Origin of the sequence: Protofrankia sp. Cas4 (genome assembly GCF_963555915.1) — a bacterium.
GTDB lineage: Bacteria > Actinomycetota > Actinomycetes > Frankiales > Frankiaceae > Protofrankia.
Genome location: NZ_CAUVXL010000089.1, coordinates 1 through 53,722 on the forward strand (window position 1 = coordinate 1; position 53,722 = coordinate 53,722).

The 53,722-nt window shown below is 67.8% G+C and carries 47 protein-coding genes and 2 tRNA genes; 23 read left to right on the forward strand and 26 right to left on the reverse strand.

Annotation, left to right across the window (positions count from 1 at the left end; all coding sequences use genetic code 11):
* The coding region (locus tag U9979_RS08230; protein WP_322778899.1) for a N,N-dimethylformamidase beta subunit family domain-containing protein at positions 1 to 610 on the reverse strand (610 nt) is incomplete at its 3' end.
* Positions 611 to 679: 69 nt separating this feature from the next.
* On the opposite strand from U9979_RS08230, the gene U9979_RS08235 reads away from it, so the two are divergent.
* The 8 genes from U9979_RS08235 to wecB all read left to right on the forward strand — a co-directional run bounded on the left by U9979_RS08235 (position 680) and on the right by wecB (position 9,363).
* On the forward strand, positions 680 to 1,891 hold the full coding sequence (locus U9979_RS08235; RefSeq protein WP_322778900.1) for a low temperature requirement protein A: 1,212 nt from the start codon (positions 680 to 682) through the stop codon (positions 1,889 to 1,891).
* Between the two features lie 123 nt (positions 1,892 to 2,014).
* Positions 2,015 to 3,289 carry a molybdopterin-dependent oxidoreductase gene (locus tag U9979_RS08240; RefSeq protein WP_322778901.1) on the forward strand — a complete coding sequence of 425 codons (1,275 nt, stop codon included), beginning with the start codon at positions 2,015 to 2,017 and terminating at the stop codon, positions 3,287 to 3,289.
* Positions 3,286 to 3,786, forward strand: coding sequence for a hypothetical protein (locus tag U9979_RS08245; RefSeq protein ID WP_322778902.1), 501 nt, complete (start codon positions 3,286 to 3,288; stop codon positions 3,784 to 3,786). Before U9979_RS08240 ends, U9979_RS08245 begins: the two co-directional genes overlap by 4 nt.
* 113 nt (positions 3,787 to 3,899) lie before the next feature.
* Entirely contained in the window at positions 3,900 to 4,487 is a 588-nt protein-coding gene (locus tag U9979_RS08250) for a PaaI family thioesterase (RefSeq protein ID WP_322748752.1), read from the forward strand.
* Positions 4,488 to 5,318: 831 nt separating this feature from the next.
* A complete protein-coding gene (locus tag U9979_RS08255; protein ID WP_322748753.1) occupies positions 5,319 to 5,567 on the forward strand; it encodes a hypothetical protein in 249 nt (82 codons plus the stop codon).
* Positions 5,564 to 7,117: a glycosyltransferase family 2 protein gene (locus tag U9979_RS08260; RefSeq protein ID WP_322778903.1), complete on the forward strand. Its 1,554-nt coding sequence runs from the start codon at positions 5,564 to 5,566 to the stop codon at positions 7,115 to 7,117. Before U9979_RS08255 ends, U9979_RS08260 begins: the two co-directional genes overlap by 4 nt.
* Positions 7,118 to 7,122: 5 nt before the next feature.
* The gene (locus U9979_RS08265) at positions 7,123 to 7,944 is read left to right on the forward strand and encodes a family 16 glycoside hydrolase (RefSeq protein ID WP_322778904.1); all 822 of its coding nucleotides are present in this window, start codon (positions 7,123 to 7,125) and stop codon (positions 7,942 to 7,944) included.
* An 81-nt stretch (positions 7,945 to 8,025) separates the two neighbouring features.
* Complete coding sequence (gene wecB, locus U9979_RS08270; RefSeq protein WP_322778905.1) at positions 8,026 to 9,363, forward strand: non-hydrolyzing UDP-N-acetylglucosamine 2-epimerase; 1,338 nt, start codon at positions 8,026 to 8,028, stop codon at positions 9,361 to 9,363.
* A 166-nt stretch (positions 9,364 to 9,529) separates the two neighbouring features.
* On the opposite strand, the gene U9979_RS08275 is transcribed toward wecB, so the two are convergent.
* The gene (locus tag U9979_RS08275) at positions 9,530 to 9,682 is read right to left on the reverse strand and encodes a hypothetical protein (RefSeq protein ID WP_322750258.1); all 153 of its coding nucleotides are present in this window, start codon (positions 9,680 to 9,682) and stop codon (positions 9,530 to 9,532) included.
* Position 9,683: 1 nt separating this feature from the next.
* Between U9979_RS08275 and U9979_RS08280 the strand changes: the two genes are divergently transcribed.
* Positions 9,684 to 11,153, forward strand: a complete 1,470-nt coding sequence (locus tag U9979_RS08280) for a polysaccharide deacetylase family protein (protein WP_322778906.1) — start codon at positions 9,684 to 9,686, stop codon at positions 11,151 to 11,153.
* A gap of 71 nt (positions 11,154 to 11,224) precedes the next feature.
* Here the strand turns inward: U9979_RS08280 and U9979_RS08285 are convergent, their stop codons facing one another.
* The 9 genes from U9979_RS08285 to thiO form a co-directional block, all read right to left on the reverse strand.
* On the reverse strand, positions 11,225 to 11,983 hold the full coding sequence (locus tag U9979_RS08285; RefSeq protein ID WP_322750256.1) for a succinate dehydrogenase/fumarate reductase iron-sulfur subunit: 759 nt from the start codon (positions 11,981 to 11,983) through the stop codon (positions 11,225 to 11,227).
* Positions 11,983 to 13,869, reverse strand: coding sequence for a fumarate reductase/succinate dehydrogenase flavoprotein subunit (locus tag U9979_RS08290; RefSeq protein WP_322778907.1), 1,887 nt, complete (start codon positions 13,867 to 13,869; stop codon positions 11,983 to 11,985). The genes U9979_RS08285 and U9979_RS08290 overlap by 1 nt, the downstream gene beginning before the upstream one ends.
* 6 nt (positions 13,870 to 13,875) lie before the next feature.
* Positions 13,876 to 14,712: a hypothetical protein gene (locus U9979_RS08295; RefSeq protein ID WP_322750254.1), complete on the reverse strand. Its 837-nt coding sequence runs from the start codon at positions 14,710 to 14,712 to the stop codon at positions 13,876 to 13,878.
* A gap of 162 nt (positions 14,713 to 14,874) precedes the next feature.
* Positions 14,875 to 15,261, reverse strand: coding sequence for a hypothetical protein (locus U9979_RS08300; RefSeq protein WP_322750253.1), 387 nt, complete (start codon positions 15,259 to 15,261; stop codon positions 14,875 to 14,877).
* A gap of 241 nt (positions 15,262 to 15,502) precedes the next feature.
* Positions 15,503 to 17,545, reverse strand: a complete 2,043-nt coding sequence (locus U9979_RS08305; protein WP_322778908.1) for a hydantoinase B/oxoprolinase family protein — start codon at positions 17,543 to 17,545, stop codon at positions 15,503 to 15,505.
* Positions 17,546 to 17,581: 36 nt separating this feature from the next.
* Positions 17,582 to 19,612, reverse strand: coding sequence for a hydantoinase/oxoprolinase family protein (locus U9979_RS08310; RefSeq protein WP_322778909.1), 2,031 nt, complete (start codon positions 19,610 to 19,612; stop codon positions 17,582 to 17,584).
* Positions 19,613 to 20,181: 569 nt separating this feature from the next.
* The gene (locus U9979_RS08315; RefSeq protein ID WP_322778910.1) at positions 20,182 to 20,955 is read right to left on the reverse strand and encodes a thiazole synthase; all 774 of its coding nucleotides are present in this window, start codon (positions 20,953 to 20,955) and stop codon (positions 20,182 to 20,184) included.
* Position 20,956: 1 nt separating this feature from the next.
* Positions 20,957 to 21,157 (reverse strand): sulfur carrier protein ThiS, encoded by a 201-nt coding sequence (gene thiS / locus U9979_RS08320; RefSeq protein ID WP_322750248.1) that lies wholly within the window; start codon positions 21,155 to 21,157, stop codon positions 20,957 to 20,959.
* Positions 21,158 to 21,169: 12 nt separating this feature from the next.
* Positions 21,170 to 22,360, reverse strand: a complete 1,191-nt coding sequence (gene thiO, locus U9979_RS08325) for a glycine oxidase ThiO (RefSeq protein ID WP_322778911.1) — start codon at positions 22,358 to 22,360, stop codon at positions 21,170 to 21,172.
* A gap of 327 nt (positions 22,361 to 22,687) precedes the next feature.
* On the opposite strand from thiO, the gene U9979_RS08330 reads away from it, so the two are divergent.
* Positions 22,688 to 23,551: a polysaccharide deacetylase family protein gene (locus U9979_RS08330; RefSeq protein WP_416219729.1), complete on the forward strand. Its 864-nt coding sequence runs from the start codon at positions 22,688 to 22,690 to the stop codon at positions 23,549 to 23,551.
* Here the strand turns inward: U9979_RS08330 and U9979_RS08335 are convergent.
* Positions 23,527 to 25,095 (reverse strand): aldehyde dehydrogenase family protein, encoded by a 1,569-nt coding sequence (locus tag U9979_RS08335; protein ID WP_322778912.1) that lies wholly within the window; start codon positions 25,093 to 25,095, stop codon positions 23,527 to 23,529. The genes U9979_RS08330 and U9979_RS08335 overlap by 25 nt on opposite strands.
* Before the next feature lie 479 nt (positions 25,096 to 25,574).
* Here U9979_RS08335 and U9979_RS08340 point away from each other — a divergent pair, with 479 nt between their 5' ends.
* Complete coding sequence (locus U9979_RS08340) at positions 25,575 to 26,276, forward strand: response regulator (RefSeq protein ID WP_416210136.1); 702 nt, start codon at positions 25,575 to 25,577, stop codon at positions 26,274 to 26,276.
* Between the two features lie 83 nt (positions 26,277 to 26,359).
* Here U9979_RS08340 and U9979_RS08345 read toward each other — a convergent pair whose 3' ends face one another.
* The gene (locus tag U9979_RS08345; RefSeq protein ID WP_322778913.1) at positions 26,360 to 26,497 is read right to left on the reverse strand and encodes a hypothetical protein; all 138 of its coding nucleotides are present in this window, start codon (positions 26,495 to 26,497) and stop codon (positions 26,360 to 26,362) included.
* Between the two features lie 69 nt (positions 26,498 to 26,566).
* Here U9979_RS08345 and U9979_RS08350 point away from each other — a divergent pair, with 69 nt between their 5' ends.
* The 4 genes from U9979_RS08350 to U9979_RS08365 all read left to right on the forward strand — a co-directional run bounded on the left by U9979_RS08350 (position 26,567) and on the right by U9979_RS08365 (position 30,202).
* Positions 26,567 to 27,949, forward strand: a complete 1,383-nt coding sequence (locus tag U9979_RS08350; RefSeq protein ID WP_322751992.1) for a hemolysin family protein — start codon at positions 26,567 to 26,569, stop codon at positions 27,947 to 27,949.
* Entirely contained in the window at positions 27,946 to 28,995 is a 1,050-nt protein-coding gene (locus U9979_RS08355; protein ID WP_322778914.1) for a hemolysin family protein, read from the forward strand. Before U9979_RS08350 ends, U9979_RS08355 begins: the two co-directional genes overlap by 4 nt.
* A gap of 126 nt (positions 28,996 to 29,121) precedes the next feature.
* A complete protein-coding gene (locus U9979_RS08360) occupies positions 29,122 to 29,547 on the forward strand; it encodes an OsmC family protein (RefSeq protein ID WP_322766630.1) in 426 nt (141 codons plus the stop codon).
* Between the two features lie 127 nt (positions 29,548 to 29,674).
* Positions 29,675 to 30,202 carry a MarR family winged helix-turn-helix transcriptional regulator gene (locus U9979_RS08365; RefSeq protein WP_322778915.1) on the forward strand — a complete coding sequence of 176 codons (528 nt, stop codon included), beginning with the start codon at positions 29,675 to 29,677 and terminating at the stop codon, positions 30,200 to 30,202.
* A 51-nt stretch (positions 30,203 to 30,253) separates the two neighbouring features.
* On the opposite strand, the gene U9979_RS08370 is transcribed toward U9979_RS08365, so the two are convergent.
* The 3 genes from U9979_RS08370 to U9979_RS08380 all read right to left on the reverse strand — a co-directional run bounded on the left by U9979_RS08370 (position 30,254) and on the right by U9979_RS08380 (position 31,783).
* A tRNA-His gene (locus U9979_RS08370) sits at positions 30,254 to 30,329 on the reverse strand.
* Positions 30,330 to 30,516: 187 nt separating this feature from the next.
* The gene (orn, locus tag U9979_RS08375) at positions 30,517 to 31,131 is read right to left on the reverse strand and encodes an oligoribonuclease (RefSeq protein ID WP_322749420.1); all 615 of its coding nucleotides are present in this window, start codon (positions 31,129 to 31,131) and stop codon (positions 30,517 to 30,519) included.
* Positions 31,132 to 31,177: 46 nt separating this feature from the next.
* On the reverse strand, positions 31,178 to 31,783 hold the full coding sequence (locus tag U9979_RS08380; RefSeq protein WP_322778916.1) for a hypothetical protein: 606 nt from the start codon (positions 31,781 to 31,783) through the stop codon (positions 31,178 to 31,180).
* Between the two features lie 745 nt (positions 31,784 to 32,528).
* On the opposite strand from U9979_RS08380, the gene U9979_RS08385 reads away from it, so the two are divergent.
* From U9979_RS08385 to aat, 4 genes are all read left to right on the forward strand, one after another.
* Positions 32,529 to 33,632, forward strand: a complete 1,104-nt coding sequence (locus tag U9979_RS08385) for a ferritin-like domain-containing protein (RefSeq protein WP_322749422.1) — start codon at positions 32,529 to 32,531, stop codon at positions 33,630 to 33,632.
* A gap of 129 nt (positions 33,633 to 33,761) precedes the next feature.
* Positions 33,762 to 34,748 (forward strand): pirin family protein, encoded by a 987-nt coding sequence (locus tag U9979_RS08390; protein ID WP_322749423.1) that lies wholly within the window; start codon positions 33,762 to 33,764, stop codon positions 34,746 to 34,748.
* 285 nt (positions 34,749 to 35,033) lie between these two features.
* Positions 35,034 to 37,448, forward strand: a complete 2,415-nt coding sequence (locus U9979_RS08395; RefSeq protein WP_322778917.1) for a putative bifunctional diguanylate cyclase/phosphodiesterase — start codon at positions 35,034 to 35,036, stop codon at positions 37,446 to 37,448.
* Complete coding sequence (aat, locus tag U9979_RS08400) at positions 37,439 to 38,323, forward strand: leucyl/phenylalanyl-tRNA--protein transferase (protein WP_322778918.1); 885 nt, start codon at positions 37,439 to 37,441, stop codon at positions 38,321 to 38,323. Before U9979_RS08395 ends, aat begins: the two co-directional genes overlap by 10 nt.
* A 39-nt stretch (positions 38,324 to 38,362) precedes the next feature.
* Here the strand turns inward: aat and U9979_RS08405 are convergent, their stop codons facing one another.
* The 8 genes from U9979_RS08405 to U9979_RS08440 all read right to left on the reverse strand — a co-directional run bounded on the left by U9979_RS08405 (position 38,363) and on the right by U9979_RS08440 (position 48,550).
* Positions 38,363 to 39,706 carry a pyridoxal phosphate-dependent aminotransferase family protein gene (locus U9979_RS08405; protein ID WP_322778919.1) on the reverse strand — a complete coding sequence of 448 codons (1,344 nt, stop codon included), beginning with the start codon at positions 39,704 to 39,706 and terminating at the stop codon, positions 38,363 to 38,365.
* A 399-nt stretch (positions 39,707 to 40,105) separates the two neighbouring features.
* Positions 40,106 to 40,339: a ferredoxin gene (locus tag U9979_RS08410; RefSeq protein ID WP_322753164.1), complete on the reverse strand. Its 234-nt coding sequence runs from the start codon at positions 40,337 to 40,339 to the stop codon at positions 40,106 to 40,108.
* Between the two features lie 636 nt (positions 40,340 to 40,975).
* On the reverse strand, positions 40,976 to 41,227 hold the full coding sequence (locus U9979_RS08415) for a hypothetical protein (protein ID WP_322778920.1): 252 nt from the start codon (positions 41,225 to 41,227) through the stop codon (positions 40,976 to 40,978).
* A gap of 161 nt (positions 41,228 to 41,388) precedes the next feature.
* On the reverse strand, positions 41,389 to 42,921 hold the full coding sequence (locus tag U9979_RS08420; protein ID WP_322778921.1) for a serine/threonine-protein kinase: 1,533 nt from the start codon (positions 42,919 to 42,921) through the stop codon (positions 41,389 to 41,391).
* A complete protein-coding gene (locus tag U9979_RS08425; RefSeq protein WP_322778922.1) occupies positions 42,918 to 45,251 on the reverse strand; it encodes a DUF3488 and transglutaminase-like domain-containing protein in 2,334 nt (777 codons plus the stop codon). The genes U9979_RS08420 and U9979_RS08425 overlap by 4 nt, the downstream gene beginning before the upstream one ends.
* Positions 45,252 to 45,360: 109 nt before the next feature.
* Positions 45,361 to 45,603: a hypothetical protein gene (locus U9979_RS08430; protein ID WP_322749430.1), complete on the reverse strand. Its 243-nt coding sequence runs from the start codon at positions 45,601 to 45,603 to the stop codon at positions 45,361 to 45,363.
* Positions 45,600 to 46,598, reverse strand: a complete 999-nt coding sequence (locus tag U9979_RS08435) for a MoxR family ATPase (RefSeq protein ID WP_322778929.1) — start codon at positions 46,596 to 46,598, stop codon at positions 45,600 to 45,602. The genes U9979_RS08430 and U9979_RS08435 overlap by 4 nt, the downstream gene beginning before the upstream one ends.
* A gap of 167 nt (positions 46,599 to 46,765) precedes the next feature.
* On the reverse strand, positions 46,766 to 48,550 hold the full coding sequence (locus U9979_RS08440; protein ID WP_322778923.1) for a hypothetical protein: 1,785 nt from the start codon (positions 48,548 to 48,550) through the stop codon (positions 46,766 to 46,768).
* Positions 48,551 to 48,870: 320 nt separating this feature from the next.
* Between U9979_RS08440 and U9979_RS08445 the strand changes: the two genes are divergently transcribed.
* Together U9979_RS08445 and U9979_RS08450 are read left to right on the forward strand one after the other, a co-directional pair.
* Positions 48,871 to 49,014 (forward strand): hypothetical protein, encoded by a 144-nt coding sequence (locus tag U9979_RS08445; RefSeq protein WP_322778924.1) that lies wholly within the window; start codon positions 48,871 to 48,873, stop codon positions 49,012 to 49,014.
* A gap of 6 nt (positions 49,015 to 49,020) precedes the next feature.
* On the forward strand, positions 49,021 to 49,203 hold the full coding sequence (locus U9979_RS08450) for a hypothetical protein (RefSeq protein WP_322755534.1): 183 nt from the start codon (positions 49,021 to 49,023) through the stop codon (positions 49,201 to 49,203).
* Between the two features lie 315 nt (positions 49,204 to 49,518).
* On the opposite strand, the gene U9979_RS08455 is transcribed toward U9979_RS08450, so the two are convergent.
* Complete coding sequence (locus U9979_RS08455) at positions 49,519 to 50,679, reverse strand: ATP-binding protein (RefSeq protein WP_416219739.1); 1,161 nt, start codon at positions 50,677 to 50,679, stop codon at positions 49,519 to 49,521.
* Positions 50,680 to 50,787: 108 nt separating this feature from the next.
* On the opposite strand from U9979_RS08455, the gene U9979_RS08460 reads away from it, so the two are divergent.
* Positions 50,788 to 51,471: a hypothetical protein gene (locus U9979_RS08460; RefSeq protein ID WP_322778926.1), complete on the forward strand. Its 684-nt coding sequence runs from the start codon at positions 50,788 to 50,790 to the stop codon at positions 51,469 to 51,471.
* On the opposite strand, the gene U9979_RS08465 is transcribed toward U9979_RS08460, so the two are convergent.
* A tRNA-Arg gene (locus U9979_RS08465) sits at positions 51,433 to 51,516 on the reverse strand. The genes U9979_RS08460 and U9979_RS08465 overlap by 39 nt on opposite strands.
* Before the next feature lie 471 nt (positions 51,517 to 51,987).
* Between U9979_RS08465 and U9979_RS08470 the strand changes: the two genes are divergently transcribed.
* A partial coding sequence (locus U9979_RS08470) for a TIR domain-containing protein (RefSeq protein ID WP_322778927.1) occupies positions 51,988 to 53,722 on the forward strand: 1,735 nt, incomplete at its 3' end.

Genomic DNA, 53,722 nt, shown 5'->3' on the forward strand with positions numbered 1-53,722 from the left:
CCGATGTCGTCGGGTTGCGGACGGTCAACGGAACGTAGGTCTGGAAACCGTCGGAGTCGTCCAGGCGCATCAGATACGCGCCAGGCGGCCAGCTGCTCGTGTCGAACGCCGTTGTCGGCATCCAGGACGTGCTCACGGTGCTGGTTTTCGGGTCGCGCGCGGCGGGGGCCTGTACCCGACCGGGTAGCGGACCGACCTCGGTGACCAGCCGGCAGGTTCGTCCGCCGTACCAGCCGATCCGGAAGACGGAGGCCTTGAGCGTGGCCGCGGTCGTGGACGCGAACAGGTGCAGTTCGTCCCCGGTCCGGATGCTGGCATGGTCGAGCCAGCCCTCCACCGCGTGGTTGTAGCCGAGACGGGCCAGGCCGCAGTCGGCACCGGGCTTCGCGTTCTCGGCCCGGACGTCAAACCCGGCGCTCGCCCCTGCGCTCGCTCCGGCGCTCGCTCCGCCAGGCACGCGCCCCGTGGCCTGGCGGCCCCGGTCGGCACCGCCGCTGCACCCGCCGAGGACGACCGCGATCACCACCGCAACCGCGATCGCGACGGCGACGGACGTGGGCCATCCGGCCGACTCAGGCCGACTGTGGCGTCGGCTTCCATGCGCTGGCATCCAGACCATCCTCGTCAGTGTTGTTCAGGCGGCGGCGCCTTATGCTCGGGTATGGGTCCAGGTACGGCCATGCAGCCTGAAGCAGTGGGGCGAACACGTTCCGTCATTCCGGATATTCCCTTCATCCGCGGCCGGGGTGGCGGGGAACAGCGCGCGACCTTCTTCGAGTTGTACTTCGACCTCGTCTACGTCTTCGCCGTCACCCAGATATCCCACCACCTGCTGGCGGATCTGAGCTGGATCGGCGCGGTGCAGGCGGCCTTCTTCCTCGTCGCCGTCTACTGGGCCTGGAACTACACGACCTGGATGGCCAACTGGTTCGACCCGGAGACGGTGCCGGTTCGACTCGTCCTGATCTACGTGATGCTGGCCAGCTTCCTGATGGCCGTGGCGATCCCCGAAGGCGCCGTCGACCTCGCGCTGCTCTTCGCGGCCAGTTACGTGGCGTTGCAGATCGGTCGGAACGCCTTCGTCGTGTGGGTGACCCCGCCGGGGGCGTTCAACGAGAACTTCCGGCAGATTCTTGCCTGGAGTATCCTTTCGGCCCCGCTGTGGGTCGTCGGCGGGATACTGTCCGGTGAGCCGCGCTGGCTGCTCTGGGTCGCCGCGCTGGGGCTCGACCTGGCGGCGCCGCTGGCTCGGTACTGGGTGCCCCGCGCCGGTGCCACCCCGATGAGCCAGTGGGAGGTCGAGGGCAGCCATTTCGCCGAGCGCTTCCAGCTTTTCGTGATCATCGCGCTCGGCGAGAGCATCGTGCTGGCCGGGGTTACCGCCTCCGGTGCGGGGCTGCGCGGCCCGGTCGTCGTCACGCTCGGGTTTGCATTTTTGACGTCGACCGCCCTGTGGTGGCTGTACTTCGGCCAGATCGGCGCATCGGTCGCCCGGCGGATCAGCCGGAGTGCGGCGGACGAGTCGGGCCAGATCGGCCGAGACGTCTACACCTACCTGCATCTCCCCATCATCGCCGGGATCGTGTTGACGGCGGTCGGCGTCGAGCTGGTGATCGTGCATCCCGGCGGCGAACTGCACACGGCCGGTGCTCTGGTGACGCTCGGCGGTCCAGCACTCTATCTCCTCGGCCTGATGGCGTGCGCGGCCCGTATCGGCCGCCGACCGAGCTGGCCGCAGGTGGCCGCGGTGGTGGTGTTGCTCGCGGCCGTGCCGCTCGCCGCCCACCTCTCCGGCCTGCTCGTGCTGATTGTGCTCACCGTCGGGCTCATCGCCCTGGTCGTGGTCGACCAGATCCGGCCGCAGCTGGCGGATTCCACGCCGCATCCGTGAGGGCGCACCGGGTGAGGGGGAACCAGGCCGTTGCGGCACACCGGAGGGCGCGGGCTGGCGCCGTCCTCGTCCTGTAATCCGTGGCGGGTGTCTGGCGGCGGCCGGCGGTCCTACGTTGGAGATATGAATCCCCTCACCCGCCCGCTGCCATCGCCGCCGGAGACCCTGCGGCGTGGACCGCTGCGCGAGGGCCGGTTCACCAGCCGGTTGCATGACCCGCGGGTGGCCGCGCTGCTCGGGATCTGGCTCGGTATCGCCTTCGGGACGTGCTTTGCCACCGGTTTGGTCTCCCATTTCATGCAACATCCGACGTCGTGGTTCTCGTGGCCGTCCCGGCCGGTGTGGTTCTACCGGTTCACCCAGGGCCTGCACGTGGCGACCGGGTTGGCGAGCGTACCGCTGCTGCTGGCGAAACTGTGGACGGTCTACCCGCGGCTGTGGGAGTGGCCGCCGGTCCGCACGGTCGCACACGCGTTGGAGCGGATTTCGATCATCGTGCTCATCGGCGGTGCGCTGTTCCAGCTCTCCACCGGGATCGCGAACATCGCCCAGTGGTACCCGTTCCATTTCTTCTTCACGGTCGCCCACTACTGGGCCGCGTGGGTGACGATCGGCGCGCTGCTCGTGCACGTGGCGGCGAAGCTGACGGTGGTGCGTGTCAACGTCGGACGCGGCAGGGTCCACGGCGTCGCCGTCGAAGGTGTCAATCGTGACGGCGGCGCCCTCGAAGGTGTCAATCGTGACGGCGGCGATCTCGAACCGGGCGGCGTACCGGTGCGGACCAGCTCGTCGGAACCCGACGGTGACGGGTTGTCCCGACGCGGCTTCGTCGGAGCGGTCGGTGCGGCCGCTGGAGTGATCACGGTGGTCACCGTCGGTCAGGCGGTGCCCGGTCTGTCAGAGTTGGATCTGCTGGCCCCACGCAAGCCGACGGTCGGACCACAGAACCTGCCGGTCAACCGCACCGCAGCCGCGGCCGGGGTCGCCACCGTGGCGCGCGACCCCGGATACCGCCTGGAGGTCGTCGGCCCCCGGCCGCTGCGGTTGAGCCTGGCCGACCTGGCCGCGTTTCCCCAGGCCACGTCCCATCTGCCGATCACCTGCGTCGAGGGGTGGAGTGCGGATGCCACCTGGTCGGGGGTTGCGCTGCCGCAGCTACTGGATCGGGCCGGCATTCCGCACGACGCCACGGTGCGGGTCGAGTCGCTGGAGAGCGGCAGCCTCTACAGCACGAGCGAGGTGCGTCCACCGCACGCCCGGGACTCGCTCACCCTGCTGGCCACCGGGCTCCGAGGCGAGCCGCTGGCGCTTGACCACGGCTATCCGGTCCGTTTGATCGCCCCGAACCGACCGGGTGTCCTGCAGACCAAATGGGTGCACCGGGTGGTGATGGTATGAGTGAGTCCGCCGGGCGCCGGGCACCGGCATGGCGTGCGGCGGTGCTGGGGCTCCGTGTCCTGCTGGTCGGCGGTGGCATTGCCATGGTTGGCGTCGGGGTGTTCGGGGCGTTGGACGCGCACCTTGCGGCCAATCCGCCGTACGCGCTCGGTTGGGGGCTGGTGGCCATCGCCGTCCACGACGCCCTGCTGGTCCCGGCGCTGGCCGTGATCGGTCTCGTGCTGACGAAGCTGGTCCCGGCGCCGTACCGGGCCGTGATACAGGCAGCGTTGATCGTCAGCGGCTCGGTCGCGTTGGTGTCGTTGCCCCTGTGGCGGGGGTATGGCCGCAAACCCGACAACCCGTCGGTCGACCCGCTGGCCTACGAGCGCAACCTCATGATCGTGCTGGGCGTGGTCTGGGTGATTGCCGCGGTCGTCATGTTCCGCCGCTGGCTACTGGTCCGCCGTCGGCCGGGAGCGACGGCGGTGCCGCGGTCAGAATCCCGGCGTGATTGACGAGCCTGATCGTGTGATCGGGTCGGGTGATTATCGATGCCCCGCGCCGCGGATTCGTCTAGAAAAAGGGAGTCCAGGTCGACGAGACCAGGCCGGGCGAGGGAGATCTCAGGATGCCGACCGCCGATACCACTGTGCACGCTGTCGACGCGACGCCCGGTGGGGAGCGTCCGGGCGGCCCGGTCGAGGTTCCCTGGTCGGTGCTGTCGGACTATCGGTGTTTCGGGTGTTCGCCGCACAATGATCAGGGCCTTCAGCTGCAGTTCCGGACCCATCCCGAGGGCTTGCAGGCCCGCTTCACCTTCGGGCGGGCACATGAGTCGTACCCCGGGGTCGTGCACGGTGGCCTGGTCGGAGTGGTCTGTGATGAGATCATGGGCAACCTGATCGTGCTCCAGGTGGGTCTCACCGCGTTCACCACGGCGATGAAGGTGCGTTACGTCTCACCTTTGTTCGTCGGGAGGACGTATGACTGCGTAGCCCGGATGCGACCGTCGCGTGTGGAGCAGACCGGAGTCGGCCTCACCCATGCTGCGGCCGAGATCCTCGATCTTGATGGTGCGACGATGGCAACTGCGACGGCCAGTTACCGGCTTGTCAGTCTGGAAGAGGCGCGCCGGCACCTGACCCTGGCCGACACCGACGCTGACCGTCTGCGCGATGCCATGTCTGTTGATGTTGCTCCTGAGAATACGGAGTGATTGTATGGTGACGATGTGCATCGGATCCCGTCCATGTCCATCGTCGCCAAGTTTTTCATAAGTTTTTCATTGATTTTCTTATTGTAGATAGAGTGCGAGTCATATAAAGTGCGGTGCCTCTTCAGGGTTTTTCAGCGGATGCCGGCCGCCGACGGCGGGAGCATTCCTCAAATATTACTTTGCGTCATCGATTTTTGTCGCAGCGCCAATGGCTGCTTGCTGACAATCGGTTGTCAGAGACGTACGCAATGTTTTCAAGCGCGTTGTTCCACCTGCTCAGAGGGTGTGTCGCGGGTGGTGGGTAACCTCTCGTGCGCACGGAAACTGATCAATGTATCGCCGTGCGTGGTGGCCTATAGGCGACCTGATAGTGACTCTGCGTGATAGTTGGTCCTGATGTACCGGCGGGATAACGCAGAGGTTTCGGAACGCCCTTTGCACACAGCGGCATTTCATGCAACGCTGTTGTCCGAACAGCGAAGTCGCAGGGGTATCGTTCTCCGCCAGACGGTCGAGGGTGTCGCCACCGCCTCGCCGAGTACTCGGGAGGCCAGGTCCAAGGGGGATGAGCTGGATCGTACGACCCGTGTGACGGCGGTGGTCTGGGGAATCCTGCCGCTGTTATAGTGAGCCGGCTACACCTCAAGGCGTGAGTGATACGGCGATCCGCGGAATTGACGGGTGCCGTGAGTCGCCTGTTTTCGCGTTCTTTCCAGGCTGGTCGGGCACCTCTCTGTCGCCGCTGGCGAGCGCCAACAGCGCAGGTCGGGGGCATCAGGCGTTGCTGCGCGCCGGTGGAGACCTGGGCATCTATGCCTTGATGGAGAATCTATGTTCGAATCGCGTGCGGCCGATCACGCGTTGAGCGGAAGTACTACTTCTAAGGTTTTCGACATGCTGTCCGGCGTGTTGACCGACGTTGTCGGTCTGGCATTCGTGCTGTATCTCGCTGCCGCTGTGGTATGTATTCTTCTGGCCCTCCTCCTGCGCGTCCGCGGTCGTCTCGGGCATACGTCGGCCGAGCGTTTCAGCGTGACCGAGAGTATCGGCCGACCAGCCGGACGACGGGTCAGCCGATGAGCCGGCCGTGCCGTGTACGGAAAGCTAAGATTTCCACGGAATTTCGCCGTGGTTTCGTCGTCCTCCTGCCCGTTGCCTGGTACCTGGCCGTTCCAGCGACCGCGCAGGCGCAGGCACCACGCCGGGCGGGCGCACTGTCGGCGGGGTCGTTACTCGGCCAAGGGGTCGATGCCGCATGGTTACTCGCCGCCGGGTTGATCGTCATGGGTTTCCTCTACCTGGTGACGATGTTGTTGCTGTCCCGCACCCACCAGCCGCCGCCGCAGGCTGTGCCCGCTGGGCTGTTCTACGTGTTCGTCATGCCCTGCCTCAACGAGGAGGCGGTGATCGGGGCGAGTCTGCGGCGCTTGCTGGCCACCGCAAGGGACGACATTCGGGTCCTGGTGGTCGACGACGGTTCGGACGACGCTACGTCCAGCATCGTGCGCGGGGTCGACGACGAGCGCCGGTGGCTGTTGCGGCGTGATCTGCCCAATGCCCGGTCAGGCAAGGGCGCTGCCCTGAACGCCGCCATCGCCCACCTCCGCGTTCGCGATGAGGTCGCCACCCGCGACCCGAACAACGTGATCGTCGTTGTTGTCGACGCGGACGGACGCCTGGATTCCCATGCCGTCGACGTCGTCGCGTCGTACTTCAGCGACCCGCGTACAGCCGGCGTCCAGACCGGCGTCCGCATCAACAACCGTCGTGGCAACCTGCTGGCCCGTATGCAGGACATGGAGTTCGTGATCTACACGGACATCTTCCAGCGCGGTCGGGCTCATGTCGACAACGTGGGGCTGGGTGGCAACGGCCAGTTCGTGCGGCTTTCAGCACTGCGGTCACTGGGCGACGAGCCATGGACGCACAGTTTGACCGAGGATCTCGACCTCGGGGTCAGGTTGCTGCTCGCGGGTTGGCGCAACCGGTTCTGCCCGCAGGCCGACGTCCACCAGCAGGGCGTGGTGAGACTTCGTCGGCTGCTGCGCCAGCGCTCGCGATGGTTCCAAGGGCACCTGCAGTCATGGCGGCTGATACCGCGGGTGATTCGGGAGGCGCGGCTCCGCAGCCTGCCCGACATGCTCTTCCACCTGTCGAGCCCATTATTGATCTTATTGGCGTCCCTGCTCACACTCGCGTTCGGATTCTCGACCGCCGCGGTTCTGGCCGACTGGTTCGCCGGTGGGCCCAGCCCCGATCCGAGTTTGTTCGCCGGTGCCTACCTGATGGCCGCCGTTCCGGCACTGATCTGCGCGCTGGTCTATCGCAGGCAGGAGCCGCTCTCCGGAGTCGGCGTCCTGCGGTTGATCGGTTACGGCCACCTCTACATCCTGTATGCCCTGGTCTGGTTCGTCGCCGGCTGGTGGGCGATCGCCCGGATGCTCAGCGGCCGCAACAGCTGGCACAAGACCGTCCGCAGCCCGGAGGAAAGTCTGCCTGCACCAGCCCTTACACCCGCGCTTGCGGCCGCGAGTGCAGCCGCGGTGGCGGCGACCATGGTGACCAGCGAAGACGTCGGTCTGGCGGCATCGCCGGAGCACGCCGGCGAGCCGGTCCCCGTCGATGGATGACGTCGGTGCGACCGTTGCTGCCCGCTGATCCGCCTGACGGCGTCGACACCAGCCGGGGGCGTGGGCCGGCCGGCTGCGGATCCGGACTGCTCGTCCGGCTGGCCATCCTCGCCGTTATCACGCTGGTCAGTCTGCTCGCCCTGATCGGGCTGCTGGGGATGTGGCGGCTCACCGGCCTGTTCCAGGAGGACGACGAGATGGTGCGCTGGGTGGACGGCAGCCGACATGGCGCATGGCTCGCGGTCTTCGACGGCTATGGCCAGACCACAGGCTCGACGGCAGGCCCGACCGTGGAGCCGACCACAGGCCGCACCGCTGACGATGAGGTGATCTCGCTGGCCCCGAAATCGGCGGTGGGACCCGGCGCGACCCATGCGGCGCTGGTGGTCAGTGCCGACCGCTACACCGACGTCGACGTCACCGCCCAGCTGCGCACCGTCCGCCAGCTGCGTACGCCTGGGCCGCAGCCCTGGGAGGTCGGCTGGGTTTTGTGGCATTACACCGATATCAGCCATTTCTATGCGTTCGCCCTTAAAACCAACGGCTGGGAGATCAGCAAGCAGGATCCGGCCTATCCCGGCGGGCAGCGGTTCCTCGCCAGCGGCGAGGTGCCCCGCACGACCATCGCGACCTGGCACACGGTCGGGATCACCCAAGCTGGCGGCCGGATCACCGTTGCCGTCGACGGAGCCGTGATCGCTGATCTCACCGACCCGGAACGCCCCTACCTCGCCGGCGCTGTGGGTCTGTACTGCGAGGACTCCGACGTGGAGTTCCGCCGGATTCACGTCGGTACGGATCCCCCGCCCACCCGCCCACGCTCATGACTTTCCCGCGCCGATCCCGCATCCCTGACCCGACCCGCATCCCTGACCCGACACGGACAAGGACCGACGAAAGGACATGTTATGGCCACAAAAACATCGACCCGTCCTGACAGTGGGCCAGACCGTACCGTCCTGGTAATTTACGGCACCCGCCCAGAAGCAATCAAGATGGCACCGGTGGTCCGTGAACTGGCGGCCTCGCCGTTTTTCCGTCCCGTCGTCGCCGTCACCGGCCAGCACCGGAGCATGCTCGACCAGGTCAACAACCTGTTCGGCATCGTTCCCGACGTCGATCTCGACGTCCTCCAGCAGGGCCAGACGCTCGCTGGGGTCACCACCCGGTCGCTCGGCGGCCTGGAGGCGGCCATCACGGAGATCCAACCGCACATCGTGATCGTCCAGGGGGATACGACCACGACGTTCACGGGCGCGCTCGCCGCCTTCTACCTGGGGGTTCCCGTCGCGCACCTGGAAGCGGGCCTGCGCACGAACGACCCCACCTCACCGTTCCCCGAAGAGATCAACCGCCGGCTGACCACCCAGCTCGCCGACCTGCATCTGGCGCCCACCCCCACCAGTCGTGACAATCTCCTCGCAGAGGGCGTCAAGCCGGACACGGTTCTCGTCGTCGGCAATACCGTGATCGATTCGTTGCTCTGGGTTGTCAAGGAGCCTGTGCCGAAAGACGACCCGTTGCTGGCGGAGTTGGAGCGCAACGCTTCCGGCGACCGGCCCGTGCTCCTTGTCACCGCCCACCGGCGGGAATCCTGGGGCGAGCCGATGCGCAATATCGGCGAGGCGCTCGCGCAGCTCGCGACGGAGCGGCCAGATCTTCTGATCGTCTTTCCGATCCATCGCAACCCGACCGTGCGTGCGGCAATCATGCCCGCCGTCAGCGGCCTGACGAACGTGGTTGTCTCCGATCCGGCCGACTACACCGCCTTCGCCCACCTGATGAGTCGCGCCACCATTGTGCTCACCGACAGCGGGGGAGTCCAGGAAGAGGCGCCAAGTCTCGGCAAACCGGTGCTCGTCATGCGGGACAACACCGAGCGGCCCGAAGGCGTGGATGCCGGGACGGTGGCACTGGTCGGCACGGACCCCCGCCGCATCGTCGACGGCGTCGGTCGGCTCCTTGATGAGCCGGCTGCGTACGCGGCAATGGCGGAAGCGGTGAACCCGTACGGCGACGGCGGCGCGGCGCGGCGCAGCGTTGCGGCGCTGGCGCACTACTTCGGTTTGGGTCCGCCGGTCGACGAGTTCGTGCCCCGGTTCCGTCCACCGGTCGGCCCGGCGACCATCGGTGTGCCACGCCAGGCTCGCACTCCGGTGGGCCGCTCCGCCAGCCGTGCGTCCACGGGTGCCACGGATGATCATCAGCCTGTCCAGGTCAACCAGATCCATCCCGAAAGGACGTGATGTAGATGCGAACCCGCCGATTCCGCGGCTCCGTAGCAGCGATCTTAGTTGCCGTTCTGGCGCTTGTTGCGGGCCTGGTCAGTACGGCCACGGCGGCAACTGCGCAGCGGCCGCATTCCAGGGGAACATCGCAGCATCACAGCGATGCGCAGGTGTTGGCCGACGGTCAGCTGATCGCGCCACCGCCCCCACCGTCCACCTCACCCCCTCGCCGCGGGCCCCGGCCGGTGAGCTCCACTTCCGATTCCGCTGCGTCGGGGACGATCCGTCCGGCGGCCACCACCTCGGCGTTGCGCATCCAGTCGGCTGCCGTCACCACGGTGGCGACAACTCCTTCCGGAACGTTGATTCTGTACGACACCACGGGCCAGTGGGGTTGGCTCGGCGAGCAGTACGCCATGCAGACGGCGAACCTCGTCTCCCACTTCGGTACCTGGAAGGCGCATCCGGTGGCCGCATACACGGCCGGTGAGATGGCGAACTACAAGGCGGTCGTCTACGTCGGCTCCACCTACGACGAGCAGGTGCCCACCGTTTTCCTCACCGACGTGCTGGGTGGTACCCGCCCGGTGGTGTGGATGTACGACAACATCTGGCAGCTGACCGCGCAGTCACCGACGTTCGCCGCCACGTACGGCTGGAACTGGTCGCAGTTCGATTTCTCCTCCGTCGCCGAGGTCCGCTACAAGAACACCAGCCTGACCCGGTACACCCCCAACGGCAGCGGGATCATGTCCTATGCCAGCGTGGACACCACGAAGGCGACGGTGCTCGCCCAGGCGGTGCGCGCCGACGGGACGACCTTCCCCTGGGCCTTGCGGTCGAACAACCTCACCTATATCGGTGAGATCCCATATGCCTACACGGATGCGACAGATCGATACCTTGCCCTGTCGGACCTCTTCTTCGACGTCCTCGCCCCGGCCACAGCGACCCGGCACCGCGCGCTCGTCCGGATCGAGGACGTCGGACCGGACGCCGACCCGGCCGAACTGCGTACGGTGGCCGACTACCTGTCGTCGGCCCAGGTGCCGTTTACCGTCGCGGTCTACCCGCGGTACCGGGACCCGAAGGGTGTGTACAACAACGGCACCCCGGTCGACACCACCCTGGCGAACACACCTGACGTGGTCAGCGCACTGAAGTACATGGTGAGCAAGGGCGGGACACTGCTCATGCACGGCTACACCCACCAGTACTCGAACGTGGCGAATCCATACGACGCTGTCAGCGCCGATGACTTCGAATTCTTCCGGGCGCACATCGATGCCCTGAACAACGTCGTCTACGACGGTCCGGTGGCCGAGGACAGCCAGGCCTGGGCAGCCGGGCGCATGAACAGCGCCGCCACCGCGTTCACCGCGGCCGGCCTGCCTGTGCCGACGACGTTCGAGTTCCCGCACTACGCCGGCTCGGCCGCCGACTACGCCGCCGTGCGCGCCACGTTCACCAAGGGCTATGACCGGCGCCTGTACTTCCGTAACCAGCTTGCCGGCGGGACCGTCGACGCCACCAAGTACGCCGGTCAGTTCTTCCCATATCCGGTCACCGACGTGAACGGCACCTATCTCATCCCGGAGAACATCGGGAACATCGAGCCGGAGCCGTTCAACAACCACCCGGCCCGGCTGCCGGCCGACCTGATCGACGCAGCCAAGCGGAACCTCGTGATTCGTGACGGGTTCGCGAGCTTCTTCTACCACGCCTATTACGGAAAGGCGTACCTGCGCGACACCGTTTCGGGGATAAAGAAGCTCGGCTACACCTTTGTCGCGGCGGGCACGGTCTAAACATCGACCCCGGTCGTTGTGCGGCCGTCGGCCATGGGTCACCCACCCATGGCCGACGGCCGTGTCGATTGTCAGCGCCGTCGGCGGAATATTCGGTTGCCGAGCCATACCAGCGGGTCGTAGGAGGCGTCGACCACCCGCTCCTTGAGCGGAATGATCGCGTTGTCGGTGATGGTAATGTGTTCCGGGCACACTTCCGTGCAGCATTTGGTAATGTTGCAGTAGCCGATTCCGGCCTGCTCACGCAGCAGCTCCCGTCGGTCCCCGGTGTCCAGCGGGTGCATCTCCAGTTCGGCATACCGGACCATCAGCCGCGGGCCGGCGAAGACCGGTTTGTTCTCCTCATGGTCGCGGATGACGTGGCAGACGGTCTGGCACAGGAAGCACTCGATGCACGTGCGGAACTCCTGGACGCGGTCGACGTCCTCCTGCTTCATCCGGTGGTGTCCGTCGGCACCGGCGGGCGGCCCCGGCGCGAATGCCGGCACCTGCGCGGCCTTCTCGTAGTTGTACGAGACGTCCGTGACGAGATCCCGAATCACCGGGAACGTCCGTAGCGGGGTCACCGTGATGGTGTCGCTCGGCGCGAACAGATTCAGGCGGGTCATGCACATCAACCGGGGCCGGCCGTTCACCTCGGCACTGCACGACCCGCATTTACCGGCCTTGCAGTTCCACCGGACGGCCAGATCTGGGACCTGTGTCTGCTGGAGCCTGTGCAGTGCGTCGAGGACGACCATGCCCTCCTCGACGCTGACCGTGTAGTCGTGCAGATCACCGCCGTCGGCATCGCCTCGCCACACCTGCAGCGCCAGGTTGTATGCGGCCATCAGGCACCCTTTCCGCTGGTCGCGGCTGCTTGGAACAGATGGGCCAGCTCCGCCGGCAGCGCCGGCAGCGGTTCGGCGGTCAGGACAAGCCGGTCCGCGCGCAGCCGCAGAACGTGGTTCACGGTTGCGAACACCGGATCGGGCTGCGGGAAGTCGTCGCGGGTGTGCCCGCCGCGGCTTTCCCGGCGGGCCAGCGCGGACCTGGCGATGCATTCCGCGACGGTGAGCAGTGACCGCAGGTCGACGGCGAGATGCCAGCCGGGGTTGTACTGCCGGTGACCGGCGACGGCGACCCGGCGGGCACGGGCCTGCAACGCTTCGATCTCCATCAGCGCCCGGACGAGTTCGGGCTCGGTCCGGATGATCCCGACCAGGTTCTGCATCACTTCCTGCAGGTCGAGCTGCAGCTGATAGGGGTTCTCCGGGGCCGCCTCCGCAGCGGTGGCGGAGAACGGCACGAGGGCCTGCTCGGCGATCGCGTTGACCTGTGCGTCGTCAGCCACGCCGCGGGCCTCCGCTGGCACCGTCCGCGCGTACCACGCGGCGTGCAGCCCCGCCCGCCGGCCGAAAACGAGCAGGTCGGACAGGGAGTTGCCGCCCAGCCGGTTCGAGCCGTGCATGCCGGCCGCGCACTCGCCCGCGGCGAACAGTCCGGGTACCGTCGCCGCCGCGGTGGCCGGGTCGACCTTGATGCCACCCATGACGTAGTGGCACGTCGGGCCGACTTCCATCGGATCTCTGGTGATGTCGACGTCGGCCAGCTCGGTGAACTGGTGGTACATGGACGGCAGCCGGCGGCGGATGTAATCCGGGTCACGGCGGGATGCGATGTCGAGGTACACCCCGCCGTGCGGCGAGCCCCGCCCGGCCTTGATCTCGGCGTTGATGGCCCGCGCCACCTCATCGCGGGGGAGCAGCTCGGGTGGCCGGCGTGCGGTCACCTTGTCGGTGTACCAGCGGTCAGCCTCCTGCTCGGTGTCGGCCGTCTCAGCAGCGAAGATCGACGGGATGTAGTCGAACATGAAGCGACGGCCTTCGGAGTTGAGCAGTACACCGCCGTCGCCCCGGACACCCTCGGTGACGAGGATCCCCTTCACTGACGGTGGCCAGACCATGCCGGTGGGGTGGAACTGGACGAACTCCATGTCCATCAGCGCGGCCCCCGCCCACAGCGCGAGTGCGTGGCCGTCGCCGGTGTACTCCCAGGAGTTCGATGTCACCTGGTAGGACTTGCCGATGCCGCCGGTGGCGAGCACCACTGCGGGCGCGTCGAAACGCACGAAGGTCCCGGACTCACGCCAGTACGCCAGCGCGCCGGTGACCGGCGGTCCGTCACCGTCGGGCACGTCCTGCGTCGGTGCGGTCTCTTGGCGCCCCGCCGTCAGCAGGCGCAACACCGTGCATTCCATGAAGACGTCGACACGCTTGCTGACCAGCCGATTCTGCAGGGTACGGATCAGCTCCAGGCCGGTGCGGTCCCCGACATGGGCGAGCCGCGCGAAGCGGTGGCCGCCGAAGTCACGCTGGAGGATCCGTCCATCGGGCGTCCGGTCGAAGACCGCGCCCCACTCTTCCAACTCCCAGACCCGATCGGGCGCCTCCTGCGCGTGGATCTGGGCCATCTGCCACTGGTTGAGCATCTTTCCGCCGCGCATCGTGTCGCGAAAGTGCGTCTGCCAGCTGTCCTCGGGCCACACGTTACCCATTGCGGCCGCGATACCACCTTCGGCCATGACGGTGTGTGCCTTGCCGAGCAGGCTCTTGCAGACGACGGCGACCCGGGCACCCTGTTCGTGCGCCTCCAACGCCGCGCGCAGGCCCGCGCCCCCCGCGCCGATCACCACGACGTCGTATGCGTGCGTCTCCGAGATCGATGATGGTGTCATGGCCGCTCACGCCACCCAGTGGTAGTCGTGGATGTGACCACTTGCGACCAGCCAGATGTAGAAATCGGTCGCCATGATCCACAAAAGGCTCGCCCAGGCCCAGACGAGGTGGCGCCGGTTGAGCGCCGAGACCCCCCGCCACAGCCGCCGGCGCACCGGGTGTGTGGACAGGGTCCGCAGCCCGCCCCCGCACAGATGCCGGAACGAATGGCAGGAAAACGTGTAGAGGCCGAGGAGTACCACGTTGACCGTGAGGATGCCGGTGCCGACGCCGATGCCGAAACTGCCGTCGAAGCTGAACGCCCGGACAGCCTCGTAGGTGAGCAGACCCACGAACAAGGCGCCGAAGTACAGGAAGTAGCGGTGCACGTTCTGCAGCAGCAACGGGAACCGGGTCTCACCGCTGTACCTACGCCGGGCGTCGGGAACCGCGCAGGCCGGCGGTGCCCACCAGAATGATCGGTAGTACGCCTTCCGGTAGTAGTAGCAGGTGAGCCGGAAGCCGAGCGGGAAGATCAGAATCAGGATGGCGGGTGAGATCCAGGGCACATCGCCGAGCAGTCCGGAGCCGAGCGCATCGGTCGGGCAGGAGTCGGTCAGGCAGGGCGAATAGAACGGCGACAGGTACGGATGCGCGTAGTAGTTGCCATTGCGGAACGCCGCCCACGTCCCGTAGACGACGAAGCCGGTGAGCACGGCCACCGTGATGGTGGGAGCTACCCACCATCGGTCCCGTCTCAGGCTGGGTTGGGTGATCCTCGCTCGGGCCGCGCCGGTGCTGGGCGCGGTGGCTCCGGTGGAACCCCGATTGTCGGGATGACGGGCATCCGTCTGCGTCGGCATGGCGCTCCTTGGTTCCCCCCGGGCCGCAGCGCGATCATGGAGCTTCGGGGCGCTGGGGCCCTGGCGTGTTCTCCTTGAGTGGTGTTCTCCCGGTTGCGTTTCGGTCGGCTGGGGCGGACCGACGACAGGCCGCGAACTGTGGCGCGGCCCGTCGTCCCATGCTCACACCCGGACGCGGCGCCGGCGGCGCGGCGACACGGAGCGACCCCGCTGCCACCCGCCGGCAACCCCCTCGTCGTCGCATTCGGGCTGGAACTCAGGCTCGCCCTGGCGGGCCGGCACGAACACGGGTTCACTGCCTTCGGAGTACACCGAGCAGGCGGAGGTGCCCGCCGTGCCGGCATCGGCCAGGCCGCTCGTTTCGCTGCGGCTGAGGGTTTCGGCCCCCAGGTCGTCGAGGTCCTCCAACACCCGGCGCACGTCCGCCTCGAGACGGCCGGCCAGGCGTGAGCTGGGCGCGTGGCGGCGTACGCATCGCACATGACGTTGTGCTTCCGCAACCGCCCTGGTTATGGCGAGAAGCTCGTCCCGTAGGCTTGTCGACTGCACGATTCGCCACCTCCGTGGTTCCACCTGCCGGTCGGCGACCTTCGGGCCGGGTGTCGGTACCCGTTCCCGCTGCCGAGCCGGTCACATCGATGACACATTACGTTCACACAGCAGTATGATCGACGGGCGGAAGGTTGGCCAGAGGCAGAGAACTTCTGACCGTGCCGGGATGCCAGAAGGTAGCGTCGGGCCGGGTCGGGGGACCTGTTCGCGAAATCTTCCTGTCATGTTCCGATCGTGGTCATGTCCCGATCGTGGACGTGGACGTGGACGTGGACGTGGACGTGGACGTGGACGTGGACGTGGACGTGGACGTGGACGTGGACGTGGCGCGGGACGTGCGGAGCGCCCGGGTCGCGTTTTCGTCAACGGCGAGGCCTTCGGGATCCCTGATCGGGTCGCCGGTGACGACGACACCGTAATCGCGCGCCGCACCCTCGATCGTGACGTATTCGTCACGCACGTCGTGCAGGACCCGCAGCGGATCGCGTTCCAGCGCGTCTCCCCAGCCACCCGCCCCGTTGCAGACAAAACGGATCATCGTGTTGGCCGACGCCGCAACCGGGGTGAGCAGGAAGCGGTACTCACCGTCGGGGTCGAGCTCGTGCGTCTGCGGGTTGACGACCCCCATCAGCGGTGTCGCCTCGCTGTAGATCGGGCTCGACATGGTCAGCGGCAGGATGGCGGGCTGCTGGGCGAGCGGTGACGTCGCGGGGTCCCACAGCCAGCCACCGGCAAGGCTCCCGGGTCGGCCGCCGTACACGCCGCCGTTGCCCGGGGGCCGCTTGACGTGGAAGGTGGAGATCCGGTGCTCGGCCGGGGTCAACCAGAGGCTGTCGGTGACGCTGGCCGAGCCGCTGCGGTGCTTGCCTGCGCCGGCGGTGTCGGGAACATAGTCGCGCCGAAGCACGACGACGGGGTTGTCTGCTTCGCCCTGCTCGGTTCCGCCGTCGAGTAGATTCAGAATCATCATGAGCTGACTTGAGTCGGCATCGCCGTCCCTGGTGGCACCCCATGGCCCCGCCGGGGTCACGGTCGCGCCGGCCGAGCTGAACCACGGGGTTCCGCCGGTGGTGACACCGCTGGCAAAATGAATCGTACCTCCCCATGAGTCCGGCGCGACTGCGTACTCGCCCAGTACACCGTTGATGGCGCTGAAGGTCGCGTTGATGATTGCCAGGACTGGTTCCCAGTAGAACATGCAGCAGTGCGGTGGCGACGGGTTGATAATGCTGTCGGCGGGCAGCAGCACGTCGACGTCTCGCAGGGACGCCGAGGTGAACGGGCTTTTGGGGTCGATGAGGTACTTGAGCGCGATGGCCACGGCGGTTTTCGCGTCCAGCCACGAGCAGTTGATGGCCGAATTCGTCGCGGGCGAGGAGCCGCTGAGGTCGAACTCCGCCCGGCCCCCCCGTTTGTTGATGCGGACCCGGACGACATGCTCCGCGTCGTCGCTGAGACCATCGCTGTCGAGCCGCTCTTCGCCCTCGTAGATTCCGTCGGGCAGCCGCTCGAGTGCGTTGCGCATGGTTTCCGCGGCAGCGTCGCACGCATAGCGGATGCCCCCCAGATATGCCGGCAGTCCGTATTTCTCCAGGGTTTCCAGGAGGAGGCCGGCGCCCAGCTCGAGCGAGGTGTGGATGGTCTGGATGTCGGGCAGCACGATCGGACCGAGACGGGTGTTGTCGAGAATGAGGCTGAACGTCGGCTTGACGGGCTTTCCCGCGCTGTAGAGCAGGGTCGGCGGCAGTACCAGACCGTCCTCGTAGAGGTCGGTCTTGGTGACCTCGAAGCCGCCGATGGTCCGGCCGCCCCAGTCGAGCATGTGCGCGCGGATGGTCACCGCGCCGACGAGTTCGCCGGCACTGAAGACCGGCCGGATGAAACAGACGTCGTTGAGGTGTGTTCCCACCCGGTAGGGATCGTTCACCATGATGACGTCGCCCGCCACGATGCGGTCGAGGCCGTACTCCTCGAGGGCGATGCGGACCGCGTCCGGGATGGAGCCGAAAAACAGCGGAATCGTCTGGGCCACCGCCGGCATCGCGTGGTTCAGCGAGGGCGGACCGGTCACGGCTGCGGAGATGTCCGTCGACTCGCGGATCTGCGGTGAGAACGCGTAGGTGATGAGCTGGCTGCAGACGTGTTCCATGATGTAACGGAAGCGGCTGGAGATCACTGATGCCGTGAAGCGGTCACACTGGTACAGCTGTTCGAACTCGGTGTCGCCGAGGTCCCGCAATGCGGCACCGTTGCCATTCCGAATTCCGGTCTGGGTCGTCATCATCCCTATCCTTCGCAAGAAGCTGGTTCGCCTGGCTCAGGCGATGCTGAGCTCGCCGTATTCCCCGACTGTTGCCGTGTGACCGGCTGGCACGAACGTCGTGGACATGGGCTCGCGGATGATGGCTGGCCCCGCGATCCGATGCCCCGCCAGTAGTTTCGTGCGCTGGTATTCGGACGCCGGGACGTCGTGCCCATACAGATGGCTCAGCGTCGTCGTCGCGTCGGCCTGCGGTGCCACGTCCGAGGCGACCTCGACCTTGGGGTACTCGGCCTTGTCGGAAGGAACGAACATCTGTACCCGAAAGGTGACGCCCTGGACGGGAAACATCTCGAAGCGGTTGCTGTTGCGCCGTTGGTAGGCGTCGTGGAAGGTCTTGATCATCGTGGTGATCGTGTCCGAGGTGATGGTCCCCCCGGGTACCTCGACGAACGGCGTTTCCCAACTCTGGCCGTACAGCCGGCCGTCAAAGCTGCGAACGATCCGGACCGCGTTCGGGTCGATGCCCTGGCGGGCCAGCAGACCGTCCTCCATCTCCCGGAACAGCCGGTCGACGGTGTCCGCGGTTTCAGGGGACAGGAACGTGTACGAACTGCGCTGGTCGGAGAACACCTGGTCGGAGCTGACCAGGCCGAGCGCGCTGAACAGGCCCGGATGGGGAGGAACGATCACCCGTCGCAGCGGGACGAGGTCCAGCAGGGACGGAAGCAGCATCGGTCCCGCGGCACCGAACGCGACCAGGCTGAAGTCGCGCGGGTCGATCCCTCTGCGGATGGCGATGTTCAGCAGGCCTTCGGCGATGTTGTTCAGGCCCATCTTCCACGCGAAGGCGACCCGTTGTCCCAGGGACAGGGATGTGTCCAGGCTTTCGAACGCGGCCTGGGCCAGCTCGGGATGAAGGGCCATCGTGCCGCCGAGGAAGCCGTCCGCGGACAGCACTCCCATGAGCAGCCCGGCGTCGGTGAGGGTGGGGCGGGTTCCGCCCTGGCCGTAGGCGGCGGGCCCCGGGTCGGCACCGGCGCTGTCCGGACCCACCTGGATCTCGCCGGTCGGGGTGACCGCGACGATACTGCCGCCACCGGCGCCAAGCGTCACGATGTCGGTGGAGAGCGCGTTGATGACAAGGTCGTGTTCGAGCTCGAAGGTCGTGTTCGACCACGGTGTGCCGTCGATGACCACGCTGATGTCGACCGACGTGCCGCCGACGTCCGCGCAGAGCAGGTTCTCATCACCGATCAGCCGGCCGAAGTGGGCGCTGGACACCGTGCCCGCGGCCGGCCCGCCGACGACGAGGCGGTACGGCTGCTCCATCGCGTAGTCGGCCGGCATCAGCCGGGCTGCGCAGTCGGCGTAGTTGAACGTCCCGGTGAAGCCGAGGTCGTGCAGGCCGGTGGTCAGCCGGTCGGTGTATCGAGTGTATTTGATCTTCATGATGACGTCGACAACGGTGGTCGACGCGCGGCCGTACTCCTTGGCCAGCGGCGACACACTGCTGGAAATCGAACAGACCACGTCACCGAGCTCCTCGGCGACGAGCTCGCGCAGCCGTCGCTCGTGCGCCCCGTCGACGTAGGAGTTGATCAGGCAGATGGCGACGCCTTCGACGTTGCAGGCCGCGAGGACGCGCAGTTCCTCGCGCGCCTGCTCCTCGTCGAGAGCGATCAGGACGTCGCCCTGGGCGGTGATCCGCTCCTTGATGCCGCGCCGCAGATACCGCGGCACCAGGGGTCGGGACGCGTCGCCGATGCCGCGGCGCCACGACATGTCGGTCAGCGCCGTCCACGGTCGTACCAGCCGGCCTCGGTCGAGGATGTCGCGGTGGCCGAGTGTCGTCAGAAAGGCGACCTTGGGAATACGCCTCGTGATGATCGAGTTGAGACCGGCGGTGCTGGCGAGGTTGAACACGTCCGCCGTGGAGACATCAATGTCCGCGGCGCCGCGCAGGACCGAGGTCTCGCTCGTCCGAACGTCGGTCGGTACCTTGGCGACCCTGATCTGGCCGTCGTGGATGGCGACCACGTCGGTGAAGGTGCCGCCGACATCGACGCCGACAATCTTCCTGTCCATCACAGGGTGTCCTCCAGTCGCATGACCGTGCCAAGGCGCGACCAGGGTGTGCGGGATACCGAGCAGAGGCACGCGCGACACTTCACGACTTCGAACCAGCCGCCGTCGGACAGCACCGGATAACGCTGTAACCCGGCTTCGCCGCATTCGGGACAGATACCTTCGGTGTCTTCTCGTTTTACGGAAAGTATCGGTATGGGTGGACTCGTGGACTGTGGCACTTCTCGACCTCCTGACGAGTATGGCCGACGTCTGCACGGGCAATGGCCGGGCAGACGTGTTCCTTTGATGCCGGGATTCTTGTCGACGACGGTTTCGCCCGGGTGGACGAAAACGATCCGGGCGGCCCGGCAAAGCGGTACCATCCGGATCGTTTCGCGTCGATGTGGTATGTAATGATAGTGATGTTAAAAGAGATTGTCAATATATTTCAGCAAACTTATATAACTGTATAAGGCCATCCCCGTCCGCCCCCCGTTGCGTAGACGAGACCCGGTGAGTCGATCAAGGGCAGAAGGCCGGTCCGGTCCGGGTGCCGAGTTCGCGGATTATCCGTGTTATCCGTGTTGTCAGAACACCGCGGTTCCATGGGTGGGCGACGAGGCCCGCGCGTGGTGACGTCTGGGTATGCGCCCGGCCCGTGCCGCGAGTCGCCCCGCCCGCACGCCGGCTGCCATGGCCGCCGCCATGAGGGCGGGGTCCTGGGACCGGGTGACCGCGGATGCGAGCAGCACGGCGTCGCAGCCGAGTTCCATGGCCAGCGCCGCGTCGGAGGCGGTGCCGATCCCGGCGTCGAGGACGACGGGAACCTCGGCCTCGGCGACGATCAGCTCGATGTTGTGGCTGTTGCGGATTCCCAGCCCGGTGCCGATGGGCGCGCCCAGCGGCATCACCGCGGCGCAGCCGGTCTGTTGGAGCCTGCGGGCGAGCACCGGATCGTCATTGGTGTAGGGCAGGACGGTGAACCCGTCGGCGACCAGACGTTCGGCCGCGTCGAGGAGCTCGAGCGGGTCCGGTAGCAGCGTGTAGTCATCCGCGACCACCTCTAGTTTGATCCAGTCCGTTTCCAGCGCCTCCCGGGCGAGCTGCGCGGTCAGGACGGCCTCGTGGGCGGTGCGGCAGCCGGCGGTGTTCGGCAGTATCCGGACACCGCAACCGGCGAGCATGTCCAGTACCGACCCGGGTGTCGCAGTATCGACCCGTCGCATGGACACCGTGCACATGGCCGTGCCGGACGCCTCGATCGCCGCCGCCATGACGGCCAGGCTCGGCGCCCCACCGGTACCCATGATCAGCCGGGAAGCGAGCTCCTCGCCTGCGATGACCAGGATGTCGTCGGCCATGTCAACCTCCCTGGGTCGCGGTGAGAATCTCCACGTGCTGACCAGCGCGTAGCTCCAGCTCCGCCCATCGACTGCGGGGGGCCACAACGCCGTCGACCGCGGCGGCGGTTCCCCGGCCAGCCCCGGCCAGGTCCGCGATGAGCTGGTGCAGGGTGGTGCCGGCCGGTACCTGCATGGCTTCGCCGTTCACGGTGAGAGTCATCCGCCATCCTCCTCAGAACCTGGTCGGGGTTACCGCGGGCTCGAACCTGGCCGGGGTGAACGGTGTGACCTCGGCGGGCATGGCACCGTCGGCGAGCAGGCCGGCGATGGCATCCGCGGTCACCGGGGTGAGCAGCACGCCGTTACGGTAGTGGCCGACGGCCAGCACGAGCCCGGGCACCCGGGACGGACCGATGAGCGGTGCGTTGTCGGGCGAGGCGGGCCGCAGGCTGGTGCTCACCTCTTCGAGCTCGGCCTCGCCCAACCCCGGCACGAGGGCCTGGGCGTCGCGCAGAAGCTCGTACACGGCGCCGGCACGCGGGCTCAGGTCGAATCCGACCTCCTCGCTGCTGGCTCCGACCACGACTCGGCCGTCGCTGCGCGGCACCAGGTACACCGGGGCGCCACGGACCGAGCCCCGCAGCACGCAGGTAAGCAGGGGTGGCCCGACGGTCCGCAGCCGCAGCGTCTGGCCCTTGACCGGTCGGACCGCGGGCAGGGCCTCCGGTGGCAGCCCACCGATCCGGGCCGACCACGCCCCGGCGGCCAGCACGACTACCGGCGCTGTCAGGTCGGTGCCGTCGGCGAGCCGCAGCCCGACGACCCGACCACCGCGCAGCAGCCATTCCCGCGCGGCCACCCGGACCATGGTCGCCCCCTCCCGCTCGCATGCCCGCATCAGTGCGTGATGCAGAAGGCGGTTGTCGACCTGGTGGTCACCCGGCGCCGCCAGCGCCCCGACGAGCCCGCTCGCCGATGCCGGGACCCTGGCGCGCAACTGGTGTCGGGTCAGCAGCTCGGTCTCCAGACCCAGCGACCGCGCGAAGCCGTGGATGTCACGCAGACCGGCCATGTCCGCGGCGTCCCAGGCTGCCACCAGCGTCCCGCACCGCAGGTAACCGATGTCGCAACCACTGCTGCGTTCCAGCTCGTCGACGAAGGCGGGGTAACGCAGCGCAGAAGCCGTGTTCAGCTCAAGGAGCGGCCGCTCACCGTAGTGAAGCTCGGTGACGGGGGCCAGCATGCCCGCGGCCGTCCTGCTCGCGCCCGACCCCGGCGCGGGATCGACGATGGTCACCGACAGTCCACGTAGCCGGGCGCGCCACGCCACCCCAAGACCGATCACGCCCGCGCCGGCCACGATGACGTCCACGCCGGACGCTGCTGGACCCGATCTCCGGGCGCCGGCCCCGCCTGCCTGCATGAGCCTCCTTCTCCCGGGCAGCTTCTCCCTCGCAGCCTTCCGTCGCGCAGCGTTGCGTCGTGCAGCGTTGCGTCGTGCAGCTTTGCGTCGTGCAGCCTGCCGTGCCGCGGTCAACCTCACCCGACACCGTCGGAGGCCCCGGATGCAAGTTTCGTCGTTAGGGGCACCGCAGGGCCGATCAACCATTCTTACTGTGTGTAAACTGTCCTGACTTTGTGTAGTGTCGGGGGTGACGCCACGTTGGGCGAACCGTGTGGGAAGGTGTCCGCCATGAGGTACGCGCCGGTTCCCGACCGGTCGGCGATACGGTCGATTGTGAGGTCGGCGGTGTGTCCGGCCGGGAGCACCTCGTCGGCCCGGGTTCTGCGGGCCACCACTGCGCTCGGTGCCACCGCCGCCGTGGCCTATGCCGCGCCCTCGGTGGCCACCCTGCGCCACCTGCGAACGCGCGTCGTGCCCGTCCTCGCCGGGGTTGGCGCGCCGGACCACGTGGCCTTGACCTTCGACGACGGCCCCGACCCGGCGTCCACCCCCTTGTTCCTCGACGTGCTCACCGAACTGGACATACGGGCCACGTTCTTCGTCCTCGGGACGATGGTGGAGCGGGCACCCGAGCTTGCCCAACGGATGGCGGAGGCCGGCCATGAGCTTGCGGTCCACGCCTGGGATCACCGACCGATGCTGCTGCGGGGTCCACTGTCGACCTACCGTCAGCTCAAGCGCACCCGAGATCTGATCACCGCCGTCACCGGCCAGGAGCCGCGGTTTGCCCGGCCGCCGCACGGCATCCTGTCGGCCGGTTTCCTCTTCGCCGCCAGCAGGCTGCATCTCACGCCGGTGTTATGGACCGCCTGGGGCCGGGACTGGACCGCAACGGCCACGCCGCTGAGCGTCCTGGACACCCTCGCGCCCGATCTGCGCGGCGGCGGCACCATCGTTCTGCATGACTGCGACTGCACGTCCGCGCCACAGGCGTGGCGCAGCGCCCTCGGCGCGTTGCCGGAACTCGCCGCCCGCTGCCACGATCTGGGACTTCGGCTGGGTCCACTCGCCGAGCACGGCCTCGACGCTTCGTGGTCGCCGGGCGACAGCGGCGTGGATCAAGGGGTGGGCCCGGCCCGCGCTCGCGGTGCGGACCGGGCTCCGCGGCGCGGGTGCCGGTGGTCTCAGGCGTCGGGGTACAGCGAGTAGCTCGGGAAGTTGCCGTACAGCCGCTCGGTCGGGTCCGCTCCGACGGTGACGGCGTGGACGAGGTGGTCGCCCCCGACAAAGGCACCCTTCCAGGACGCGCCGCGGCCGCCGAACGGTTCGGCCCGGTCGCCGCGCGAACGTGGCTTGTTGATGCCCACCTTGAATGCGTGGATCTCACTGCTCAGCCGGCGGGCGAGCGCCTCGTCATCACAGGCCAGCGATGCCACCAGCGCACCGTTGGACGCGTTCATCGCGGCCAGCAGCTCGGCTTCGGAGTCGACCACCACGATCGTGTCCACCGGGCCGAACGGCTCGGCATGGTGCAGCGCGCAGGACGGCGGGGGAGCGAGGACCGTCACCGGGGGTACATAGGCGGCCGTGTCCTGCCCGGGGATGAATGCGCCGTCTGCGATCGCTCCCCGGTACAGCGGAACCCCGCCCTTGGCGATCGCCTCGTCGATCTTGCCGGCGAGCTCGGCGGACTTCTCCGCGGTGATGACGGGCCCGAAGTCGAGCTCGGGCAGGGGATCGTCGTCATGCGCGACGGCCAGCGGATGGCCGAACCGCACCGAGGAGACCACGGGCAGGTAGGCGGCGAGGAACTGATCGAAAAGCTGGCGCTGGACCACATAGCGGGGATAGGCGGTGCACCGTTGCTTGCCGTATTCGAAGCCCTTGCGCAGATGCGCGGCAAGCAGATCCCACTGGGAGAACTCCCAGATACCCCAGGCGTTGAGGCCTTCCTGCTCGAGGAAGTGCCGCTTGCCCGTGTCCACCAGCGCGGCCGCGACCTGGCCGCCGGTGGAGCGTCCACCGACGAAGGCCAGAGCGCCGATCTCCGGTGCCCGCACCAGTGCGCCCGACAACCGGGAGCCGGACCCGGAAACCAGGGCCACCGGCAGGCCCTCGCGCCGCGCCAGGGCGCAGGCGAGCGTGAGGCAGGCGGCACCGCCGTCCGTCGGGGTCTTCGCGATTGCCGCGTTGCCGGCCAGAACCTGGACCAGCATCGCGTGCATGAGCACGCTCATCGGGTAGTTCCAGCTGGCGATGTTGCTGACCGGCCCGGGTAGGGGGGTGCGGCCGGCCAGCATCGCGTCGATCTCCTCGACGTACCAGCGGACACCGTCGATGGCCCGGTCGACGTCCGTGCGGGCCAGCCGCCACGGCTTGCCGATCTCCCATACCAGCAGCAGGGCGAGCAGATCACGATGGCTGTCCATGGCGTCCAGCGCGGCGCTCACCCGCGTCTTGCGGTCGGCCAGCGGGACGTCCCGCCATCGTTTGTGGTCGTCCAGCGTCGCGCGGATGGCCTCCCGGGCCTCCTCGGGTTCGATCATGGGTGGTCCGGTGATGGGTGATCCGTCGAGCGGTGTGACGCTGCGCAGGGGTTCACCGGTCCGGCGCCACTGACCGCCCCACAGATTGCGCAGCCGATCGTCGGCGAACGCCTCGGGGGCGACCTGCGTGCACCGGGTGTAGGCGTCCGACCATGCGGTGCCGGGTTTGAGATGCAGCCGGGGTGTGCTGAGTGAGGATGCGACCATGGGGTCAGGTTGCCTTTGATCGGCTCCAGGCGCCACTAGGGCGTGTCTGATGAATGTTGGTCGATGCGGGCGATGATCCAGAGTCCTGCCCCGCGATGGTTCGGGTCCGAGGGGACGCGAGCTGGACACGCACAATGTTACTTAGCGTAGCTCCATGGTGGGCGCGGGTGCGGGAGCCCCGGGATCGGACCCCGTTGGCCCACCCGCTGCGGCGCGCACGATACGTCCGGTTCGGGGTTGATGAATCACCACGTTCGCGGGTAAGATCATAGTGTGTCGCTGGCGGTGCGATGGGGCGGCGGCGCGTACCATTCCGATATGTCGGAAGCGGTGTCCGTGCGCGACTCGATCAGCACCGGCAGGAAGACTCGGCTCTACGTAGGACCACCGTCACATAGAGTGGGCACATGGGTCGATCGCATCTCGTCCGTCCAGTGGCAGGTCGTCGTCGAACCTCCCGTGCCTGGTAGTTCCGATCTCTGATGGTCAGCGTCCTGCCGCCGGTGGCGCCTCAGCCCGAACCCATCCGGGTGCTCGTTGTTGACGATCACGAGCTGTTTCTGCAGGGGTTGGAGACCGTTCTCGATCTTGAAGAGGACATCACGGTCGTCGGTCGCGCCGCCGACGGCCGGCAGGCTGTCGTGATCGCAACGGGAACCACTCCGGACATCGTCCTGATGGACGTCCGGATGCCGCACCGCGACGGTATTGATGCGGCGGGCGCCATCAAGCGGGAAGTGCCGACCGCGAAGATTGTGATGTTGACGGTCAGTGATGACGAGTCCGACCTGTTCGAAGCGATAAAGGCCGGTGCGGTCGGTTATCTCCTAAAATCGATACCTCCGCACGAGGTTGCGGGTGCAGTCCGTGCCGTGCACAACGGACTGAGCCTGATCAGCCCCTCGATGGCGTCGAAGCTGATGGTCGAGTTCGCCACCCTGGCGCGCGGATCGGACGACCGGCCGAGCCGGGTACCCGCGCCGCACCTCACCGCCCGCGAACTGGAGGTCCTCAAGCTGGTCGCGGGGGGTCGAGCGAACCGGGAAATCGCGCGCAAACTGTTCATCAGTGAGAACACAGTGAAGAATCATGTCCGTAATATTCTGGACAAGCTGCAGCTTCATTCGCGTATGGAGGCGGTCATGTACGCCGTGCGCCAGGGCCTCTTCGAGATCGACTGATCCCCCCCGCACCGGCCGGTGGACCGGGTCACGCAGTGGCGCGGGCATTTTTGGGGGACATGTGTCAGGCCATGTTGCGTGGGTCAGCGGACCTTGTCAGGGTGTCGGTTGTCAGCGGCGTCCGGTCGCGGAGGGTCGGTGGCCACCCGCGCCGCGTCGGGTTTCGACGTGTCGAGTCCCATCGTGTCGAGTCCCATCGTGTCGATCTTCGAGAGGGTCATGCCCAGTCCCGATCTACCCGGTCATAGTCCGACGCCTGCCCCGGAGCGAGCCGACCTGGGCAGGCTGCGATGACAGAGTGGCTCCTTGTCCTGCTCAGTGTCGTCCTGGTGGTGATCTGCGGGGTCTTCGTCGCCGCGGAGTTCGCCATGGTGACGGTTGACCGTTCACGCGTGACGCGCGCCGCCGACGCGGGTGACAGGCGGTCGGCCGGTGTCCTGTCGGCCCTCGCGAATCTTTCGACCCAGCTGTCCGGAGCGCAGCTGGGGATCACCATCACCAATCTGGCGATCGGTTTCCTCGCCGAACCGGCGATCGCGGGCATCCTCGACGGGCCACTGGAATCCCTCGGCGTACCCGGGGGAGCGGTCCGGGGCGTCGGCGGGACGATCGCCCTGGCGCTCGCCACGGCCACAACGATGATCTATGGCGAGCTGGTGCCGAAGAATCTGGCCGTTGCCCGTCCGCTGCCCACCGCTCGCGCGGTACAGGGGTTCGCGCGAGGCTTCAGCCGCGTGACCGGCTACCCGATCCGCCTCCTCAACGGAACCGCCAACGGCCTGCTGCGTCGGATGGGCATCGAGCCCCAGGAGGAGCTCGCCTCCGCCCGATCCGCGCAGGAGCTGTTCTCCCTGGTGGGTAGGTCCGCGGAAAAGGGCACACTCGCGCCGGAGACCGCGACGCTGTTCCAGCGTTCGCTGGCGTTCGGGGGCAAGCAGGCGGCGGACGTCCTGACTCCCCGGGTCCGGATGCGTACCGTCCAGGTCGACGACCCGGTCGGCGAGGTCATCGCCATGGCCCGCCGGACCGGGCACTCCCGTTTTCCGGTGGTCGGCCAGGGTCTCGACGACGTCGTCGGTCTCATCCACGTCAAGCACGCCGTTGCGGTCGGGGAGGAGGACCGGGAAACGGTGACCGTCGGCGACGTCATGATTGATCATCTGGTCGTACCGTCCACGATGGAACTCGACCCGCTGCTGGAGACCCTGCGCCGCGGCGGCCTGCAGCTGGCGGTTGTCATCGACGAGTTCGGCGGAACGGACGGTCTGGTCACCATCGAGGATCTGATCGAGGAGCTCGTCGGCGATGTGGTGGACGAGCACGACCGGGTGGGCGCGCACGCGCAGCGGCGTAAGGACGGAACATGGCTGCTGTCCGGTCTGCTCCGCGTTGACGAGGTTGTGCAGACCGTCGGCGTGCGGTTGCCGCTGGACGACGCCTACCAGACCCTCGGGGGTCTGATCGCAGACAGGCTCGGCCGGCTGCCCGTCACCGGCGACATCGTCGATGTCGACGGCGTCGGTCTGACCGTCCAGCTGATGGACGGTCGCCGGGTGGACCGTGTCCACCTGGCTCTTCCGCCCGCGCACCGGGGCCGGCCCCCTGCGCACCAGGGTCGGTCGCCGGCGCACCAGGGTCGGCACAGCCCGGGCATGATGGACGCGGTGCGGTGAGCAACCCGGTCGCCGTCTGCCTCGCCGTCGTTCTGTTGCTCCTCAACGCGTTCTTCGTGGGTGCCGAGTTCGCGTTGATCTCGGCCCGCCGGAGCGCCGTCGAACCGGTGGCACAGAGCGGATCCACCCGCGCACAGACCACCCTGCGGGCGATGGAGGACGTTTCGCTGATGCTGGCCGGTGCTCAACTGGGTGTCACGATCTGCACCCTGGGGCTGGGGTCACTCGGGGAACCCGCGGTTGCCCACCTGTTGGACGGTCCGTTCGCATCGGTCGGGCTGTCCGACGCCCCCCGGCATCTGATCGCGTTCGCCGCATCCATGATCATAGTGGTGTTCCTGCATGTCGTCATCGGCGAGATGGTTCCCAAGAACATAGCCTTGGCCGGGCCGGACCGAAGCGCTCTGCTGCTCGTCCCACCGCTTGTCGGTGTCGTCCGGTGTCTGCGGCCGGCGATCGTCGGTTTGAACATGACCGCCAACCTCAGCCTGCGGCTCCTGCGGGTGGCTCCGCGGGACGAGGTTGCCAGCGCCTTCACCCGCGACGAGGTCGCCGCCTTCGTCGAGGAGTCCCGGCGCGAGGGCCTGCTCGATGCCGACCAGCACGGCCTGCTGTCGGGGGTGCTCTACCTCGACGAGCGCAACGCGCGCAGCGTCCTGCTTCCCGTCGACAGACTGGAGACGGTCCCGGCCGGCGCGACCCCACGTGACGTGGAGGCACTCGCCGCCCGGACCGGCTTCTCCCGCTTCCCGGTCCAGGACTCCTCCGGTGCGCTCACCGGATACCTGCATCTCAAGGACGTCCTGGAAACCAATCCGGGGAAGCGGTCGGCGCCGATCCCGGCGAAGTGGGTACGCCCGCTCGCCCGGGTCGGTGTGGACGACAGGCTCCAGACGGTGCTCTCGACGATGCAGCGCAGCGGAGCACACCTGGCCCGGGTCACCGACCGGGACGGAACGATTCTTGGGGTTGTGGCGCTGGAGGACGTCCTGGAAGAACTTGTCGGCGACATTCGCGACGAGGACCGCCCATCGTCCAAAGGGTGATCATCTGTGGGGCCCGAGACGTGGATCGTCTCGCAAGAAGAGTTGTGCACGATGTAATCGTGTACGCTTTGGTTGCGGCTGTGCAGCTGCCGCAACCATCAGCTCTTCATAACGGAGGTACCGACCGTGGCAACCATCCGCACCGCTCGTACGGCTTGGGAAGGCAATCTGACTGACGGCGGTGGCACCGTCACCTTCGCCTCGTCCGAGATCGGCGACTTCCCCGTTTCGTGGCCAGCGCGTGCTGAGGCGCCCAACGGCGTCACCAGCCCGGAGGAGCTGATCGCGGCTGCCCACTCGTCCTGCTTTTCCATGGCGCTCTCGCACGGCCTGACCGGGGCGGGCAATCCACCGCGCCGCCTTGAGACCCAGGCGGACGTGACCTTCCAGCCGGGTACCGGTATCACCGGCATCCACATCACCGTCCGTGGTGACGTGCCCGGTGTTGATGACGCCGGGTTTGTCAAGGCTGCGACAGAGGCCAAGGCGAACTGCCCGGTGAGCCAGGCACTGGCGGGCACGACCATCACCCTCACAGCTGGCCTGTTCTGACGGTCCTTCACTCCGGCTACCGCGGAGCGCGGCTGGCAGCCTCCTGGCGCGTCCATGTGCGCCGGGAGGCCGCATGGTCGACTGACGTGCTGGTGCCCCGGGTGCTGGTGGGATGGGACCATGGGCCATGACCAGCCGAGACGCTGTGACCAGCCGAGACGCTGTGACCAGCGGCGACAGTGACGCGGTTGCCCAGACCGGTGACAGACAGCGGGAGTTCTCGCTGCGCCTGGACGACCAGCTCTGCTTCGCGCTGTACGCGGCATCGCGCGCCGTGACGGCTGTCTACCGGCCTGTGCTCGACCGGCTCGGCCTGACCTATCCCCAGTATCTGGTCATGCTTGTGCTCTGGGACCACGAGACGAGCCTGGTCAAGGATCTGTGCGCCGCGCTGGCGCTGGACTACGGCACGCTCTCACCGCTGCTCAAGCGGCTGGAGTCGACCGGTCTCCTGCGACGCGAGCGGCGCGTTGACGACGAGCGCTCCGTCCAGGTCACCCTGACCGAGACGGGCGCCGCTCTCCGGGAGAGGGCTCGAGCGGTGCCAGCCGTCATCGGCGGCGCCATGAGCCTGTCCGGTGACGAGTTCGTTGCTCTGCGTACCGCTCTGCGTAGCCTCACCGCCGCGGTTACCGCCACGGCAGAGGCCCGATAGCGGCATCACGGAGTTCGCGTCACAGCGCACGCATAACAGCAGCTTGTTACGTGGGGTGAGTGACGGGACTTGAACCCGCGACACCCGGGACCACAACCCGGTGCTCTACCAGCTGAGCTACACCCACCACGTACCAGAAGCATGCCCCTTCAGCGCGCGTAGTCGACCGCGCACCCGCGGTCGACCTGCACAACTTTCCAGGACCTGGCTCATAGTACCGGTCGATCCCTCCTTCTGGCCACGAGGATTGCAGTGTCCTGGCCGCGATGACGCCGGTGTCTCCAGGGGCCGCCAGTGGCCTTCAGGTCACGTCTTCAGGTCACGTCCGGGTCGGTGTCAACCCGGATCTCCCGTGCCACCGCCCGGGCAGACTCGCTGGTGGGCCCCGGTTGCGGCACAAAGATGGCTTTCCGGTAGTAGCGCAGCTCATCAATGCTTTCGCGGATGTCGGCGAGCGCGCGGTGGCCGCCGCGCTTGGGCGGCGCCGCGTAGTAGGCCCTGGGGTACCAGCGCCGCGCGAGTTCCTTCACCGTGGACACGTCGACCATCCGGTAGTGCAGGTAGCTGTCGAGGGTCGGCATGTACCGAGCGAGGAAGCCGCGATCCGTGGCGATCGAGTTGCCGCACAGGGGCGCCTTGCCCGGGTCCGGAACCTGCCGCCGGACGTAGTCCAGTACCTGCTCCTCGGCTTCGGCCAGGGTCAGGGTCGAGGCCCGTACCGCATCGGTCAGACCCGAGGCGGTATGCATCTCCTGGACCACGGCTTCCATCCCGGCCAGCGCGGTCTCCGGTGCGGACACAACCACGTCCACGCCCTCGCCAAGGATATTAAGTTCACTATCGGTAACTAGACATGCGACTTCCAGTAGAAGGTCGGAGGCGGCGTTGAGCCCGGTCATCTCACAGTCGATCCAGACGAGGCGATCCATATCTGGTTGACCATAGGGTCTCCCGATCGGGACGTCACGCGGGGACCTAGCCGGGGGCGGACCGCTGGGGTGCCGGGTTGGCGAGCTGGAACGTCACGGAGACGGGCGGCACCGACCGCTGGGTCGCTGTCGCCGTGAGGATGTACTGCCCGTTCACGAATCGCGTGGTGTTCCACGGCGCGTCCTGCGGAGTGAACAGGAACGGTGGCCCGGTGGCCGTGTAGGACGTCGAGACGGGCCCGGCCAGGTTGAACAGGATCGTGCCGGGCGAGCCGGAAACCACGAGTTCGATCTGAACGACTCCGCTCACCACGGCACCCTGCACGGGCCCGGTCACGACGCTTCCCGAGATGATGCCGGCGAAGCCCACCAGGGTCGGACCCGCCGTCGAGCCGGCACCGGTTCCGCCGACGGCGGCACGGCTCGGCACGGCCGAGGGCCTACCGGGCGACCTCGGGATGACCGGCCGGGCACTCGCGTCGGAGTCGGTCGGGGTGGGGGCCGTCGCACCGTCTGCCGGCCCGGATCCGGCGGCGATGAGTGTCCCGTCCCCAGCGGGCGGTTCTGGATGATGCTGATACCACAGCACCAGGACGGGCATCAGCGCGAGCGCGGTTGCGAACATCAGGATGCCGAGCCCACCCCGCCTCACCAGTCCCACCGGCCGGTGTGCCCTTTCCATCCGTCTGCCCGATTAGTAACAAGCTGACCATATCGCCAGAAGGTGTCCAGGCGATGGGAGGCTTCCCGGGAAGACCCACGTGAAGGGGCCCGGTGGCGCCGTGCCCGCGCGAGTGCGGGCACGGCGACCACATGGAGTGGCAGTGGCGCTGGTCGCCAGCTCACGGATCGGATCTCGCTGACTGCGCAACGGCCCGGCGGACCCGGGCCGTTGCGCAGTCAGCGACGCCGGGCCGGGCGCCCCGGTGGTCGGGCCGTCAGCCGGCGGCGACCATGGGTGTCACGGGGGCGCCGACGGCTTCGGAGCCGGCCTGCTGCTCGCAGGCGCTCTTGCCGCAGGAAATCCGGTCGACTGCAGCTGCGGTCCACAGCCCAGACGGTAGCGGTCCAGGCGACCGGCGGGGCCGGTTGTCACAAACCCTTAACCTTACCGGCGGCGTGTCGGGCACCGGCGGGTCCCCCCGTCCGAGGGACCGTCCCGTTATCGCCGGGTGGTGGCACCGGCCGGTGATGACGACCGGTGATAACGACCGGTGTTGCCGGTCGCTCCTCGCCGCCATGACGAACCGTGCACGGTGGGTGATTGCTTGACACCTACCGCGGCTCTGACAGTCTGCACATGCCGGACGCCCTCGAGGGCCCAAGGGCGCGCGACGATCGTCAGATCCCGCGCCCGCAGGCCGTAGTCCCCGGAGCGCTAACGTGGAGGTCAGGTCATGAGCACGCACGACCACTACGTCATGCCGGCCGGTGGTGCCACCTGGGATGTGCCGATGGCCGGTGCCGCGCGTTTTTCCTGGGAGTACGACGAAGGCCGCGCGCGGCTGTTGGAGCTCTACCAGAAGGGCAAGGACAGACAGTGGGACGCCGCGACCAGGATCGACTGGTCGGCGGAGGTCGACCCCTACCGTCCGCTCGGACTTGCGGACGAGACGATTCCCATCCACGGTCTCCCGGTCTGGGAGAAACTGGGCGAGCGGGACCGCGGCGAGCTGCGTCAGCATCTGGCGGCATGGCAGTTCAGCCAATTCCTGCACGGCGAGCAGGGCGCGATGATCTGTAGTGCCCGGATCGTCGAGTCGGTACCGGACATGGATGCGAAGTTCTACGCCGCGACCCAGACGATCGATGAGGCGCGGCACGCCGAGACCTATGCCCGCTTCCTGACGGAGAAGGTCGGTGTGGTCTATCCGATCAACTCCGAGCTACGGTCGCTGCTCGACTCGACCCTTACCGACAGCCGATGGGACATCCCGTACCTGGGCATGCAGGTGCTCATCGAGGGGCTCGCCCTCGCCGCGTTCGGGGTGCTGCGCGATGCCACGTCCGCCTCGCTGCCGAAGCAGATTCTCGCGTATGTGATGCAGGACGAGGCTCGGCACGTGGCGTTCGGGCGACTGGTCCTACGTGATTACTATTCGCAGCTCAGTAGTCGGGAACGCGCGGAACGCGAGGAATTCGTCGTCGAAAGCTGCTGGCTGATGCGTGACCGGCTGCGGGGCGCCGAGGTGTGGGAGAATCTCGGCTTCGACGTGGCCGAGTGTCTTGCGGCGGTTGAGACCTCCAGCTACATGCGGGCATTCCGCAAGCTGCTGTTCAGCCGGATCGTGCCGTGCGTCCGGGACATCGGTCTGTGGGGGGAGAAGGTCCGCGACGCCTATGCGCGGATGGGTGTCCTGGACCTCTGCGACCTCGATCTGGCGGAACTGATGAACAGGGACGAGGACATCGCCGACAGCCTCGACCGGGCGCGGGCCGACGAGATGGAGCTGATGGCGCGCAGGCTGCAGGTGGAGCAGACGATAGCTTCCGTGCTCTGACCGCCGGGACCGAGGGCTGGTGCGGTGTCGGGTGGGTGGGTCGGGAAGCGATCGGGGCGATCCGGAGTTATCCTTACCTATAGTTGCTCCAGCAACGTTCGACCCGTGAGACGTGCCAGGAGGACCGCGATGCCTGCCGTGACCGCCGCCGATCCGACCAGTCTGCCGCGCCTGAGCGCGCCCCTGCCCGGTGCCGTGGACCGCCCGGTCCGTTCGGTGACGACCGCGCCATCGGGCCACGAGGGTGAAGGCTTCCCCGTGCGCCGCGCCTTTGCCGGTGTCAGCCTGGTAGATCTCGATCCCTTTGTTCATATGGATCAGATGGGTGAGGTCGAGTACGCCCCCGGCGAGCCCAAGGGCACGCCATGGCACCCTCACCGTGGCTTCGAGACCGTCACATACATGATCGATGGGACGTTCCAGCACCAGGATTCCAACGGTGGGGGTGGCGTCATCACCGATGGCGCGACCCAGTGGATGACAGCAGGCGCGGGAATCCTGCACATCGAGACTCCACCCGAACAGCTCGTCGTCAGCGGTGGGCTCTTCCACGGCGTCCAGCTGTGGGTGAACCTGCCGGGGCGCGACAAGTTCAGCCCGCCGCGGTACCAGAGCATCGAAGGCGACCGGGTCAGCCTCGTCGCGTCGCCGGACGGCGGGGCGCTGCTGCGGCTCATCGCCGGTGATGTCGCCGGCCATCGCGGTCCCGGCTCGACCCATACCCCGATCGCTGTGGCGCACGCGTCGGTGTCCCCGGGCGCTGCGCTGACGGTCCCGTGGCCCTTCGACTTCAACGCGCTGACCTACATCCTCGCGGGTTCGGGACGGGTCGGCGGTGAGGGTCATCCGGTCCGCGCCGGGCAGCTTGCCGTGTTCGGGCCCGGTGACCACCTGACGCTCGCGGCCGACGACCGCCAGTCCGGGGTGAGCCCGATGCTGGAGGTCCTGCTGCTCGGCGGGCGGCCCATCCGCGAGCACGTCGAGATGTACGGGCCGTTCGTGATGAACACCCGCGACGAACTGCGCCAGGCTGTGGAGGATTATCAGGCCGGACGTTTGGGCGTCATCCCCGCGAATGCCCTCATGCCCCATCGCGTCGTCGACCGTTCCGGCTGAGGCGCTCGGCGCCGCCGGACCCTCGAGACCCTCGGGGCCTTCGAGACCCCTCGGGGCCTGCGGACGGGCCGATCAGGGCGTGGCCCAGGACTGGATCGCGCAGTGCCGGGTAAAGGTCGAGCAGCTACCGCAGTGATCCACGCAGACGCCGCTACCAGCCGGGCCACAGGTGGCGCGATCGCGGAGGTCCCCGAAGCCCCGGTCCGATTGGTGGGTCATCGGTGGCGAATAGGGCCCAGAGTGTCAGAATGTGCCCCGCCGGCCTGATCGTGGGGGGATGACCGCTTGACGACTTCAGTTCATGCCGCTCGCCGATTGCGGATGGTCCGCGTGGCACGATGGGCGCTCCTGGTGGCCGCGGTGTTTTTCGCCGTCACGACCGTCGCCGGCCTGCGCGACAGCTCGATCGCGATCAACGAGGTTGATCGATGGCTCGGCAACGGTTTCAGCGCGGCGGCGGGAACCATGTGCCTGGCGCGGGCCATTCTGGTGCGAGGCGAACGGGCCGCGTGGGTCGCGATCGGGATCGGTCTTCTGTTCTACGGTGCTGGAACGGCGTACTTCACAACGCAGGTAGCCGATCGCAATCCGCAACCGTCCCCGTCGCTGGCCGACGTCGGCTGGTTGGTATTTTATCTCGCGACATATATTTCTGTGATTCTCCTGCTACGCAAACGGGTGTCCCGCTTTCATCCCAGTGTCTGGTTGGACGCCCTGGTAGGGGGTCTCGGCGTGGCGGCACTTGCCAGCGGTCTGGCCGCCGGGGCCATCGGTAAGGTCCGGGCGACCAGCATGTCGGCGGTCGGCTTGAACCTCGCCTATCCCCTTGCCGACCTGATGCTGCTCGTACTTGTGGTGAGCGTGTTCGGTCTGCTGGGCTGGCGACTGGAACGGGTCTGGTACCTCCTCGGTGGCTCGTTGATCGGTTTTGCGGTGGCCGATACGATCGTTGTCGGTGAGGTTGCCAGCGGTCACTACTCCGCGGGCGGACCGGTCGAGGTGCTGTGGGCGTTGGCACTGGTACTGCCTGCGTACGCCGCCTGGCAACGGCCACCGCGGGAGAAGACGGAGGGTCTCACCGGGTGGGGCGTGCTGGCCATCCCGGCGATCTTTGCGATAGCTGCGCTCGCGCTCCTGGTTTTCGGCGCTGCGGTGCAGCGCCTGCCGCCCGCGACGGTCGCGCTCGCCGCTGCCACCGTTCTGGTCGCGCTGGTACGGACCGGGATCACCTTCGCCGAGGTCCGCCAGCTCGCTGAGACCAAGCTGCAGGCCCGGACCGACGAGCTCACCGGCCTGGCCAACCGTCGTGCCTTTTTCGAGCGCCTGGACGGGCTGGACGTCAGCGCCAATCGCGGCGCCCGTCGGTTCGCGCTACTCGTGCTCGATCTCGACCGTTTCAAAGAAATCAACGATTCCCTTGGCCATCCTGTCGGCGATGATCTGCTGAAACTCGTCGGGCGCCGGATCGCGGCGGCATTGCGCCCGGCGGACCTGCTGGCCCGCCTCGGCGGAGACGAGTTCGCCGTCATCCTGGAGGATGCGGACGCGGCGGTCGCCAAGATGGTCGCCGAGCGGGTGCTCACAGCGCTGCGGGACCCCTTCGATGTGGGTGCGGTCACCCTGCACGTGGACGCGAGCATCGGGGCCGCGCTCCACCCGGACGACGCGGTCACCGCGAGCGTCCTGTTGCAGCGGGCGGATGTCGCGATGTACGCGGCAAAGTCCGCCCGTTCCGGGGTCGAGTACTACCGGCCTGGCGCGGACGTGCACACCCCAGACCGGCTCGACGTCATTGAGGCGCTGCGAGGCGGGCTCGGCGATGATCAATTGCGGGTCCATTACCAGATGAAGGTCGACCTGCGTACGGGTAGCTGCCACGGGGTGGAGGCGCTCGTACGATGGGAACATCCCACCAAGGGCCTCCTCCAGCCCGATGTCTTCCTGCCCTTGGCCGAGCACACCGGGCTGATGCGTCCGCTGACGCTGGAGGTCCTCGGGCTTGCGCTGGGGCAGTGCCGCCGGTGGTGGGACGTCGGCCTGGACATCGGTGTAGCGGTCAACCTCTCCGCGTCCAATCTGCTCGACACGGGATTCCCGGCCGAAGTCGCGGATCTCCTTGAGCTGCACGGGCTGCCCGCGCGGGCGCTCGAGTTCGAAATCACCGAAACAGCGCTGATGCTCGACCGGATCCGCACCGCGGCCGTCCTCACAACTCTGCGCGAGATGGGAATCCACATCGCCGTGGATGACTATGGGACGGGATACTCGTCCCTGTCCTACCTGCGGGAACTCCCGGTGGATGCGCTCAAAATGGACAAATCGTTTGTCGTGCACCTGGAATCCGATCCGGTGGCAGCGGCGATCGTGCAGTCCACGGTTGGGCTTGCCCACTCCCTCGGCCTGCGTATCGTCGTGGAGGGAGTCGAGACCGAGACTGCGATGCGGCGCCTGACCGAGTTTGGCTGTGATCTGGCCCAGGGCTTCTACCTGGGCTGTCCGCAGCCCGCCGACGAGCTGACGCCGCTGCTGTGGCATCGGCACAACCACCGGTCGCCAGCCGGATCCACCGCGTTATCCGCAGGATCGTCGCAGTCGCAGTCGCAGTCGCAGTCGCAGTCGCAGTCGGTGGGTCGGGCGGGCACGGCTGCCCGGGTGGCGCAGCCGGCCGAACCTGTCCGCACGGGTCGCACGTGGACCTGACCGGTCGGCCTGAGCCGCCGGGACCGTCGCCGTGGGACGGGCTGCCAGAGAAGGATCATGCCGAGCCGGCTGAGCCGGTCGAATTACCCGTCGCGGTCGGGGGTGTGCTCACCCCGGCCACGCTCGTCGGGGCATACCGGCGGGGGCTCTTCCCCTTCCCGGTTCCGGTCGACGATCCGATCGAGGTCGCGGACACGCACCGCCGATTGGCCACCGCTGTTGCCGACGGGCGAGTCTTCAACCTGTCCGGGGACGGCCCGCCGGATCTCGACTTTCCCTGGTGGTGTCCGGACCCACGGGGGGTGTTGCCCGTCGGCGCGGTGCACGTGTCCGACTCGTTGTTCCGACGGATGCGCGCGTGTGCGTGGACCACCACCCTGGATGAGGCGTTTGCCGAGGTCGTCCGCGGCTGCAGCCGGGGCGGCCGACCCACCTGGATCACGCCTGAGCTCGCGGACGCCTACCGTGATCTGCATCGGCTCGGCTGGGCGCACAGCGTCGAGGTGTGGCAGGGCGAGGACCTCATCGGAGGCATGTTCGGTGTGCTCGTCGGTGCCGCCTTCATGGCCGAGTCCATGTTCCATGTGCAGACCGATGCGTCCAAGGTTGCGTTGGTCGACTTTGACGTGCGGTTCGTGCAGGCTGGCGGTCGGCTCATCGACGCGCAGTTCGTCAGTGCGCACGCTGGTTCCATGGGCGCCGTCGAGATCCCGCGCGAGCGGTTTCTGGCGGTTCTACGCGACGTGCGGGACACCGACGTGCGGCTCGTCCGTGACCGGATGCCCGTGACACGCCTGGTCGAACGCGCGCGAGCGGCCCGGCGGGCTCGGCGTGCCATGGCGGTTCCGCCTCCGGCCGCGCGCGGAGAGCAATGATCGCGCGGCCTTCGGTTGGGCGTGCCCAGGTGGATCGATCTACCCGATCGGGGACTGCGCAGCGGGTGCGCAGCGGGACGCCGGCACGCTGGGCGCGACTTGCGGGCCCGGGAACATTGCGGCGATCTCGGCGAGCACCGTCAGTAGATGCGCGATTTCTTCGTCGGTGTTGGCTGCGGTGACCTGGATACGGACCCCGACGTCGGCCCGGGGCACTACCGGATAGGGCGCCATGGTGACGTAGATCCCACGGTTGAACAGGTGGATTCCAATGGCATCCGTATCTTCGGGGGTACCGATCGGTACTTCGATGATCGGCGTCCCGGACCGGTTCAACGTCCGTAACCCGAGCTGGGCCAGCCCGTCGAGAACACGGGCGGTTTTGCGATGAAGATCGGCTCGGATGCTGTCGCCCCGCGCGGCGTTGAGCCGGAAGCCGGCCTGCACGGTGGCGAGGGAGGCAACTGGCGACGGCCCGGAGAAGGTGTACGGCGCGGCGGTCACCTTGAGGTGGTTCTTCACCGTGGTCGGGCAGGCGATGAACGCCAGCAGTGACGAGTAGGCCTTGGAGAAGCCGCCCACCAGGATGAGTCCGTCGTAGGTCTCCCCGACATGACGGACAATGGCGTTGCCGTGCAAGCCGTACGGGCTGAGTTCGTCCGCACTGCGCTCACCGAGGACACCGAAACCGTGGGCGTCGTCGACGTAGAGGATCGCGTCGTTTGCGCGGGTGACCGTCAGCAATTCGGCCAGGGGGGGCGCATTGCCGGTCATGCTGTTAACGCCGTCGATACACACCAGTCTCGGGTAGTGGGGGCACGTCCGCAGCAGATCCGCCAGCTGGCCGGGGTTCTCGGCGTCGAACTGCTGCAAGGTCGCGCCTCGTGCCTGTGCCATCGCAGCGCCGTCGTAGACCGTGCGGTGCGCACGTCGGTCGAGGAAGACCGAACCCTCCCCGGCGAGAACAGGAATGGCCGAGATGTGGATGTGTGTGATCGTGGGAATCGTGAGGCTGTCTTCGGTGCCGAGGAGCGCGGCAAGTTCTTCTTCAATCTCGGCGAACGGTCGTGGATAGGCGATCATTCGCGACCAGCTCGGATGGGTACCCCATTTGGCCAGGTATTCCGGTACCGCTGCAATGATCTCCGGATTCACATCGAACCCGAGGTAGTTGCAGGACGCGAAGTCCGCAAGCCAGTGGTCGCCGATGCGAATCTGGCGTCCGTCGATCTCGTCGACGACGGAGTCCACCATTGGATGGGTGTTTCGTAGCCCGGCGAGCTCCGCCAGGGGGCCCAGCGGACGACCCAGTATCCGATCGTAGGGTCCCGGCGGGTCTGGCGAAGCCTGGCGTGTGGACAACCGCCCCGGAGTCTTGGACAACGCCCCTCCTCGAAAGATGAGGGTTCCACGCTACGGCGCAACTTTCGCACATGGTGTTGTTTTTGAGTATTTACCAGCGGACTCGCGGGTCATCCGACTCAGTGGTTACTTCAGGCAAATGTAATTTTACTGATAGTTAGAACTAAATATGCTAATTATGCATAAATAGCGCATAGCATTCTTATCATGTCAGAAATATGATGAACCATGCCCAACCGGAGTACGGCTCGCCTGCCACAGGTCGCGGCGTACGCCGGTTGGGTCTTCCCGTGATGGGGTTGCCGCAGCACGTCGCGGTTCGGCTGCCGGCGATCTCGGTCGGGGTCCCTTGGGGCCTCCCGGTGACAGGAACCCCGGCGCGAGAAGATCATAATCATGAGGCCTGCAGTACGCGGAGGGTTATGCCGCCATCCGTCCGATCGCCTCAGCCGGGCAGAACTCAAGGGCCTGCAGGAGCATTTCCTCTTCCTCCTCATTCGACGGCTGCCGGCATATATAATGAACCTCGCGATCCTCGTCGCGCTTGAAGAAATCCGGGGCGACTCCCCGGCAGTTTTCACAGTCAGTGCATTCCGAGTCGACGAAGAAGGGTCCCTCGACGTTCATGGGAAGTCGACGCTTTTCGCTTGCCACATCACACCTCGCATTCGTTGGGAGCATTGGCGGTGGCTGCCCAGCCGATTCTATCGGCAAGCCGGCCGGCTGTTAGGGCGGTCGCGCGCTCTGGGCGTCGAGAAGCGGTGGTTCGGGTACCCGGGTCGGGAAGTCCATGGGTCGTAATGCCCGCCGCTGTCCGGGCCGGACGGACCAACGGTGATATTTCCGCTGGCCGTCGCGGCAAGCGCGGATCCGATGGGGACAGCCGGGATGCGCCAGATATTCAGTCGAGGCCTGAATGTGCAGGTACCGGCCTCGGCTCCGGTCGACGTGGCGTTCTCGCGGAGCAGCCGACGTGACATCGGCCACCGCCCCGGACAGCCTGGTGATTTTCCGCCGACCGGTTTCAGCGGCGGGGCGTGTCATTTCCCGGGCGGGGCTCCACGGAACAGCACCGGCCCCGCCATCGAACATTTACCGCCGTGAAACGCGTAGTCGAACGCCGCGGGCGCGCAGGCGCCCGTCCACGCCACGATGCCGGGGCCAATGCCCGGCCTGGCGACGGCCGGACATCTCGCCGAGACAGGACGTCTGCCGGGCGCTGCGCGATCCCCTACACCGGCGGCTGGGTGTTCCATCCCGACTCGGCCGGGGGCTCTGGGGCTGGCTCGCTCACTGCTTCGCCACCTGACCTGACCCGCTGCACGTCGGGCAGGTCTTGGTCTGGGTGCCAGAGAACTGGCCGTCTTCGTCGCGTTCCGTCTGCTCGAACACAACCTTCCCATCGCCGTTGCAGGTCGGGCAGGTCGCGAACTCGACCTCGCGGACGTTGCGGCCGGTGGTGCCGCCCTTGCCGCCGCGCTTCACGCCGTCTCGACCGGTGCTTGCGCCGCCATCGGTGCTACCCCGCTTGTTCCACGCCATTGCATGCGCCTTCCGTGTCTGCTCCGTTACGGATTCAAGGGTAAGCCGGTGAGTGTCCGGACGAGGTGGAGCCTGGACGATACGGTGCGTGGCGGCCCCGCATCCACTGTCCGAGCGGCAGGCAAAGCACCGCCCGCAGAGATCGACAGCGTTTGCGCAGGTCAGGACGACGGCGGTGTCGCGCCGCGGATGCAGGCGAACGCCGACCATGCCACGACTGGCTTCTGTGCGGAGGCGTCGAAGGCGAGCAGCGGACCGACCCGGAAGCAGTAGCCCTGGGCTGCGCCGAGATCGGCAATCGTGGTGAACGTCGCTCCGTCTGGCAGTGACTGAACATTGCCCAGAACAGGAGAAGCGGCGGGCTGCATGATTAGCTTGGTGCGGCGCGAACCATTCCGCCAGGTCAGAATGACGGTGTCGCCGTGGTCCTCGGCGTGTACCTCGGTTGGTCGGGCTGCCTCGATCTCAGCAGGGTCGATCGTCGGCGAAGTGCCCTGCGTAGATGTGTCCGGTGCGGAGATGGGGGTGCGCCTATCACCGGAGGCCCCCGAGGCTGCGACCGCGACCGCCGCGACCGCCGCGATCATCAGCGTGACGACAGCGGCCGCAGGTAGAGCCCACCGCCATCTCGCCTGATTTCTTCTACTTTGCGGCTCATCGGCGGGACCACCCTGGCCGCTCCGGGGCCGGTAACGCGTGGGCTCGTCCCCCCGTCGTGGATTCGGCCGTCCAGCGGGTCCGGGCTCCGGCGCGACGTCGTCCGTGGGGTCGTGACAGTCGAGGAGGTCAAGGCCGTCCAAGGAGGCAGGGCCGCTGGGGGTCCGGTCACGGCGGTCATGTCTCCTTCGCCGCGGGGTGCCCGGCAGTTCGTCGGGCGTGGGGGAGTCGCCGAGGCGCCGGTGTAGCCGGCGGAGGTCTTCGGCGAAGGCCGCGGCGGTGGAGGGGCGCCGCGCCGGGTCTCGTGCGAGTGCTGTTCGTAGCAGACGTTCCACCGGTTCGGGGACACGGTCGCGCGGTAGCGCGGGGACGTCGCGGGCCAGGGTCCGGTCGGCGAAGCGGGCCGGATCCTCGGTGGGCGCGCACTGGAACGGCGGTGTGCCGGTGAGCATGGTGAACAGGGTGACGCCCAGCGCGTAGATGTCAGCCGCGACCGACGGTCGTCCCTCCCGCATGATCTCCGGGGCGGCGTAGGAGGGTGTGAACGCGTCCGGGCCGACCAGCCCGTACGCGCCCGAGATGCTGGCGATGCCGAAATCGCTGAGTATCGGCTGGCCGGTGTCGGTGAGAAGAATATTACCGGGCTTGACATCCCCGTGGAAGATGTTCTCCGTATGTGCGAAATTCAGGGCGTCGGCAATATTCGCACCGATAAGAAGGGTGTCGGAGACCGGCAGGGGCCCACCTGAATGTATCCGATCCGCGATTGATCCTGCGGGCAGGTACTGCATCGCAATGAATGGAAGCAGGCTCTTGGTGGATCCCGCCCGGAAGATCGTTATTATATTCGGATGGCCCGTGAGGCGGCCCGCCGCCAGACATTCCCGCGCGAACTGCTCTGCCGCGACGGAATCCTGGAGCTCGGTTTTTAAGATCTTGACGGCGACGGTGCGGCCGAGATTTGCTTCGAAAGCCGAGTAGACGGTACTGAAACCACCTTCCGCAATCTTCCGGAAAGTCAGGTAGCCGGGGATCACCGGAGTTCTCTCCTCCCGGTGATCACGCTTGGCGTCAGGCCATGCACGATCCGTCGACGAAGGGGTACGCCCCGGCGCACCTGGGCTCGGATCTGTTTCTCATCCCCCCAGGCCCGGCCCGCGTCGGTAGGGCCGATGCTGTCCGCCGCGTAGAGCGCCTTCGTCACCAAGGTCGCGAGCGACTCCAGCGAGGCCCGGCCGACGGGTCCGAGGAAGGCGGGCGCGAGCCGGGCCGTCTCGGCCGGGGTCGACGCCACCGGGACGGGAAGACCCGCGCGGGCCAGCGCGTCACGCGTGCTCTGCCAGGCGCCGACCACCTGTTCGCGGTGGGTGCGCGCCGCCCGCCGGCGCCACCGGCGGGCCCGTGGTGCCCACGCGGCGAATGCCAGATAGCTGACCACGGCGACAACCGCGAGGCCCGCGAACCCCGCCGCCGCATACACCCAGGGCGCCCGGGTGGGAGAGGCCGGCGCATCGCCGGCGGCCAGCGGCGCACTGGACACCGGTATGGCCGAGGCGGCTTCGAAGGCCTGCGCCCGCTCGCTGGACTCCCCCGGGATAGGCGACGAGATGGTCTTGTCATCGACCTCGACCGGCGCCGGGGTCGGGTAGAAGGGGACCCAGCCCACCCCCGCAAACTTGATCTCCGCCCACACGAGCACGTCGTCGCCCCGTACGACCACGCTCTGCGATCCAGCAGGCAGGGCGAACCCGACCACAACCCGGCTCGGCAGGTCCAGGACCCGAGCGGCTACCGCGAACGCGGTGGCGAACTGTTCGGTCGTGCCGGTCCTGCTCTTGTCGAGAAAGTACTCGAGATGGTGGTAGGTGTGGCCGGGCGGCGCCTTCCGGTTGTACGTGTAGCTGCTGCGCAGATACTTCTCCAACTCGTAGGCCTGTCGGAACGGGGTATGGGCCTCCCTCGACGCGGCCACCGCCAGCCGAAGCACCGCGTCGGGCAGTCCCGGGGGCCTGCGACTAGCCACCTCGGTGTCGGCCCCGGTGGCCGGCCGTGACGAGGCGAGTACCCGCGCGTCCGGGGTGGCGGGCGGCGTGGACACCACCGTGTAACGGCGGCCGGAGGACGGCGTCCGGGTGTCGAGCAGCGTGCCGCTGTCGACGTCCACGGCCAGCCCGGTGCCGTCGATCTCCACCGGACGGTCTACGGCCGGCAGCAGCGGGCCCTCCAGCCGGTCGATCACCACATCCTGTCGGATCTGGCGGGCGGAATCCTGCTCCTCGGCGTCCGGCCTTCCCGCGATCGGCGGCACCCGGCGGCCAGCCGGGACGAACTGGGCGGACGACGCCCAGGAGCCCCCGTCGAACCGGTCGAAGACGGCCAGCCGGATGTTCGCCGCGGTGTTCGCCGCCGCGTCGGCGCCGCCCGTCCCAGACAGCCGCACGGTGAACAGCGACCTGTCCGGGTCGCCGAGCCACGCCGAGACCTGGTCCAACGGACTGATGGCCGGCACGGAGTGCTGGGCGATCACGCGGTGCGCACGGACGTCGTACGGCTCGCCGCCAGCCGCCGACGTCATCGCCGGGCCGGCGAACAGCGCAGCGACGGTGATGACGACGAGCAGCGGCAGCCCGAGCGCGGTCGGCCCCGGCGAGAACCGCTGCCGCGGCGCGACGGAGGACCGCGCCTGGTCCTCGGCCAGCGCTGGTGGCCGGGCCTCCGCCCGACGGCACAGGACGAGCAGGCCGGTGGCGGCGAGCAACCCGGTCGCCAGCGGCAGGTTCGAGCCCGCCCCCGGGACGGTCATCGTCACCCCGATCGCGAAGACCACGATCGGCCCGACGGCCGGGAGCAGCGCCGCCCGTGTCCGAGTCACCAGCTCCGCCCCGATGCCGGCCGCGAGCCAGGTCAGTGCCTGGGGCACGACCAGCAGGTCCGGCGAGCCGGGCGCGGGCAGTATCACGTCGAGCAGCCGCGCCCAGCCGTGAAGCAGGCCGTCGCCGATCGCGGGCAGTACGCCGGATGCCTCCGGCGAACCGTGCCGGAACAGCGTCAGCCCCACCACGCCCAGCCACGCCGCGACCCACACAGGCACGGACAGCACCAGCGGCGCGGGGCGGCGGGCCGCGGTCGCGACCACCACGATGACGACGGGCCCGAGCGTGGCCAGCGTGACGGGCCCGGTGAGCGCCTCCCAGCCGAACGCCCGATGGAACGACGCCCCCGCCAACCAGGCTGCCGCGACGAGAGCGGCGAGACCACCAGCCCGGGGCAGCGCCCGGCTCGCCAGCCCGATCATCGGGTCCGACCTGCGGAGTTCGCCGGCCAGGCCGACACCAGGGCCGCGGCGTCGGCGACGTCCAGGACTCACAGCCGCCCGCTGCCGGTGACGGTGGGCTGTGGCGTGGATCCGACCTCGTCACCGGTGCCGCCCACCCGGATCATGATCGCCTGCTCGAATCCGTCGACGGCTGTCACGGTCACCGCCGCCGTCTCGCCGCGGCGGACCCGGCCGGGACCACCTCGATCTGTGCGGCCAGTTGCGGCCTGCGGGCGACGACGACGATCGCTGCCGCCATCGCGGCCGCGCCGCCCGCGGCAAGCACCGCCAGTTCGGCGAATCGCAGCACGCCTGCGACGATCGCCAGTACCACGGTGGCGCCGGCAACCCCCCAGCCGGTCGGGGTCACGACGAGCAGTGCCTCCCGTCCCCTGCCACTCATGCGCCGGCGCCCGCCAACGCCTGGGGGACGGGGACGGCGGCAAGCACCTCGCGGATCGCATCCGACCCGCCGTAGCCGCGCAGTTCCGAGTCCGCGGTGGGGATCAGCCGGTGGGCGAGCACAGGCACGGCCAGCGCCTTGACGTCGTCCGGGGTGACGAACGTCCGGCCGGCCGCGGCCGCCCTGACCTGCGCCGCACGCAGCAGGGCGATGCTGCCGCGGGGGCTGGCGCCGAGGCGCAGCCGCGCGAGTGATCGGGTGGCCGCCACCACGTCGACCACATACTCGTGCAGGGTGTCCGAGACATGGATCTGCGTGGTGGTGGCGATCAGGCTCGCCATCTCGGCCGTGGACAGCACCGGGCTGAGGTCCTCCACGCGTAGGCCGGACTGCCGGGTACGCAGGATCGCCACCTCGGCGGCGCGGTCCGGATAGCCCATCCCGATCCGCATCAGGAAGCGGTCCAGCTGTGCCTCCGGCAGGGCGTAGGTACCGTCCATGTCGACCGGGTTCTGGGTGGCGACCACGAAGAAGGGCCACGGAACCGGATGGGGCTCGCCGTCGACGGTGACCCGCCCCTCCTCCATGACCTCCAGCAGCGCGGACTGCGTCTTGGGAGATGCCCGGTTCACTTCGTCGGCCACCACCACGTGTGCGAACACCGGCCCCGGGTGGAACGTGAACTTGTTGCTTCCCTGACGGTAGACGGTCACCCCGGTCACGTCCGAGGGCAGCAGATCCGGAGTGAACTGAATCCGGTGGCAGGAGGCGTCCAGCGAGGCCGCGATGCACCGGGCCAACGAGGTCTTCCCCAGGCCCGGGACGTCCTCGATGAGCAGGTGCCCGCCCGCGAACAGGCAGGTCAACGCCAGCGACACCACCTCAGTCTTGCCCCGGAGTACCAGCTCGACGTTGTCGACGAGGGACTGGAAGGCCGCCGCGAAGTCAACTGGCGCGGCCTCCCCAGCCGGTATCCGTGAATAGCCGGTCGGCATTTCTGACTCGCCGGTCGGCATTGTTGACACCCTGTTCTCCTGTCAGACAGTCGTCGATAAATGTGAGGTATCCGGAATCGCTACACCGGCCACAGGTGGGGACGCCGGGGACCGGCTCGTACTGCCCGCCGCGGCTCACCGCGGTCGCGGGCAGAAAACCCCGGCTTTCAGCACAGTGGCACATTGGTGTCGACGAGGACGGTATTGGGCGGGCCGGACGACGAGCCGTCATTGTAGAAGTTGTCGGCCGGCGCGTACCGGCCGGCGGCTGCCCCGGACACGACCAGGTAGTACCAGGTGTTCCCGTTCGCCACCGGGTCGCCGGTCGTCCGGCAGCGGACCTGCACGGGCACGTGCGCCCCGATCCTGGGCGTGTTCGCGCCGACGAAATGTGGAGTGGCGAATGTGGGCGAGCCGGAGTCGCTGGGGACCTCGGTGTAGGTCACAGGCACAGGCACAGGCACAGGCACAGGCGTCGGGCTGGGGGCTGTGGTCGGGGTTTGTGGTGGGGCCTGGGTTTGTGGTCGGGTCGGGGTTTGTGGTGGGGCCTGGGTTTGTGGTGGGGTCTGGGTTTGTGGTCGGGTCGGGGTTTGTGGTGGGGTCTGGGTTTGTGGTCGGGTCGGGGTTTGTGGTGGGGCCTGGCTCTGGGCCGGGGCCTGGGCCGGGGTTTGTGGTGGGGTCTGGGTTTGTGGTCGGGTCTGGGTCTGTGGTGGGGCCTGGCTCTGGGCCGGGGTTTGTGGTGGGGCCTGGGTTTGTGGTCGGGCCGGGGCCTGTGGTGGGTTTGTCGTTGGCCCGTTCGTCGGTCCGGGTGCGACCGGCAGCTTCTCGATCTTCTGGACAGAGCCGTCCGGTCTGATCACGGTGGCTTCGGTGCCGTCGGGGTCGTTGACCCAGACCGTTCCGTCCTTGACGGTCACGGCGAGTTCACCGGCCGGCTCTCCGGAGGTGATCTTGATCGGATCAACGAACGCGGCGGCATCGGTCGCGTAGACGAGCAGGCGCCCCGTCCCGTTGTCGGGTATATAGACCCGGTTGTTGGCGGTGACCGGCGCGCCGAGATTGTCAGAGGGGTGCTGTGAACCGATCTCGACGGTGTCGACCGTGCCAGCGGTCCAGTCGGCGAGGAGCAGAGTGTCCGTCCCGCCGACAGTGATCGGGACCAGCGGGCCGTCGACGCGGGGCGCGACCTTCAGGGGGCGACCCTGGCTGGGTAGGCGCAGCGGCGCTGTCGGGTGCCCGTCGCGGACACCGACCAGGGTTCCGTCGGAGGCGTTGACCACGACTGGGTGGCCGTCGGCGATTGTTAGTGACACCTGGTCGTCTGGTCGGGAGACCGTGACCGCGCTTCCTGGCGCGCCGTGGCGGATCGGGACGAGCTTTCCCCCGGAGGGCAGCGCTACCCACAGTGTGCCGTCGTCGGCCATCCCGGCGCCGGCTATGGGGGCGCCGAGGTCGACGGGCGAGCCCAGAACGTCGAGGGTCTGTGGGTCGATCCGGGTGACTCGGCCGGTCTGGTCGTTGACGACATAGGCCTGGTCGTCGCCGGTGACCACGGTGATGCCGGTTCTGAAGTTCTTTTGCTCGGCTGGGATCAGCGTGACCGGGTCGATCCGGCTGACGATGCCGGTGCTGGTGTCGGTGACCAGCACGCTGGAACCCTCCTGGGCGATGATCAGCTTGGGGTCCTTGGCGTTGCTGACGCGGGTGGTGGCGTCAACGCGCCCGGAGGGGCCGTTGATGTGCGAGACGATTCCCTGGGCGCTGCTGGCCAGCCACACGCCGGCATTCCCCAGACGCAGTACGGCAGTGCCCGCGCTCTGCCCTACCAGGAGGACGACGGAGCCGCCGGCAAGAAGGAGTACCAGCGGCACGGCGACCGACCAGCGTACCCGGCGCGCGGCCAGCCGGGACAATATCCACCGGATCCGGTCTTCCCCCTCGGTGCGTGGCACTGTCGTCTCCCCATCAGGAATGACCGAACTCTCGGCCGGATGTCGGCGCACGCCCAACTTTCCGCGCGTTCCTGGTCGATGGCAATGCCCGGCCGGGCGGATGGTGGGGTGGGTCAGCCCCCGGCCCACGGAAAGTGCAGGTCACGGGTGTTCCCGCGCGTTCGGAGAACCCTCGTGGAGGGGGAAACATGGTTCGCGGGGCCCATAGTCGACTCCATCGACCACCGCGAACAATCCCAATGACACAACAATCCCCGGTGCACACAACCGAAACCCGCTGGCCCTGGGTCGTGGGACCACGGAACGAGGAGAGGCTCGCCATGGCGAAAATCGTCGTCAATCCCGAGGTGCTCAGCGCGCTCCAGACCACCTTCACCAACCAGAGCCTCGCCGCGCTGGTCCAGACCGGCACGGATGTGCAGACGGCTCTGCGGAATGCACTTCTTGCGGACCAGCAGGCGTAGCCGGCCATGTTGAGTCCGGCCGAGCTGGCGGCCCTCGGTCAGCTCGAAGAGCGGATCCGGGGCTGGGTCACCGAGCACGGTGACGATCTGATCGAGTGGGCCACCGGCCCGATCAACCTGCCGGCGCCGGGCAGCCCGATGTGGCGCGAGACCGCGCGACTGTTCTCCAGCCTGGGCGCGAGGTTCTGACCAGAAGTTCGACAGGACGGGGTGCTGAGATGAGCTACGGCGCCGACGGTGGGTCGCGGATCGAGGTCGACCCCACGGAGCTGCTGCGGTTGGCCGCCGACCAGCAGCCACCCAGGCGCACCGCGGCGTTGTAGGCGGCAGCGGATCCTCCTGCCTGTGGCGTGCCGCCTGGCGGCACGCCCGAGCTCGGAAGCGCTCAGAAGCTACTCTCTTCAGAGCTTGCTTCCGAGCCGTAAGTCTGATTCTTTCGATCCCGGTGTCCGCCCCTGGACGCGTCGGCGGTGGCTGTGTGACCTGCCAGTGCTGCCGGGCCGGCTACAGGGAGCGGAAGTAGCGGCGCTTCGGGTCTCGCGGGCCGGCGCCGACCTCACGGACGAGTCCGCGGTCGACCAGTTTGATGAGCCTGGTCCTCGTCGCGCGGGTGGACAGGCCGATGGCGTTGGCGATTGCGCTGGTGAGCGCGCCGTCGGTCGGGATGGCGGTGAGGATCGCCCGGTCCTTGGCGTCCAGGGTCGGCAGCTGGACACGCTGGGTCCACAGCGTGACGCGGAACCGGGTGCCGAGCTCTTCGAGGTCTGGCGGGGGAAGTCCCGCGTCCAGGCATGCGGTGGTCATTCGTTGGATGCCGCTGCCCCACTGCTCGATCAGCCCCAGTGAATTGAAGACCCGGCCGATGACCCGGTTGCGCAGTTTGGACACTCCGCGACGGATGTCGTCGACCGTCAGTCCGAACTGCAGCACGCCGGGGTTCTCCACTTCGAGGCGGTCGTCGAAGACCGCGATGCGGATGGGCGCGCCGCGCTGCCGGTAGTCGGCGTGTGCCACCGCGTTGACGACCGCTTCCCGGACCGCGACCGGAGGCAGGTTCCACCGGTCTGTTCGCAGGACAGGGCCGATGTCGATGCCGTGCAGACTGTGCTTACGCACGAACCCGAGCGCGTCTTCCACCGCGAGTACCAGGTTGGATCGGATCTCTGCCTGGTCGACGATCTGGGACTTGTCGGTGCCGAGGAACTGTCCGGCCTGGATCCAGGCATCGGGGAAAAGCCGGGCACGGTCCTGGTCACGGCCGAACAGCAGCAGGCCGCCGACGGTCGGGACGAGCCGTCCTTGGTGGGCCGTCACCAGTCTGAGGGTCTCCAGGTCGGCGGGGCGTAGCTTTCGGAGCTGGCTGAACGCCTCGGCAGCCGCCGGGAAGTCGATCGCGTCCGAGCCCAGTTCCGGCGTTGCCTGTTCGTCGTAGACTTCGCCCCGTGCGTAGCGGCGCAGTTCTTCGACCAGGTCGGAGTCGGCCCGTCGATTGGTTGAACCGACCCGCACGTAGACGCCGCTCTCCGGGCCCTCCTGGCTGACATGATGCGGCCGGGACGGGCTCGGGTAGACCTCCACCGCGACAAGCTGGGTGCCGCGCCACGGCGCGATCTCGATGTCGGGAACCATACGGGGCGCGATCGCGTCGCTGATCAGATTCGCCAGTCGTTCTTCGAGTCTGAAGGGAAATCTCGTCCGGGGTCGGCCCTACCACCAGTGGTGTTCCGGTCGCCGGCCATCGTCCCGGGGTGCCCGGTCTGGTGGGATGAACGGGTGACCAGGGGCGATGACCTGACGGTACTGGCGAACGCGTTGCGGCGGGACCGGCGTCGTGATCCGCGCGCGGGTCGGCGTGAGTATTCCCAGGCTGCGCTGGAGCTGGCTGATTGTTGTGAGCGGTTGCTGGCGGACGGGAACGCGGGTGCTGTGGTGCCGGCGTTGCGCAAGGCGGTGGACCGGATGACCAGCGCCCTGATGTACATGGACGACTCGTCGGGGATCGTCGGCACGGACCTGCGCCACATGATGAGCCTGTACGCCCGTGCCTGTGTGGATGCCCCGCCGGATCAGGCGGGGCTCGCGCGCTGGTTGGCGGCGCTGTCGTTCGACGGGCCGGGCTGGCCGGAGATCCGGCTGGCCGAGTTCGTGCCCGCGCTGGGCGCCAGGGGTCTGTCCGAGCTGAGCGCCGAGGTGGCGCGGCGCTCAGCCGCCGCTGAGCCGGGGTCCTGGGGCCAGCTGGTCGCGGCCCGCGACCTGCGGGAGCAACTTGCCGAGGTATCCGGTGACGTTGATCGACATGTTGCCATCCTCGCCGAGAACCTCAACAGCGCCAGGCAGTGCCAGCGGATCGTCGTGGCCTTGCGGGACCAGTTAAAGCGCAGGTCACAATACATGTCGATCTTTGCTGGCAAGACTGAGTGCGCCCGGCAGGGATCGAACCTGCGACCAAGTGCTTAGAAGGCACGGACCGGCCCCTGTCTCACCAGCTCCAGCCCAGGTCGCGGATTCCGCTGAGATACGCAGTGGTCCGCCAACGTCCGTGGCTGTTGCTACACCGGTTGCTACAGCAGATCGGAAGCCGACCTCTTCGCCACGATCCACGCTACGAGCTTGGGAAACCTGTGCGGTTACCGTTGCTGACCTGGTCCAAAGCACTCCCGCCCAGGTCAGCGGCGATCCAGCTCTCGCCAGAGACCACAGGTCAGACCACATGCTGACCGTTGCTACTGGCACGCGAATGGCACGCCGAGGGCCGTTGATCCGTAGTTTGCTCGCGATCTTCCGTGGACGTCCGCTCGCGTGCGCCGAGTCCGGTGACCTGGGCTCGGATGTCTGGGGAGGTACGCCGGTGTCCGTGGCTGTTCGTGGGCTGGGCTGTCACGTTGGCTGTCATCGCGACCCGGGCTGGTGTCGGACGATGCCCGTCGAATGGCTGGTTTCGGGTGTGTTGGGTGGTAGTGGCATGCTGTGCGGGTGACCGTGGGGGGCAGTGAGGTTACCGGCTCGGATTTCTTCGTCTCCTACACCGGGAAAGACGAGGCGTGGGCGAAGTGGATCGCCTGGACGTTGATTGTCGCCGACTATCGGGTGGTGATCCCGGCGTGGGATTTCGGTGCCGGGTCGCACTTCGTCGAGGAGATGCACCGGACGACCGAGCATGCGGCCCGGACAGTCGCGGTGCTGTCGGCGGCCTACCTGGAATCGGGGTTCGCGGCGCCGGAGTGGCAGGCGGCGTGGGCGGCGGATCCGTCGGGTCGGGCGCGGAAGCTGCTGGTGTTCCGGATCGAGGAGTGCCCGCGTCCGGGGCTGCTGGGTCAGGTCGTGTCGGTGGATCTGTTCGGGGTGGACCGGGAGACAGCCCAGGAGCGGGTGGTGGAAGCCGCGGGCTTTAAGCCAGGCCCGCCGGATGCGGAGCCGCTTTTTCCGGGCGTGCTGCCCACGCTGGGGTCGGTGTTCCCCACGGCTCCGGTGTTCCCGCCGGATCTGCCGTCGATGTGGGGTGTGCCGGCCCGGCTGGCGCATTTCGTCGGCCGCGAATCGTTACTCGATCAAGTGCACGACCGGCTGGCAACTGCGGGGTCGGTGGCGGTGACCGCGGTGGCGGGGATGGGCGGGGTCGGGAAGACCGCGCTGGTGGTCGAGTACATCCACCGGTATGCCGACGGGTTCGATCGGGTGGGTTGGGTGCCGGCTGAGAAGCCGGAGTTGATCGGCGGGTATCTGGCCGGGTTGGCCCCGGCGGTGAGGTTGTCGGTGGATGCGGAGCCGGCCGCGGTGGTGGCGGCGTGGGCGCGCGAACCCCGGTCGTTGCTGGTGTTCGACAATGCTGATGATCATGACACGATCACGATGATTAAGGGGCTTCGGCCGTCGTCGGGGGCGGGCCGGCTGCTGGTGACGTCGCGGCGGCGGGGTTGGACCGCACTCGGTGTGACCGTGACGGTTTCCACGATGCGCCGCGTCGAGTCGATGCAAATGCTCACGGACCGGTTCCCGTCGTTGGAGCCGAGGGTTGCCGATCGGATCTGTGAGCTGTTGGGGGATTTACCGTTGGCGGTGGAGCAGGCCGCGGGTTATCTCGACCGGACTGGCACCCTACCGGGCGAGTACGCCGATCTGCTCGCCGAACAGCTCGGCGACATGCTCGGGAAAAGGGAAGGGGATGTGGCCGACCGGCCGGGGGTCACCGTGGCGGTGCTGTGGAAGCTGTCGATGCGGCATCTGCGCGGGGAGTGTCCGGCCGCGGTGGACCTCCTGGAACTGTGGGCATTATGTGACCCGGAGAAGATCCCTTTGGGGATGTTCGCGGATCCGGCCGGGTTCGACGACGGATTGTTGAAGGACGCGGCCGGGAACCGGGCGGAGTGGAAGGACACGGTCGGCGCGCTGGTCGGCTACAGCCTGGCCCGCCGTGACCGGGACACGGTGGACGTGCACCGGCTGGTGCAGGCCGCGACCCGACGGGCCATGAGCGGTGAGATACGCCAGGTGCGGGCCGGCACCCTGGTCCGGCTGCTCTGCGGGATCCTGCCCGAAGACATCGCGCGGAACCTGGACGCCTGGCCGACCTGGCGGGTTTATCTGCCCCACGTCAGCGCTGTGCTCGGGCATACCGATGCCGATGCCACCGTTGATGGTCTGTCCTGGTTGTGTGACCGGACTGGAACCTACCTGGGCGAACACGGCCAGCCGGGCGCGGCGCTGCCGC

Coding starts and splice junctions, on each gene's coding strand:
- U9979_RS08235 (WP_322778900.1), top strand. CDS start 680: ATGCAGCCTGAAGCAGTGGGGCGAACACGTTCCGTCATTCCGGATATT.
- U9979_RS08240 (WP_322778901.1), top strand. CDS start 2,015: ATGAATCCCCTCACCCGCCCGCTGCCATCGCCGCCGGAGACCCTGCGG.
- U9979_RS08245 (WP_322778902.1), top strand. CDS start 3,286: ATGAGTGAGTCCGCCGGGCGCCGGGCACCGGCATGGCGTGCGGCGGTG.
- U9979_RS08250 (WP_322748752.1), top strand. CDS start 3,900: ATGCCGACCGCCGATACCACTGTGCACGCTGTCGACGCGACGCCCGGT.
- U9979_RS08255 (WP_322748753.1), top strand. CDS start 5,319: ATGTTCGAATCGCGTGCGGCCGATCACGCGTTGAGCGGAAGTACTACT.
- U9979_RS08260 (WP_322778903.1), top strand. CDS start 5,564: ATGAGCCGGCCGTGCCGTGTACGGAAAGCTAAGATTTCCACGGAATTT.
- wecB (WP_322778905.1), top strand. CDS start 8,026: ATGGCCACAAAAACATCGACCCGTCCTGACAGTGGGCCAGACCGTACC.
- U9979_RS08285 (WP_322750256.1), bottom strand. CDS start 11,983: ATGGCCGCATACAACCTGGCGCTGCAGGTGTGGCGAGGCGATGCCGAC.
- U9979_RS08290 (WP_322778907.1), bottom strand. CDS start 13,869: ATGACACCATCATCGATCTCGGAGACGCACGCATACGACGTCGTGGTG.
- U9979_RS08295 (WP_322750254.1), bottom strand. CDS start 14,712: ATGCCGACGCAGACGGATGCCCGTCATCCCGACAATCGGGGTTCCACC.
- U9979_RS08305 (WP_322778908.1), bottom strand. CDS start 17,545: ATGACGACCCAGACCGGAATTCGGAATGGCAACGGTGCCGCATTGCGG.
- U9979_RS08310 (WP_322778909.1), bottom strand. CDS start 19,612: ATGGACAGGAAGATTGTCGGCGTCGATGTCGGCGGCACCTTCACCGAC.
- U9979_RS08315 (WP_322778910.1), bottom strand. CDS start 20,955: ATGGCCGACGACATCCTGGTCATCGCAGGCGAGGAGCTCGCTTCCCGG.
- thiS (WP_322750248.1), bottom strand. CDS start 21,157: ATGACTCTCACCGTGAACGGCGAAGCCATGCAGGTACCGGCCGGCACC.
- thiO (WP_322778911.1), bottom strand. CDS start 22,360: ATGCAGGCAGGCGGGGCCGGCGCCCGGAGATCGGGTCCAGCAGCGTCC.
- U9979_RS08335 (WP_322778912.1), bottom strand. CDS start 25,095: ATGGTCGCATCCTCACTCAGCACACCCCGGCTGCATCTCAAACCCGGC.
- U9979_RS08345 (WP_322778913.1), bottom strand. CDS start 26,497: ATGACCCTCTCGAAGATCGACACGATGGGACTCGACACGATGGGACTC.
- U9979_RS08350 (WP_322751992.1), top strand. CDS start 26,567: ATGACAGAGTGGCTCCTTGTCCTGCTCAGTGTCGTCCTGGTGGTGATC.
- U9979_RS08365 (WP_322778915.1), top strand. CDS start 29,675: ATGACCAGCCGAGACGCTGTGACCAGCCGAGACGCTGTGACCAGCGGC.
- orn (WP_322749420.1), bottom strand. CDS start 31,131: ATGGATCGCCTCGTCTGGATCGACTGTGAGATGACCGGGCTCAACGCC.
- U9979_RS08385 (WP_322749422.1), top strand. CDS start 32,529: ATGAGCACGCACGACCACTACGTCATGCCGGCCGGTGGTGCCACCTGG.
- U9979_RS08390 (WP_322749423.1), top strand. CDS start 33,762: ATGCCTGCCGTGACCGCCGCCGATCCGACCAGTCTGCCGCGCCTGAGC.
- U9979_RS08415 (WP_322778920.1), bottom strand. CDS start 41,227: ATGGCGTGGAACAAGCGGGGTAGCACCGATGGCGGCGCAAGCACCGGT.
- U9979_RS08430 (WP_322749430.1), bottom strand. CDS start 45,603: ATGAGTGGCAGGGGACGGGAGGCACTGCTCGTCGTGACCCCGACCGGC.
- U9979_RS08435 (WP_322778929.1), bottom strand. CDS start 46,598: ATGCCGACCGGCTATTCACGGATACCGGCTGGGGAGGCCGCGCCAGTT.
- U9979_RS08445 (WP_322778924.1), top strand. CDS start 48,871: ATGGCGAAAATCGTCGTCAATCCCGAGGTGCTCAGCGCGCTCCAGACC.
- U9979_RS08450 (WP_322755534.1), top strand. CDS start 49,021: ATGTTGAGTCCGGCCGAGCTGGCGGCCCTCGGTCAGCTCGAAGAGCGG.